The sequence below is a fragment of the uncultured Eudoraea sp. genome, assembly GCF_947260015.1.
Classification (GTDB): Bacteria; Bacteroidota; Bacteroidia; order Flavobacteriales; family Flavobacteriaceae; genus Eudoraea.
The window spans coordinates 1-56,687 of the sequence record NZ_CAMYOM010000010.1 but is presented as its reverse complement, the minus strand read 5'-3'; the positions used below and the strand labels follow the sequence as shown (position 1 = coordinate 56,687).

The following is a 56,687-nucleotide window of genomic DNA, read 5'->3' as shown; positions in this document are numbered from 1 at the left end:
TGGTAGAGGAGATTTTTAAATTATTAAATGCTTCGGGAAAAATATTAGACTTTTGTGTTACCTATTACTCCATTCGTGTATGGGGTTTCCCTTTAACACTTTTCGTATTTGCCGTTATGGGAATTTTCAGAGGATTACAAAACACCTTTTGGCCTATGCTCATAGCTATTACAGGAGCCCTGTTAAACATCGTGTTAGATTTTATTTTGGTTTATGGAATATCAGATATAATTCCTGCATATAACCTGGAAGGTGCGGCATGGGCAAGCCTTATTTCCCAGGGTGTAATGGCCATAATGGCATTTGTCCTCCTGCGTGTAAAAACCAATATTAGTCTTATCCCAAGATTTCCAATACATAAGGAGTTAGGGCGCCTGGCAGTAATGAGTTTTAATCTTTTTATCCGCGCTATTGCACTTAATATTACTCTTATTCTTGCCGTACGAGAGGCTGCAGCTCTGGGCGATAGATTTATCGGAGCACACACAATAGCCATAAATCTTTGGCTTTTTGCTGCCTTTTTTATCGATGGTTATGGTGCGGCAGGTAATATTATGGGGGGTAAATTACTTGGAGCTAAAGATTACAATACGCTATGGTCATTAGCCAAAAAAATCGCTCTATATGGTGGAATGGTTAGTTTATTTTTAATGATTAACGGTTTTATCTTTTACAGACCGCTGGGACGTCTTTTTTCAAATGACCTTATTGTACTAGAGACCTTCTACTCTATTTTCTTTATCCTTATCCTGGGATTGCCCATGAATTCTATTGCCTTTGTTTTTGATGGTTTGTTTAAGGGATTGGGTGAAATGAAATTTCTCAGGAACGTTCTGTTAACAGCCACTTTTTTAGGTTTTATTCCTTTGTTATTATTAAGTAAAACCTACGGTTTTGGCCTGCAAGGAATTTGGATTGCACTTACCATGTGGATGATAATTAGAGGTAGTGCCCTTGTATGGAAGTTCCGCAGAAAATTTCGTCCACTATTACAAAAGGTTTAATTTTACAAAAAACATTTCAAATGGGCACGAACAGACCCGCCGGTAGTCTTTATACCAAAATTGAGAATAGAACTGCTACAATAGAATTTGGCCATCCCGCAAGTAATTCTTTTGTCAGTGAACTTTTAGACCGATTAACTGATGTACTTAAAAAGATCTCCTCCAATGAGGAAGTTTCTATTGTAGTTTTAAAGTCAGAAGGAGAACGGGCTTTTTGCGCTGGTGCCTCCTTTGATGAATTACGCGCCATATCTAGCCCAGAAGAAGGGTTAGCTTTTTTTAGCGGTTTTGCTAATGTTATCAATGCTATGCGAGAATGTGCGCAACCAATCATTGGAAGAGTACAGGGTAAAGCAGTAGGCGGCGGAGTTGGTCTTATCGCGGCATGTGATTATGTCTTTGCTGTTGAAGCCGCTTCTGTAAAGCTTTCTGAACTTTCCATCGGGATAGCTCCTCTGGTGATTGCTCCTGCGGTTCAACGTAAGATTGGAATGGCTGGTTTTACCGAATTGGCTTTGTCACCTGTAGAGTGGAAAAATGCATATTGGGCCAAAGAAAAAGGACTGTATTCCAAGGTTTTTAATTCCATTAAAGAAATGGACAAGGAGCTGGATTTTTTTATGACAACTCTGGCATCATATAATCCGGAAGCATTAAGAGCTATTAAAAAGATTCTTTGGGAAGATACTACATCCTGGAGCGAATTGTTGACCAATCGAGCTGAGATTTCCGGTAAATTAGCCCTTTCACCAGCCAGTAAGGAGAGCTTAAAGAGTCTTAATAAATAACTGTATGAAATTTTTTGAATTCATAAATGGCGATCTTCTCTTTCCAATTCTGGCTCTTTTGGTAGTAGCTATATATCTTTTTACTAGAATTAGAAACAGGAGAAAATTTAAAAAATAGGCTTGTCACCTTTTATATTACGTCACAAAATAGTCTATGTTCCACTATAAAGATTTTATACATTTGTAGCAGATTTAAATCGAATGCATAAAATAAGGATTACCAAACAATTCACTTTTGAAACCGGCCATGCTCTTTATGGCTACGATGGTAAATGTAGAAATGTACATGGTCATAGTTACAAACTTTCAGTTACTGTAATAGGAACGCCCATTACAGATACATCCAATGTTAAACTCGGGATGGTCATTGATTTTGGTGACCTAAAAAAAATAGTGAAAGAAGAAATAGTAGGCCCTTTTGATCATGCTACGGTATTTAATAAAAATACTCCACATATGGAATTGGCAAAAGAATTAAAAGACCGGGGACATAAAGTAATCCTCGCAGATTACCAGCCCACCAGTGAAAATATGGTAATTGATTTCGCAAGCAAAATTAAAGCACGCTTATCTAAAGAAATACAGTTGCATTCAATAAAACTTCGCGAAACAGACACTGCCTTTGCCGAATGGCATGCCGGTGATAACTAGGTTGCTTTATGTATCTTTACACTAAATGAAAAGCGTCTCTATCCCAAAAGGTAAAAAGGTATATTTTGCCAGTGATAACCATTTAGGTGCCCCAACAAGGGAACAAAGTCTTCCCCGGGAAAAGAAATTTGTAGCGTGGTTGGATGAAGTGAAGACGGATGCCGCGGCTATTTTTCTGCTTGGAGACTTATTCGATTTTTGGTTTGAGTATAAAACCGTTGTTCCTAAAGGATTTACACGAACCCTGGGTAAACTAGCTGAAATTACAGACTCAGGAATTCCAATATTCTATTTTGTAGGCAATCACGATCTCTGGATGAACGGGTATTTCGAAAATGAACTCAACATTCCTGTTTATCATAAACCTCAACAATTCAAAATAAATAGCACCACTTTTTTTATTGGTCACGGAGATGGATTAGGGCCCGGTGATAAAGGCTATAAGCGAATGAAGAAACTTTTCACAAATGGGTTGGCCCAATGGTGTTTCCGTTGGTTACATCCCGATCTGGGAGTTAAGTTAGCACAATATTTCTCTATAAATAACAAATTAATATCAGGGGAGGATGATATTCACTTTTTGGGTGAGGATAAGGAATGGCTCGTTCAATATTCGATGAGAAAACTAAAAGAAACGCACCAAGATTACTTCGTGTTCGGGCACAGGCATTTACCTCTAGAAATTACATTAGGTGAGACATCTACTTACGTAAACCTCGGCGACTGGATATCTTATTATACTTATGGGGTGTTTGATGGCACCAAACTCTCTTTGGAAACTTTTGGACAGTAGATGCCTTTATCTTAAATCCTTGACTTTCAACTGTAAGCTAACCATTCCATTCCAATGATTTTCTTCCAAAGAGAAAACGGCACTAAATGGATTTCCATTCTGCACAACCGGAAGTTTACTTCCCAAATTAAAACCTATTGCTCCAACCGGACCAGAACCATTTTGAGTTACAGCAAGTTTAATATGCTTATTATCCTCTCCAACCCCCTTAGCATAGCCGGTATCACGGAGGTTTTCTGTCATAAAAACAGGAGTCATATTACCCGGTCCAAAAGGTGCAAATTGTTGTATTATACGCAAGAGTTTCGGACTTATCTGATCTAAATTGAGTTTTGCATTAATGGTGATCTCCGGTGTCAATAGATTGGGGTCTATTGTTTCAGCTACTATTTTTTCAAATTGCGATTTAAATTTTTCATAATGTTCTTCAACCAATGTTAGCCCTGCAGCATATTTATGTCCTCCAAACTGCTCAATAGTATCGGCACAATGTTCTAAGGCATTATAAACGTCAAAACCCTTGACAGATCTGGCCGATGCGGCTAGTTTATCGCCACTTTTTGTGAACACTAATGTAGGCCTATAGTAGGTTTCAGTAAGTCTGGAGGCAACTATCCCAATTACCCCTTTATGCCAGGTGTCTTTATAAACAACGGAAGTAAATCTATCTTCTTCCTTATTCTTAAGGATCATGGCAAGTGCTTCCTCCGTAATCTCCCGGTCCAATCCCTTCCTGTTGGTGTTAAATTCTTCGATCTCTGAAGCATATTCAACTGCCAGCGCCATATTTTGCTCTATTAATAGATTTACTGCATATTGACCATGTCTCATACGCCCTGCCGCATTTATTCTTGGCGCAATAATAAAAACGACATCTGTTATGGTTAGTTTTTTCTTCTGTATGTTTTTAATTATTGCCTTAAAACCAGTTCTTGGAGCTGAATTAATTACTTCTAACCCAAAATAAGCCAGAACCCTGTTTTCGCCTGTTATGGGTACGATATCCGCCCCAATGGCAGTTGCCACCAGATCCAGGTATGGAATGAGTTTATCAAAGCTATCCTCTCTGGTAATGTTTAGTGCCTGTATAAGTTTAAAACCAATACCACATCCGCATAATTCATCATATGGATAGGTGCAATCGTTTCTTTTTGGGTCCAAAACAGCTACAGCATCCGGTATTTTCTTTCCGGGCCTGTGGTGGTCACATATGATAAAATCAATTCCTTTTTCCCTGGCATAGGATATCTTCTCTATAGCCTTTACACCGCAATCCAATGCTATAATAAGAGCAAAATCATTGTCCTCTGCAAAGTCAATTCCCGCATAAGATATACCATAGCCTTCCGCGTATCTGTCAGGAATATAGGTTGCCACATTCGGATATAGTGTAAGTAAATATGATGACAATAGAGCTACCGCTGTAGTTCCGTCTACATCATAATCTCCATAAACAAGGATATTTTCATTTGCCAGTATTGCATTTTCAATACGTTTAACGGCCAGTTCCATATCCTTCATAAGAAATGGGTCATGGAGGTCGGAGAGTTGGGGTCTGAAAAACTTTTTAGCCTCTTCATAAGAAGTTACACCACGCTGCAGCAATAATTGAGCTACCAGTCGATCTACTTTCAGTATTTCTGCTAAAGCTTTTATTTGCCCATCATCTTGTTTTGGTTTTAATGTCCAGCGCATGGTACCACTTTATCTGTCTTTTGTAATATAAGACCATTTCCTGCATCTTAAATGCGGAAATAACTCTTTTATTTTTCTATTGATCAATCTGTACTACCCTGAAGAATGGGTGTCAATCTTTATGAAATATAGTTTTTATTTCAAGCTTTGCGAACTTCCTGAACATTTCCATTACCCCACAATACTTTTCAACTGAAAGATCTACGGCTCTTTGCAATTTTTTTTCTTCCAGGTTGCCTCCCCAAAAATGGTATTCTACGGTCACGGAATCATAGTACTTGGGATGTTCATCCGTAAGGTTAGCAATAGTTTCTATACTGAATTCCTCCACATCAAGTTTCATTTTTTTGATAAGCATAGCAACATCAAGACCCGAACACCCGGCCAAAGCTGACAGCATAAGAGCTTTAGGTTTAAAACCATTGCCATCTCCCCCATCATCAGGACCGGCATCTATAGTTAAATTTAATCCGGATGGATTATTGCTCTCAAAAGCCATGTTCCCCAACCATTTGGTGGTAATTTGATTTGTTGTGCTCATATTTTTTCGTTTCTTGTGGAGTACAAAAATACGACCGCTATGCCACTTGTACAACCTCTTGATCCTAATCATGATACTCAAACCAAAGAATTAGCAGAATTCTTCAATGAGACACTTGGGTTTTGTCCAAATTCTGTACTCACCATGCAACATAGACCTGCAATATCCAAGGCTTTTATAAACCTAAACAAGGCGGTTATGGCCAATGAAGGAAAAGTAACTTCTGCCCTTAAACGAATGATTGCCTGGGTCAGCAGTAATACGACCGGTTGTCGCTATTGCCAGGCACATGCAATAAGGGCTGCAGAACGCTACGGTGCCGAACAAGAGCAATTGGATAATATTTGGGAGTACAGAACCCATGCTGCCTTTTCGGAAGCTGAACGCGCCGCTCTCGATTTTTCCCTGGCCGCTTCACAGGTTCCCAATGGAGTAGATCAAAACATAAAGACCCAATTGTATAAGTATTGGAATGAAGGAGAGATTGTTGAAATGTTAGGAGTAATTTCTCTATTTGGTTACCTAAACCGTTGGAACGATTCTATGGGAACAACAATTGAGGATGGGGCTGTAGAAAGCGGTGAACTCTATTTGGGTAAATATGGATGGGAAAAGGGGAAACATATTTAGTTGAATACAACTAAACTCAGTACTTTCAGTGTTAATCATAATAATGATCCATAACACCTTAGAATAATGCAGTTCCATTGATTTATTTTTTTATTTGTACCTTATTTAACCATTTTTTTTCTCGGAGAAAAATAATTCCTTTTTTAAAACTTTAAAATCGAAAACAATTGAGGTCTGGTATTACGATTATATTACTCTTTTGTAGTTTAACTTGTCTGTCTCAAAGAGAGGCAAGTAAATGGTTGTTTGGAGAAAGGGTTGGATTACAGTTTTTCAACCTTTCTGACCCACCAATTGTCTTGAGGGGAGAACTGAATACTTTGGAAGGCTGCGCATCTATATCCGATAGTGATGGAAATCTTTTGTTCTATTCAGATGGGTCTACAGTGTGGGATAGGTATGATGATATTATGCCGAATGGCACAAACTTACTGGGAGATGAGTCCAGTACACAATCTGCTATTATCATCCCAAAACCATTAGACCCTAATATTTATTATTTATTTACCGTTGGCTCTACTATTACTCCAAACGGTTATAATTATTATACCATTGACTTATCCTTAAATGGAGGATTGGGAGATGTTGTTGGAAGCAATGTTAATCTTACGGATGGTCATGTGGGTAGCCAATGGTCCGAAAAAATGACCGCAGTTCAAGGAGGTGAATGCAATACAACCTGGGTTATTTCTTTGGTTCGTGATTTGTATTATTCATATAAGGTAGATGAGAATGGCGTTGATCCGGTTCCGGTCATTTCTCAAGTGGATTTTTTAGCAGATTATGGTTCCAGAGGGTATTTAAAGGTTTCTCCTGATGGTACAAAAATTGTTGCTGCCCACCAGGGAAATACTTCTGAGACGATTGGTTGTTTTCTTTATAGTTTTGACCATATTACCGGGCAGGTATTGAATGACGGACTATCTCTTTTTCCTAATCCGGTTGAGAGTCCATATGGTGTAGAGTTTTCATCTCAAACCAATAAACTTTATGTGTCTACCATTCAAACTGAAACTAATACATATAGATTATATCAATTTAATTTAAAAAGTGATGCTATAGCCAGCTCAAAAGTTTTAATTCATAGGGAATCTGCTTTTAGAGGTGGGTTACAGCTGGGGCCGGATTTGAAAATTTATGTCACTATACCAGAGGAATATACTGTTGGAACTAATTATTTGGATGTTATTCATAATCCAGAACTTGATGGGCCAGCTTGCAATTTTGAAGAAGATTATATCTACTTTGGAGGAGATAGTTTTTCAATGCAAGGCCTGCCACCTTTTGTACAGTCATTCTTTTATACGCAAAGAATAAATATTGTCAATCCTTATGAACCTTTGACTCTAAATAGTACTGACCTGGCTCTCTGTGCTGATTCAAGCTATATTCTTGAAGGCCCTGATATTCCAGGAGCGGATTATTCATGGACATTTAATTCTGCCGGTTTTCCTAAGCCATTACCTCTTCCAACACCTCCACATAAACTATCAATTAATACAACTGGCACCAATGCCTCAGGTACTTACGAACTGATTGTTACATCAAATGATGTTGATTGTGATATTCAATATTTAGGTGAAGCAAAGGTGTCATTTACTACTCCTCCAATTATTAATTCTTCAGTAGCCCTATCTATATGCGACTTTTTCGATACTAATTCAGCGGATGGACTTTCAACATTTAGTTTAAATAATAGTATTGCTGATATTTCAAATAACCCAGAGCAGGCGGTTGTTTATTTTTATTTGAATGACACTGAGGCCGAAAACGATATATACAATCAAAATTCTTTGCCGCAATTTTATATGAATACTGTTCCAAATCAAGTAATTACCACAAAAGTATTTGAGAATGGTTCCGATTGTTACAGTTTAGGACAATTGCAATTAATTGCAACTCCAAGTACTGTATTGGCTGCAGATGATATATCTAATTGTGATTTTGGAAATGGAATGTCATCTTTTGATTTGGATGAAAAAATGAATGACATAAGGGCCCATAATTTTTTGCCGAGCACAACTGATATTTTGTTTTTCGATTCTATTGCAAATGCGGTAGATAATTCGAACTCAATTACAGGTATGTACGAATCATCAGGTAAAGCTATGTACTTTTATGCCGTAAATAATGGATCATGCCTTGGATCTGGCGTATTTAATCTAAATGTTAGTCCGTTACCTCCTATAAGTTCAGAAGATATCGACCTTACGGTTTGCGAATTTAGTTTTCCCTTAACTCTAAATTCGGGTATTCCATATGATTTGGAGATGAACTTTTGGTATGAATGGTCAGATGGACAGACGACCAATGAAATTTTAATTAGCGATGAACAGACCATAAGCCTAAAGGTAATAGATATACTTACCGGCTGTCATATTTCAAAAACGTACAATATCAACAAAACAACACCGCCTGTTATAACCGATGTCGACGTAAACATAGACAACGGAACGGTTACTGTTTTTTCCCCTGAAAATCCTAATTTGACTTATAATTTAGATAATTCTAGTGGGGCTTTTCAGGCTGAGAATGTTTTTCTAAACGTGCCTCCAGGTGTTCACACTGTTTATGTCAGTAATGAATGTGGTGTGTCACAAAAGGAAATCTTTGTGCTGGGGTTTCCTAAGTTTTTCACTCCAAACGAAGATGGCTCTAATGACACATGGACGGTGAAGGGATTAGATACAAGTAGATACTCAATTTCTAATATTCATATATTTGATAGGTATGGTAGGCTGCTAAAAACCATAATACCTGAATCGGAATGGAATGGAAATTTCAACGGTAAAAAACTTCCTCCCTCTGATTATTGGTTTTCGGTAAGCGTAACTAATCAAAATGAAAATACCGTTACTTCTTACAGGGGGCATTTCAGTTTAGTTCAATAGATAGGTTTTAATTTCTTTCTCTATGCCACCACCCTGCTATAGCTACCAAACATTAATTACAACCCAATTTACGGCTTCCTGGAAGTGAGTAACATATTCACATGGTGTGTAATGAGATAATCCATCAACAATAACAAATTCAACTTCTGAACCTGCACTAATTGCTTTATTTACAAATATTTCGGTTTGTGAAACTGGGAAGAGCTCATCCGAATTGCTGTGTATAACATATATAGGGATTGAAAATGTAGAAATACTTCCGTCTGCTCTTTCCGGATCATAAGAACTGGCCATGGCAATCGATGCTGTGAAGAATTGAGAGAATATATCAGCATAAAGCCAACTTGCATTTCCGCCATTGCTATATCCCGTTACCAGAACTTTCTCTGTATCCACAAACCAATGCGTTCTGGCTAAATCCGTCAAAGCAACGACCTGGTTTTGATTAATTGCATCATACCATTGTTCCGTACCGGCATTGGGGCTAATAATAAATGCATCTAACGCAGCTAACCCTGGCTCAACATAACAGCTTGTATTTTGGTGTGCAGTTGCACTACCGCCTGAAGCACCATGCAATGCAATAACCAATGGTCTTCGGTTATTCTCTGATGCTTCAGCAGGTGCTATTACTCTAAAGTTCCAAAATCTTCCCCTTTCCAACGATTCTAATGAAAAATCATTTACTCCGGGTTGAATATCCAAACTTAAAAAATCTGCAGTAACGTCCTCTACTGTTCTAGGTTCTATTTGTACAACGGTGGCATCAATTGAATTATCACCACTACAGGCAACAAATACAATACTTACTACTATCAGTAGAGTTTTTTTTAAGTGTACCATGGGGTTTGTCCTTTATCAAATATAATAAATTAATAACTAGCCAAAATCTACTAAATATCTTACTATCCAATTCCCTGCATAAAAATTAGAATTTTTATTGAAACAATGATTGTATATTCATCTAAATCAATAGACTAAAATATTATTTACCTCTTTTTGAAGTTTAACAAGTACGGTCTTTTCAAACCAAGGATTTTTTGTCAACCAAAACCGATTACGTGGAGACGGGTGTGGCAAAGGCAAATATTTAGGAAGATAGGTTTCGTAAGCTGCCACCGTTTCGGTCAGCGTTTTCTTGGCCGCATTCCTGAGGTAATACTTTTGGGCGTACATACCTATTAACAGCACTAATTCCAAATTGGGCAATTTGTCTAACATGGGTGCGTGCCATAATGGAGCGCATTCGGACCTCGGGGGTAAATCGCCCGACTTTCCCTTGCCGGGATAACAAAATCCCATAGGGATCAAAGCAATTTTAGATTCATCATAAAACACCGCATCAGTAACTCCGAGCCAATTTCTTAATTGTCTGCCGCTAGGGTCATCCCAAGGCACTCCGGTTTTATGGACTTTAGTTCCTGGTGCCTGACCTATGATTACGATCTTGGAATTTGGATTTGCCGCCACGATTGGTCTTGGCCCTAAAGGCAAATGTGCCTTGCAAACCTCACAACCACGTATTTCTGATAGTAGTTTTTGCATTATTTTTTTCCGGCAACAACAATTACAAATTCTCCTTTTGGTGGTTTGTTTTCAAAGTGTTCTAATACCTCTGAAATAGTACCTCTAATGGTTTCTTCATACATTTTAGTAAGTTCCCTGGAAACCGAAATTGATCGTTTGGGGCCAAAATAGGTTACAAATTGTGATAAAGTCTTAAGAAGCTTATGTGGAGACTCATAGAAAACCATTGTTCGAGTTTCTTCTGACAAATCATTTAATCTGGTTTGCCTGCCTTTTTTTATTGGCAGGAAGCCTTCAAAAACAAAGCGGTCGTTGGGAAGGCCACTATTAACAAGTGCGGGAACAAAAGCGGTAGCCCCCGGTAGACATTCAATTTCTATTCCCTGTTCAATACTGGCTCTGCTAAGTAAAAACCCCGGATCGGAAATAGCCGGAGTTCCGGCATCAGAAATTAGCGCAATCTGTTCTCCACTTTTAAGCCTTTGTACAATACCATCTACCGTTTTATGTTCATTATGCATATGATGGCTCTGCATTGGGGTGTCTATATTGTAGTGCTGTAAAAGTTTGTTGCTTGTTCGAGTATCTTCCGCCAATATCAGGCTTACTTCCTTAAGAACTTTTATAGCTCTAAAGGTAATATCCTCCAAATTTCCAATAGGTGTTGGAACAATAAATAACTTGCCTGTCAGCACTGTTTTAAGATCTTACCCTCTTTTTAAGGCAATATGAGCAATATACATTTCTTATAATCGCAGTAAATCCGATATGAGAAATTATGAGAATCTACGCTCAATAAGAGCAAGAAACCTGATTTCATATTCCTCTTTTCCTGCCCATTGATTGTAATCTGGCTTAACCATATTTTCAATAAAGGCCATGGAGCGTTCATAGGAATCAATGGTGTTCAGTTGTGAAATTACCCTGTTGAAGTCTTCTGTGCTATCATTAAAAAGTTGTTTAACAAAAGCGAGTCTGTCGTTTAAACCCACAGTTATTTCTTTATTTGTGAGTTTGTCATTCAACGATTTTGGCTTGGAAACTTCTTTTACCGCTTGAGAAATATCTGCAGAGGTTTTGTTATTATCGGCCTTCGCGGTCTCAGGTTTTGCAACAAATTCTGCAAATAGCCTGTCATTATCCTCATTATTAGGCATTTCAGATACCATACCTTTTATGGTATCCATTCCCGGAGTAATAATATCTTCTTCGTGCGGGTTGTTTTCGGGAACCATTTTATTTTCATTCATTACGGCATTGGCCATTTTCTCAAACCTGGATGCAATAACATTTTTGGACACGTCAATTTCAATATCGTTGAGTTTTTCATCAATAAACTTAAGAACGGTCAATTTCTCGTACAGATTTCTCGCAGCTTCATATAATTCGGGTATCTCCATCTCTGTAAGACCCCTTGATGTAATTATATCTGTGGACATCTTAATTAATTCCTCTTTCAGTTTTCGCTTCATTTCTTTTTGTTTAGACTAAACAGTAAAGGTCTATCTTTTTTAATACTTTTATAATTCGTTTCATTATTTAGGGATTAAACCCCTTACTTTGGTTTAAAATTACAAAATGTTTCTCGAAAACACTGTTAATCACAAGGAACAATTCGGTTGGATAGAGGTTATCTCTGGCTCAATGTTTTCCGGAAAAACGGAAGAATTGATTCGCAGGCTTAAACGAGCCCAGTTTGCAAAGCAAAAAGTAGAAATATTTAAGCCAATTGTAGACACCAGATATCATGAAGAGAAGGTAATCTCTCATGATGAAAACGAAATTCGTTCCACGCCCGTCCCGGCGGCGGCAAATATCCGGCTTCTGGCAGACGACTGTGATGTAGTTGGAATAGATGAAGCTCAGTTTTTTGATGATGAAATTGTAACTGTTTGCAATGATCTCGCAAATATGGGGATACGAGTTGTTGTTGCCGGACTCGATATGGATTTTAAAGGTAATCCTTTCGGGCCAATGCCGGCTTTAATGGCTACTGCGGAATACGTGACTAAAGTTCATGCTATTTGCACGCGTACCGGCAATCTTGCCAATTATAGTTTTAGAAAATCTAATAATGATAAATTGGTGCTGCTGGGAGAAACAGAAGAATACGAACCTTTAAGCCGGGCTGCATTTTACAAAGCTATGCTTAAAGAAAAAATTAATAAAATGAAGGTAGAAGCTGAGGAGATAAAACAAAATAAAAAAGATGCCAATGCCCAGAACTAAAGAGACTACCCTGGAATTGGATCTTGCGGCTTTAGAACATAATTACAATTATATAAGAACCAAAATACATCCTTCAACTATGTTTTTAGCTGTGGTAAAGGCTTTTGCCTATGGTACTGATTCCGTGATCATCGCAAAAAAACTGGAAAAACTAAGAGTAGATTATATGGCGGTGGCTTATGCCCATGAAGGAAAGGTTTTAAGGGAGGCAGGGATTAAAACACCTATACTTGTATTGCATGCGCAGCCTTCCAATTATACAATGGTTATTAAATATTGCCTGGAACCCAGTTTATATTCCCCCAGAACACTCCGTGAGTTCATCAAGACTGCAAAGACACAAAAGCAAAAGGATTATCCTGTCCACTTAAAGTTCAACACAGGCCTTAACAGACTTGGATTTTGGGAAAATGACATTAACTATATCGCCGATCAGCTTGTGGATAGAGAAGAATTGAAAATAAAATCAATATTTTCTCATTTGGCCGCCTCCGAAGACAAGTCCGAAGAAGAATTTAGCAAAAATCAAATTAAATCTTTTGAAAAGATTGCCGAGGAATTTACTTCCCTACTGAAAATTAGTCCATTTATGCATATTCTCAATACCTCCGGGATATTCAATTACCCGGAAGCACAATTCCAAATGGTGCGAAGTGGTATTGGCCTGTACGGATATGGAAATGAAGCCAGGTATGATGCTAAGTTGCTACCTGTGGCTACATTAAAAACAATTATCTCGCAGATACACAATATAGAACCTAATGAAAGTGTAGGTTACAATAGGGCTTTTACTGCTGAGGTATACAAAAAAACTGCTACTTTGCCTCTTGGGCATGCCGATGGAATTGGAAGACAATATGGTAATGGTAAAGCTTCGGTTTTAGTCAATGGTAAGGAGGCGCCTATTATTGGAAATGTTTGTATGGATATGATCATGATAGATATAACGGGTATTGAATGCAAGGAAGGTGATGAAGTTATTGTATTTGGAAAAGGACATTCTGCAGAGGCTTTTGCGGCCGGAGCAAAAACAATTTCCTATGAAATTTTAAGCGCTATTTCTCAAAGAGTTAAAAGGGTAATTACAGGAGCTTAATGAACTAATTAACAAATTGTTAAGAAGAGTTATTTTGAGTATCTTTCGGCCGCATTTATTATCTAACCATTTAAAAAACTAATAATCATGTTAAAAGAATTCAAGAATTTTATTATGACCGGCAATGTAATTGATTTTGCAGTTGCTGTAATTATGGCAGGAGCCATAGGCCTAGTTATTAATAGCTTTGTAGGCGACATTATTATGCCAATTGTGGGTGAATTTGCAGGAGGTGTAGATTTTGCTAATTTAAGATATGTCCTCACAGAGACTTCAGGAGTTGAAGGAGAAGCTGGCTATGTAGCAGAAAATGCAATTCGATGGGGAGCTTGGGTAAATACTATTGTTAATTTACTTATTGTAGGATTTGTGATGTTTCTGCTTGTTAAGGCTTACAACAAAACAAAAACACCACCTGCACCACCTGCTCCCTCAGGTCCAAGTCAGGAAGAACTGTTAACACAAATAAGAGATTTATTGAAAAAGTAGTAAGAAATAAAACTCCTTTTACGGGAGTAACCGCTACATTACTATACTAACTTAAAGGCCACCAATTAGTTTTCGCAAAGCAGATTGGTGGTCATTTTTTTATAATTGTTCGAATTATAACAAATTGTTATAAATTTATAAATCCAATAAAAAGTCTTGTTCATCAACATTGGTTGCAATACCTTTGGGTTCTAAATAATAAAAACATGAAGGTAGCTGTAGTTGGCGCAACCGGAATGGTTGGCGAAGTAATGCTAAAAGTGCTTAAAGAACGGAGTTTTCCAATAACTGAACTATTATTGGTCGCCTCTGAGCGATCTGTTGGTAAAAAGATATCCTATAACGGGAAATCCATTAGCGTAATAGGACTTGCTGATGCAGTAACAGCACGTCCGGATCTGGCTATTTTTTCTGCCGGAGGAGATACATCACTAACATGGGCACCAAAATTTGCAGCAGCTGGCACCACGGTGATTGATAATTCGTCGGCCTGGCGCATGGATCCTGAAAAAAAATTGATCGTACCGGAAATCAATGCAAATAAATTAACCAAAGCAGATAAAATAATTGCCAATCCCAATTGTTCTACTATTCAACTTGTTATGATCCTGGCACCCTTGCATGCCAGATACCAAATGAAGCGGGTCGTAGTTTCAACCTATCAATCCGTTTCCGGAACAGGAATAAAAGCTGTAAAACAGTTGGAGAATGAAATGGCCGGAATACAAGGTGAAATGGCATATCCATATCCTATCAACAGAAATGCCCTGCCGCATTGTGACTCATTTATGGAAAATGGGTATACCAAAGAAGAAATGAAATTGGCCAGGGAACCTCAGAAGATACTTGACGACCGCACATTTTCAATTTCAGCTACGGCCGTGCGCATTCCTACTGCAGGAGGTCATTCTGAGTCCGTTAATGTTGAATTTGAATCCGACTTTGAACTAAATGAAGTAAGAAGAATTCTGAACAATACTCCAGGAGTCGTTGTACAAGACAATCCGGTTACCAACACTTATCCAATGCCGATTTATGCTCATGACAAAGATGATGTTTTTGTAGGACGCATACGAAGAGATGAAACGCAGCGAAACACGCTAAACATGTGGATAGTTGCCGATAATCTCAGAAAAGGTGCTGCTACCAATGCCATACAAATAGCTGAATACCTGGTGGACAATAAACTTCTCTGATGGCCCTATCATAAAATTTGTTAAACCATTAATACAATAGAAATAAAAGGTTTTTTTTTATGGTATTTTTAGCCTTAAAAATTATGCATCATGAGAAATTTTGGAATACTATTACTTCTAATTTTGATTAACGCTTCTTGCCAAAATTCAGGAAAAAAAGACAGCATTACCGTGAATTATCCATTGACCAAAAAAGTAGATACTGTTGACAACTATTTTGGGACTATAGTTAACGATCCTTATCGCTGGTTAGAAGATGACCGTAGCGAAGAAACCGAAACATGGGTTAAACAAGAAAACGCTGTCACTTTTGGCTATTTGGATAAAATACCGTTCAGGAAAGATCTGAAGAACAGATTAGAGCAACTATGGAACTATGAGAAACTTAGTTCCCCTTTTAAAGAGGGTGAATATACCTACTTTTATAAAAACGATGGTTTGCAAAACCAATATGCAGTATATCGTCAAAAGGAGAATCAGGAAGCCGAAGTTTTTTTAGACCCAAATAGTTTTTCAGAAGATGGAACTACTTCATTAATGGGGTTGAGTTTTACAAAAGATGGTTCTATGGCCGCCTACTCCATTTCGGAGGGAGGTAGTGACTGGAGGAAGGTAATTGTTATAGAGACAGAAGAGAAGACTATTGTTGAAGACACCCTCATTGATGTAAAATTTAGCGGCCTTTCCTGGTATGGGAATGAAGGTTTATATTATTCTAGTTATGATAAACCTAAAGGCAGTGAACTCTCTGATAAGACAGACCAACATAAACTATATTATCATAAACTAGGTACTCCGCAAAGTGATGATGCTTTAATTTTTGGGGGTGTTCCTGAAGAAAAATACAGATATATAGGTGCAAGTGTGACTGAGGATAATAATTATCTCCTTATTTCAGCTGCAAATTCTACCTCGGGCAATAAGCTTTATTTAAAAGATTTGAAAAAGCCAGACAGTAAGCTGGTAACTATATTAGATCATGAAGATTCAGATACTAATATCCTTGAAAATGTAGGTTCTAAGCTTTACCTGGTTACCAATTTAAATGCTCCTAATAAGAAGATCATAACTGTTGATGCTTCAGACCCAGGTCAGGAAAACTGGGAAGATTTTATTCCTGAAACAGAGAATGTCCTTAGTCCAAATACAGGCGGGGGTTACTTTTTTGCAGAGTATATGATAGATGCGATATCCAAAGTTTTTCAATATGACTATGAGGGTAAACTTATACGTGAAATAGAGCTTCCCGGCATAGGTAGTGCAAGCGGTTTTGGTGGTAAAAAAGAAGAAAAAGAATTTTACTTTTCATTTACGAATTATTATACTCCGGGTTCCTCTTATAAATACAACGTGGAAAAAGGTAATTATGTCATTCATTGGAAACCGGAAATTAATTTTAATGAGGATGATTATGAATCTAAGCAGGTGTTTTACAACTCCAAAGATGGAACAGAAATCCCAATGATTATAACCTATAAAAAGGGACTAAAACTTAATTCCAAAAACCCTACTATTCTATATGGTTATGGCGGGTTCAATATTAGTCTTACCCCTTCATTCAGTATTGTCAATGCAGTTTGGATGGAACAAGGAGGTGTTTATGCGGTACCTAATTTGAGGGGTGGTGGAGAATATGGAAAAAAATGGCATAATTCTGGTATAAAAACCAAAAAGCAAAATGTATTTGACGATTTTATAGCTGCGGCAGAGTACCTTATAGAGAATAAATATACCTCATCGGAAAAGCTGGCAATAAGAGGAGGTTCTAATGGTGGTCTTTTAGTAGGTGCTATTATGACTCAAAGACCCGAACTCATGAAAGTAGCTCTGCCCGCTGTAGGTGTTCTGGACATGCTGCGTTATCATATTTTCACATCAGGAGCAGGATGGCACTATGATTATGGTACTTCTGAAGATAGTGAAGAAATGTTTCAATACCTGAAAGCTTATTCCCCAATTCACAATGTAAAAGAAGGAGTCCAATATCCTGCCACCTTGATTACAACAGGAGACCATGATGATCGCGTTGTACCCGCCCATAGCTTTAAATTTGCAGCCGAACTTCAGGAGAAGCAATCTGGTTCTAACCCTACTCTTATTCGGATTGAAACTAATGCCGGGCATGGAGCAGGGACCCCTGCGAGTAAAATAATTGAACAATATGCCGATATTTTTGCATTTACTTTTTATAATATGAACTATAAGGAGTTACCGAATAAGGCAGTGATAAAGGAATTTAAGGAGTAACTATCAATAATTCAGAGCAAAATCCGTTTCTGTAGAAACGGATTTTTTATTAGAAGTCGTTTAAGATAAAAATCATGTTAAAAATAACCGGTCTATCTTTTGCCTATGACAAGGATTCTGTACTGGATGATATTAGTTTCTCTGTTGATAGAGGTGAACATCTGGGAATAATGGGTGAAAGCGGATGTGGGAAAAGCACCTTATTAAAACTAATTTACGGATCTCTTCAACCGGCTAAGGGAGAACTTTATTGGGGGAAAAAACAAATTAAGGGACCACAATATAATCTTGCCCCCGGAGAGTCGTACATGAAGTATATGTCGCAGGGGTTCGACCTTATGGGGGTTACTACCGTGGCTGAAAATATTTCTGAATTTCTTTCCGTATTTTATCCCAAAGAACTAAAAGAACGTACTGAAGAGCTGCTTGATATTATCGAAATGAAAAGGTTTGCAAAAACCAAAGTAAAGCATCTGAGTATAGGCCAGCAACAGCGCGTTGCTCTGACCAGGGCTTTGGCCCAGAAACCTGAAGTGTTGCTATTGGATGAACCATTCAGTCATATAGATAATTTTCGAAAAAACAGCTTAAGAAGAAATTTATTTAATTATCTAAAGCAAGAGAAGATAACCTGCTTAACGGCTACTCATGACCGCAATGATATACTGCCCTTTGCAGATCGAGTACTCGTACTAAAGGATACACAAATATTAGCTCAGAAACCTATTCTTGAACTATATAAGAATCCCGGAAACCTTTACATTGCTTCTCTTTTTGGAGAAGCCAACTTGGTCCCTATCAATATTGTCAAATCATATGCAGATACCAAACGAAAAATTATTGTTTACGCTCATGAATTCAAGGTATCCCAAAATTCCGGTCTTCCTGTGGTCGTAAAAAAAACATATCCGATGGGAAGTCATTATCTGGTTGAAGGATTTACAGAAGAGCAAATAATCTATTTCCATTCAGAACGAAATATGAAGATTGAAACAGAAGTTTATCTCAATATTTCCCTTGAAACAATTAACCAAAGGCTAAAACTCTAATCGACCTTTGCACAATGAACAAAGACTTGATTTTACAGGAATTAAAGTTCAGAGCTGTCCGAAGTAGTGGTGCAGGTGGTCAGCATGTTAATAAAGTATCCACAAAAGTGGAACTAATTTTAAACCTGGCTCGTTCCAAAGCGTTTAATGAATCTGAAAAAGAACGCTTATATAAAAAACTAAGTAAACGACTTACATCAGAAAACAAACTCCTGGTTCATTGTGACGAATCCCGAAGCCAACATAGGAATAGGGAAATTGCAGAAGACCGTTTGTTAAAACTACTTGAAGAAGCGCTTAAAGTTCCGAAAAAACGTAAAAAAACTTATCCTTCCAAAGCTTCGGTAGAAAAACGATTAAAAAGTAAAAGAGTGGTAGCAAAGAAGAAAACGAGCCGGAAAAAACCGGAAGATGATTAAATTAATTATTGGACAACAGTATTTATTAAAGTGCCAATTCCATCAATTTAAATTTTAATTTGATCAATCCCTATCTCACCGGTGAATAGCTGTTTACCATCCCTCCATATTTCAAGCCTTACAAGTGTTGTTTTAGGAAGAGGTCCCTCAACAATTAAAATACAGGGACCAATAGCGGCGGAGTCCTTTATTAAAAACGTTAAAGAACCTTTTTAATGCAAATCGTTTTTTGATTAAAATCAAAACAATGACCTTTGGATTTCCCCAATAACTTTTTTCCAATAGGGCTAAGTGAAGAAATACAATATATTTGGGCAGGGCCCTTTTTGAAAGCTCCCGCCGAAATTGAAATATAATATACCCCCTCTGTAGTAATCACAAGACTGCCCTGACCAATATTTGCGTGGCTTGGCAGAATAGTAATACCAGCTAAAGCCTGTCTCATCTTTTCCGCTTCATATAGCTGATGCCCCAGCTTCTCCCTTTCAAGCTGAATCATAGCCCTCCCCGTTTCATGTTTATCTCCCGCGCTGCTCTTAGTCTCAGATTTTAGAGAATCGTTAATACTTTTTATATTATTTTGGATGCGTCCAATCCTATCCTCCGCGAATGATTCACAAAATCTGCGCAATTCATCCTTGATGGCTGCCGAAATTTCCATATCAGGTTAAATCAGCTAAATTTTTTCCTACCAAACTACCTATAGCAATCCCCATACCTCCCAGCCTTACTCCGCATATTAAGTTATCGGAAAGTTGCTTTACAATTGGTCTCTTTGTCGTACCTATCCCCATAATTCCGCTCCATCTGCGTTCAATTTCAAAATCTGTGTGAGGTAAAATGATTTCTTGTAACATGCTGTCCAGGCGATTCTGAATTAGTTCTGTTTGTCCAAATTCTGCTGTTTCTTCTGTTTTAAAATCCAGATTTCGCCCACCTCCTAAAAGGATACGATTCTCAATATTTCTGAAGTAGTAAAAACCTTCGTCCAGGTGAAAAGTCCCTTTAATCTGAAGATTTTTTATGGGTTTTGTAATCAATACTTGTGCCCTTGCCGGCTTAACCTCTTCACCTAAAAGCTCGTTAGCAAATCCATTTGTTGCGATAATAAGTTTTCTTGTCTCAAATTCAAATTGATTGGTGTAAACCTTTACGGTTCCCTTGCCGTCATCAAAGGAAGTAACTCCAATGGAGTTTAAAATATTTACACCGGAATGACGGACCAATGACAGCAAAGAATTCATCATTGTTCCGGAATTTATTTGAGCTTCAAACCGACTGGAGATATATTGATTAACAATGTTATTAAATTTAAAAGTGTTTCGATGGAAAAAATACGCATCTTCACCATATACCGGCTTAAGTAGCTTATTGATGTTACTTAGAGCTTCAGAGCAATCATTAAATAATTTAGTGTTTTCCTTTAAAAAAAGTTCATGCCCTCCATGCCGCTGAAAATCCATTTTGGAATCCCCCAGAGTAGCGCGTAATAATTGAATCCCTTCCCATCTGCTTCTCACCAGTTCTAACACTTCTTCCTGTGAGTGGGTTTTAAGGTCGCTAACAACTTCCGAGATACTACCAAAACATGCAAATCCGGCATTTTTTGTGCTTGCACCTTGGGGTAAAGCCCCTTTTTCAAGAATAAGGATTTTTGCTTTTGGGTGTTTTTTGCTCAAATAATATGCGCAATTTAGACCAACAATACCACTTCCAACAATAGTAAAATCAATGTTGGATAACCACGTTTTATATTCCCAATAACTAAGATTCATTGTGCTATAAAAAACTCCGACGATGGCCGGAGTTCATATTCTATTCTTCTGGTTTAGGATCCATTTTAAAATCTTCCATGAATTTAGTGGTATAATTCCCCGCCAGATAATCCGGATGATCCATTAATTGTCTGTGAAACGGAATAGTCGTAGCTATTCCTTCAATTACAAATTCGTCCAAAGCTCGTTTCATTTTATTTATTGCCTCTTCCCTGGTCTGGGCTGAAGTAATTAGCTTGGCAATCATGGAATCATAATTCGGAACAATTGTATATCCGCTGTATACATGCGTATCTAATCGAACCCCATGACCTCCAGGGGTGTGCAATGTAGTTATTTTGCCAGGTGAAGGCCTGAAATCATTATAGGGGTCTTCTGCGTTAATCCTGCATTCAATAGCATGAAGTTTTGGGACATAATTTTTACCTGAAATAGGCACTCCGCCAGCTACCAAAATCTGCTCCCTGATCAAGTCATAATCCACGACCTGTTCCGTAATAGGATGTTCTACCTGAATACGTGTATTCATTTCCATAAAATAAAATTCACGGTGCTTATCTACCAAAAATTCCACGGTGCCGGCACCTTCATATTTTATAAACTCCGCTGCCTTTACTGCAGCGTTTCCCATAGCCTCTCTAAGGTCATCTGTCATAAAAGGGGAAGGGGTTTCTTCCGTGAGTTTCTGGTGTCTGCGCTGGATTGAGCAATCCCGTTCTGAAAGGTGACATGCATTCCCATATTGGTCCCCTATAACTTGAATTTCAATATGCCTGGGTTCTTCAATAAGCTTTTCCATGTACATCCCGCCATTTCCAAAGGCGGCCGTAGCCTCCTGCACGGCACTTTCAAAAGCCGCTTCAATATTCTCTTCCTTCCAAACGGCCCTCATGCCTTTTCCACCACCACCGGCAGTAGCTTTTAGCATTACGGGATATCCCATTTTCTTTGCTTCCTTTTTGGCATGCCTAACATCTTTCAGCAAACCTTCTGAGCCTGGAATTACCGGTACCCCAGCCAATTTCATGGTTTCTTTGGCCGTAGCCTTATCGCCCATTTTATCAATCTGATCTCCGGATGCACCAATAAATTTAATTTCATGCTCTGCACAAATTCTAGAAAATTTAGAATTTTCTGATAAAAATCCATAACCAGGATGAATTGCATCTGCATTTGTGATTTCTGCTGCAGCAATTATATTGGGTATTTTCAGATAGGACTCGCTACTGGGTGCAGGGCCAATACAAACTGCCTCATCCGCAAACCGAACATGTAAGCTCTCTTCATCCGCTTTGGAGTAAACAGCCACGGTTTTTATGCCCATTTCCTTGCAGGTCCGTATAATGCGTAAGGCTATTTCACCTCGATTTGCGATAAGTATTTTTTTAAACATAGCTTTTACTATAGAATTCTCAAGAACCCGGATTCAAATACTTAAAATGTTTTTGATTACAAGTTCTTATAAATAAAATTATGAGGGATCTACCAGGAACAATGGCTGGTCAAATTCTACCGGAGATGAATCCTCAACTAATACTTTTATGATTTTACCTGAAACTTCAGATTCAATATCATTGAATAATTTCATTGCTTCAATTACACATAATACATCACCCTGTCCTATATTATCCCCTACCTCAATAAATGGTGGTTTGTCAGGAGATGGTTTTCTATAAAAAGTGCCTATAATAGGAGATTTAATGGTAATATATCTGGAATCTTCCTCTGGGCTTGATGCATCTGTATTCTCTCCAGAAGCACCCGTACCTTCGGTTGATGCAGGAGTTAAAGATGGTCCCGCGGGAGCTGCACTTACCGGTATTTGTTGTAAATAGGTAGTAGTTTCAGGAGCAGAACTTAATGCCCCAGTTCTAATAGTGATCTTAATATCATCAGTTTCAAGCTTTACTTCGCTAGCTCCTGATTTTGCTACAAATTTAATTAGACTTTGAATTTCTTTTATATCCATGGAATTCTATTTTGATTCGTTATTGCCATTATATGCCCATTTTAAATATATGGATCCCCAGGTGAATCCACCGCCAAAAGCCGCAAATACCAGGTTATCACCTTTTTTGAGTTTCTTTTCGTAATCAAAAAGAAGTAGTGGTAATGTAGCCGAAGTAGTATTACCATATTTATCTATATTCATCATTACCTTGGAAGATTCCAAATCCATTCTTTTTGCTGTAGCGTCTACAATTCTTTTGTTCGCCTGATGTGGGATTAACCAATCCACATCATCATGGGTAAGATTATTACGTTCCATTATTTTGGCAGCCACATCGGCCATATTTGAAACAGCAAATTTAAAAACCGATTTCCCGTCCTGATAAACATAATGCTTTTTGTTTTTGACGGTTTCTTCAGAAGCAGGCATTAAAGATCCCCCAGCTTCAATCTTTAAAAACTCTCTTCCCCTACCATCAGATCTCAAATATTCGTCCTGCAATCCTAATCCCTCATAATTGGGTTCAAAGAGAACCGCTCCGGCCCCATCACCAAAAATAATACAGGTAGTTCTTTCAGTATAATCAAGAATAGAAGACATTTTATCTGCTCCGATCAGGAGAACCTTCTTATACCTGCCAGATTCTATATAACTTGCTGCTGTAGACATCCCAAATAAAAAGTTTGAACAGGCGGCCTGTATATCAAAGGAAAAGGCATTTACAGCTCCAATTTGTGAGGCAACATATGCCGATGTTGAAGCAACCGGTAAATCTGGTGTTGCAGTTCCAACAATAACCAGGTCAATTTCAGAAGGGTCTAAATTAGACTTACTAATTAAATTTTCAGCTGCTTTAATAGCCAAGAAAGAAGTCCCTTTATCCTTATCTTTTAGTATTCTTCTTTCTTTAATTCCTGTTCTGGTTGTAATCCATTCGTCTGTGGTATCAACCATAGTTTCCAACATTTTATTGGTTAACCTGAAGTCCGGAACGTAACCCCCTACAGCTGTTATTGCTGCTGTTATTCTACCCATAGTAAGTGTGGTTTTTATCAAGAAACCTTAAAAAATGGTCGAAAATTCGTGAAAAATAGTCATTTTTTAGGACTTTTTGCCTAAAATGGTGACTTTTAAAGATTTTAGTCTGCCCCATAAAAAAACTCCCAACTATTATAAGTGGGAGTTTAAAATTATAGCAAGGTATACTACACTGTTTCTTCTTCTGTCTTATCAATAAGTACTTGTCCGCGGTAATACAATTTACCTTCATGCCAATGGGCTCTGTGATAAAGATGTATTTCTCCTGTTGTTGGATCCTTTGCAAGAGTTGGCGCTATGGCTTTATAGTGAGTTCTTCTCTTATCTCTTCTTGTTCTGGATATTTTCCTTTTAGGATGTGCCATTTTGTAATCTATTTATCCGTTAGTAATTTTTTTAATGCCTCCCATCTGGGATCTATTTTATTTTTGTCTTTCTTATTCTCTTTTGGTTGCAATTCTTCAAGCCTTTTAAGTGCTTCCGAATTTAATGTGCCGTCTAATACCCCCGGGTGTATGCGTTTGGAAGGCACTGACAATACTATCATTTCGTAAACGTATTGCCCAATATTAACCTGATGTTCTCTGTGTGGAATAATGAGTATTTCATCATCATCGTCATTGTAGACGTCTCCAAACTTTACTAAAAGTTTCAAAGAAGCTTCTATCTTTTGATCAAAAGGTTCACTAGTAAGATCGCAATAGAGATTTACTGTACCCTTAGTCTTCATTTCAAGCTCAAGAACTGTTGACATCCTGTCTAATACAATGTGAAGCTTAATCTCCGCATCATTAAATTCATGGTAATCAAAAGATTCAAAGAACGTATTGTCTATTTGATAATCAAACTTGTGTTTCCCTTGTTTTAATCCTGCAAAAGGAATACTGTATTCCTTATTCTTCATCGCGTTATACACTAGTTTAAGGCGTGCAAAGATACTTTTTTTTTCTAAAACCCCAATTAAAAAGGAAATATATTTCCCAGGAATTATGTTATAAACTAATGGAGTTATATTAATATCATGCTCGTTTCATTTTTTGTTTTTGCAATGGATTTTTCATAAGTTTTTGAAACTCTTTCCTTTTCCTGAAAATATTTATTGCCATAAAAACTGCTTCCTTAAATGAACCCGGATCAGCTACACCTTTACCCGCTATTTCGTATGCCGTGCCATGATCGGGAGATGTGCGTACTTTTGACAGACCTGCAGTAAAATTGACCCCCTTACCAAAAGAGAGGGTTTTAAAGGGGATTAAACCTTGATCGTGATAAGCCGCCAGAATTGCATCAAAGTTCTTATATCCTTCAGATCCAAAAAAACTGTCTGCTGCATAAGGGCCGTATACCAAGTGTCCCTCATCCGATAATTCACGAATAACCGGTTTTAATATTTCGTCATCCTCTTTGCCAATGACCCCGTTGTCTCCACTATGGGGATTAATCCCCAAAAGGGCAATTTTTGGTTTTCGTATGCCAAAATCCATTGTTAAGGTGTCTTCCATGATCCGGATTTTATTACGTATAACTTTAGGTGTAATGGCCTCAGGTACATCTTTTACAGCCAGATGATCTGTTAGTAATCCTATCCTTAAGGTCTCAGTGACCATAAACATTAAGCTTTCTCCTTCCAGTTCACTCGCCAGAAAGTCTGTGTGACCCGGGAAGTTAAAATCCTTGGTTTGAATATTGTTTTTATTAATTGGCGCCGTTACAAGTAGATCTATTTCATTCTTTTTTAAGGCATTTACCGCTGCCCGAAGTGACTTTAAAGCATAGGCCCCACTTTCTTCGGTAGCTTTTCCATAGAGTATATTTGGAATCTCGTTCCAGACATTTATTACATTAAACTTGCCTGCTATGGCCCTTGAAGCTTCTTTAATTCCATTGTAGTTAATATTGATTCCGAGATCATTCTTCTGTTTAGAAATGGTTTTGTTTGATGCAAAAATTATTGGGGTGCAAAAATCCGTCATTCTTGGATCCTCAAATGTTTTTAAGACAACTTCGCATCCGATACCATTCAAATCGCCAATAGATATGCCAACCTTTATTTTTGCCTTTTCCTCCATGTTATCAAACTCTTTATTTCTACTTTTACAGAGCAAAACTACTTATTTTAAATGATACATGTTTACAGGAATAATTGAAACTTTAGGCAAAATTTACAGATTGCGAAAAGAAGGAAGTAATCTTCACATAACGGTTAGTTCGCTAATTACAGACAAATTAAAAATAGACCAAAGTATATCACACAATGGGGTATGCCTGACGGTTGTTGAAAAACAAGCCCCTTATTATACAGTTACTGCTATTGATGAAACCCTGCAAAAGACAAACCTCTCAGAACTAAAAGAGGGGCAGGTAGTTAACCTGGAAAGAGCCATGGTTATGGGCTCGAGACTAGACGGACACCTGGTCCAAGGACATGTAGACCAAACTGCTATTTGTAGAAAAATTACCAGAAATGATGGTAGTTGGATGTTTACTTTTCAATACGATCCCAAGCTTAATAATATAACCATAGAAAAGGGATCTATTACAGTAGACGGGGTTAGTTTAACGGTCGTTAATTCTGAAAAGAATGCCTTTAGTGTAGCAATAATTCCCTACACCTATGAACATACGCGGTTTAAAGAATACGAAATTGGATCTTTGGTTAATCTGGAGTTCGATGTAATTGGCAAGTACGTCGCCAGGTATCTGGAATTACAGTCATGAACTCCATTTTTAAAGCTCTTACTGTAATTTTCTTGTAGGTAGTCTTCATAGCCTTTTTGTTATTATAAGAAAAAGCTATTGAGGTTCTTACTATAAAAAGAAAAAATGGGAATAAAAGATCAATTTGTGTATATCCATGCCAATCGGAATGCAAAAAAGGCGCATAAACATTGGACCATGTGCCTGGTGTGTTTACCAAAATCATTAGAACTATAGTAAGACCCCGAAAAATATCAACAGATATAATTCTTCCCTTCATCGTACTACAATATATTTTCTTTCATCCGATTCCAGACGCGAGCCAATAAGGTTCCCGAAACAATTGCTATTACCGTTAATATCGTGGCCAGTTTAGTTTCCCCATAAATCCAATATCCAGTAGCAAACATACAGGTATAAATAAGCACACAACCCAAAAGCATCGCAGAAATTCCTTGCGGAACACTCCACTTCTCGTTAGGATCGGAAATTACAACCCCATCGGTGTTTGCATCTTTAATAACCCTACTCCAGCCAGGGCCTCCGGGTTGAATTTTTTTATAGAAATTCCTAAGAACAGTTTTTGATTCGGGCTGAGTCATAAAAGTGGCAGCCAGCCAAATGATTGTGGTCGCCAAAACAACAAAAATATACTCAGACCAGTCCGGAAAAACGCCGGTTTCTGCGGCAAATAAAAATGGCCCCACGGCGGTAAGCTTAAGAATAATAGATATTATTCCGGAAGCAAACATTGCGGTAATCTCACTCCAGGCATTAATTCGCCACCAAAACCACCTTAGAATAAATATTAAACCAGTGCCCGCACCAAAAACTAATAATATTTCAAATAATTGAAGTGCATTTTGCAGAAGCAAAGCGAGAAGAGCACTAAGTACCATAAGGCCAACAGTAGACAAACGCCCAATCGCAACTAACCTTTTTTCTGAAGCATTGGGATTGATCTGCTGTTTGTAAAAATCAAAAACTATATAAGATGATCCCCAGTTTAACTGAGTAGAAATAGTACTCATGTAGGCAGCAATCAAAGAAGCCAAAACTAAACCAAGCAACCCGCTGGGTAGTTTTGTAAGCATAGCCGAATAAGCTAAATCATGTCCTAATTTATCATCTGCCACGTTTGGGAATGCTTCATGAATACTGGCTATATCCGGATAAACTACCAATGAAGCCAAAGCTACAAGAATCCAAGGCCAGGGCCTTAAGGCGTAATGCATAATATTAAAGAAAAATGTTGCGCCAATAGCATGGTTTTCATTCTTTGCAGCCAGCATTCTTTGCGCTATATAACCTCCACCACCGGGTTCAGCCCCCGGGTACCATGAACTCCACCATTGTACTGCAAGAGGTATAATAAAAAGTGTGATCAAAGCCTGTTTGTTGCTGAAATCTGGCAGAATAGAGAGTTTGTCCGCCACATTTTCATTAGCCATAAGTGCTTGTATTCCTCCAACTTCGGGTAAATTCACCAGATAATATGCTGCACCAATTGCGCCTCCCATTGCAACAAAAAACAATAAGAAATCTGTATAAACAACACCTTTAAATCCACCTAATGCACTAAAAGTTACAGTAATTAATCCGGCACTTATTACAGTTTGCCAGGGTTCTAACCCAAGCATTATTCCGCCAATTTTAATTGCTGCCAGGGTAACCGCAGACATTGTGATTACATTAAAAATAACCCCGAGGTAAACAGCGCGAAACTTTCTTAAAAATTTTGCCGGAGCTCCGCCATAACGTAATTCATAAAATTCAAGATCCGTATTTACATTAGATTTTCTCCATAGTTTGGCATAAACAAATACTGTTAACAGCCCGGTAATAAGAAATGCCCACCAAACCCAATTTCCGGAAACGCCGTTCGTCCTTACAATATCGGTAACCAGATTTGGAGTATCTGTAGAAAATGTGGTTGCCACCATAGAAAGTCCCAATAACCACCAGGGCATAGTCCTTCCGGATAAGAAAAATTCTGACGTACTCTTTCCTGATTTTTTGGAAACAAGAATCCCGATAAGCAGAACAACTGAGAAAAATACAATTATAAACGAGTAGTCTAAAGTGCTTAATTCCATGGTTTGGTTTTGGTTGTGCGTAAAGATATTATTTTTTAGGATACATTTGTTTTTTGTTCTTTATTCCTATTAATCTCTTTTAACTCCTATATTGGAAATTACCACCACCTCCTGGATATTGGCATTTTCAGCTTCGGTAATTCTGGGGATTTCTAAAGCAGGACTTAAAGGTATCGCCATAGTTATTGTTACCCTTATGGCACTCGCTTTTGGAGCCAGGGAATCTACAGGACTAATTGTGCCTTTGCTTCTGGTTGGTGATGTTTTTGCTGTAATTTATTACAACAGACACGCACAATGGAAATATATTTTGCGATTTCTACCCTGGATGATTTTAGGATTGTTAACAGGGGTCCTGATTGGAAAAAACCTTCCCGAAGAGACATTTAAATTTGGAATGTCAGGCATTATTCTGCTTAGTGTAATTCTTATGTATTGGTGGGATCTGCGAAAATCTAAATCGGTTCCGGCACATTGGGGGTTTGGCGGATTTATGGGAGTGATGGCAGGCATTACAACCATGATAGGAAATTTGGCCGGAGCTTTTTCAAATATTTATTTTTTGGCCATGCGACTCCCCAAAAACGTATTTATAGGCACAGCAGCGTGGCTGTTTCTGATTATAAATGTCATAAAGCTACCTTTTCACATTTTTGTCTGGAAAACTATTAGTTGGGAAACATTGGTAATAGATTTAAAGCTAGTCCCCGGAATCATATTAGGGCTATTTATTGGTGTACGCTTAGTTAAAATTATTCGTGAAAATTTTTACAGGAAATTGATCCTGGTTTTAACAGCTATAGGAGCCATCCTCATTCTGTTTCGGTAATAGACAATTTAGCGAGAACAGGAAAATGATCTGATGGATATCTTAAGTCCTTGGAATCACTCAAAATAGCATATTTAAGAAGCTGAAATCCTTTTTTGGAAATGAATATATAATCAATCCTTCGCGTTATGGGTTCTAAAAAATTAAACCCGTTAAACGTTCCTTCAGGGCCAAAAGCCTTATCCCCGGCAAGCAGATGGCCATCCTGCATAGCACTGGAGAGTACTAAAATGCTGGGGTGATCCGGTTCCAGGTTAAAATCACCTGTTAGTATTACGGGATAATCCTGCTTATTTAATTCTTGTATTCTTTCAATGATTAAGAATACACTTTCTTTTCTAGCTTCTTCTCCTTTGTGGTCAAAATGCGTATTGAATACCCAAAAGTTATGAGCTCCGCTTTTGGTTTTAAATAGTCCATAGGTGCATACACGTTTTATGGCTGCATCCCATCCTTTTGAGGGTATTTCAGGCGTTTCGGAAAGCCAGAAGGTGTTTTCTTCCAGTAATTCCAACTTATCCTGATTATAAAAAATTGCGGAAAACTCGCCATTTTTAACTCCGTCTTCTCTACCTTTTCCAATATAGGTATATCCGGGCATTCGATCCTTTATTTCTACGAGCTGATGCAGCAACCCTTCCTGAATTCCAAAAACCTCGGGTTCATGAAAGTTGAGTTGACCAATTAAAAAGTCCTTTCTATTATCCCAACGATTCAGGCTATCAGAAGATACATCCAAACGGATATTATAGGTAATTACGGTAATGCTCTGGGCTTCCAAATTTAGTGCCATAAGCAACAATAATATCAGGAATAGAATGGTTTTTCGTGTCATAATACAATACATATGTTTTACCCCTGGTTAAAAATCGTTTATCTGGAATAAGTGTTTCAACTTTTAACGATTTCCCTAATCACCGGAAGGTTAATTTTATTAAGCGATACTAAAAACCTGTTTAATGTAGCCTCAGGTTAGTTGATTGAAAGTCTATTTAGAATGGAATTTTACAAAGAGTAATTAAAAGATAAGGTACAAAACCTTTTTTAATTATGCTTGCTATAGGAAAGCAGTTAAAAAGGATGTAGGAATGACATTTTTTAATTACCTTGTATATAATATTCTATTAACAGAGAATCATCATATCAATTTTAGAAAAGAAATAATGAATTTTAATTTAGCAGAAAAATTAGCCATAGTAAAAGCCATTGATGAGGTTATTCTGGTAGACGGAAAAGTTGATAAACGTGAAATTGACTTCCTTACTCAATTAATGGATATTCTAAAATTTGACCGTGTTCTCATAGAAGAAGCCAGGAAAATTACCGCTAAAGAATGTATACAAGTCCTTAAGGCCATGCCAAACAATAAAAAACACGCACTAGGAGTGATGTTGAGTGAGATGGCCAACGCCGACGGAGAGTTTAATGAGGATGAATACCGACTTATTTTTAATCTTTTACTGGAAGCCGGTATTGATATTGAATCTGCACTTTAATAGGCAGATCGCTTGACCTTGATAACAGAACGAATTATAATATATAAAAATCCGACTTTTCGTAAAAAGTCGGATTTTCTATTAGGAAATACACTCAAGCACTTAATATGCTCAAAATATGGGATGTTTTCCTAAAATTCTTTAATAAGATCAGCGGTATCATACCATTCTGCCTGATGTACAATTTTGCCTTCTTCGTTAAAAAAGTAAACAGCATAATATTTTAATCTGGAGTCATTTCCCGTTTCAGCATTGATAGACTTCCAAAGTCCATAAACCCGGACATCTCCATTGGGTTTTTGATCCTCTCCCAGGCCAGCAAAATACTGTGCATCGGTTAGTTCTTTGTTGTTATACGCTTTCATAAAACCTTTCATAGCCTCTTCCCATGTGGCTCTTGGTAAGGAGTCGCTACCAACACTGGGTGGTGACCAAATAAAATTATCGGTAACATACTTACCAAAATTAAGGGAGTCATTGTTAGAAAATGCCTCCAGGAAAGCCTTGGTGGTTTCAACATTCTTATGGAATTTTTCCATATTCGGATCAGGCATTGGCGCCTCTGGCTCCTGTACTTTTTCCTGGCAACTGGCCATAAGTACGATAGTCGTAAATAAAAGAATAGCTTTTTTCATGTGTTTCATTAATTGGTTAATCGTTATAAATAACTCCTCCATTGAGGGATTGCACTACAAGAATATAACTTTTAAAGGTGCCATTATTCATAAGGTGGACGAATACCGATTTTTATTGTCCGAACGCAGTACTTTTTTTACCATAGTAAAATATTCTGCTATAATATTTCATTATTCCTGATTTTGTTAGATCGGTCAATAAATTGAAACAAGCTAATAAATCTTCGGTTCCACAGAATTCTTTAATAAATTCAGAACGATTATCTTTCAGCTGATTATCTCAAAATACAAAAGAAAAATGAAATTATTTCAGGCAATTAGGCGGCAACTGATTCAAGAAAGCAATGTGAAAAAATATCTGTTATATGCAATTGGTGAAATTTTATTGGTAATGATTGGTATTACCCTGGCTTTTCAGGTTGATAACTGGAATGATAACCGGGAGAAAAAAATTGAAGAGATAAGAACTTATGAGAATATCAGGGAACAAATACTTGGGGATAAGGAACATATTCAAGGTCAGATAGATTATAACAATCGCTTCCTGGTTCAATTTGAATATGCACGTAAGATAGTTATGGAAAATGACCGCATACAAATGGATACCCTTGCCTCCATAATTGCAAAACTTACCAGTTATTCCGATTATGATCGCGAAGGAAATATTTACGAGACTATGGTAAACAGCGGTAAAATACAATTATTGCGTAACCAAGATATCGTTAATCACATTCGTCTTTTGGAACAACGCTATAATTATGTTAACCGGATGGAGAATATTCATTATGATGTAATAATGGGTCACGTAGCTCCTGGAATAACTCCTTCAATCAATTTTAGTACTACTGAAATTGTTATGCCAGAACGCATTTTTAACAATGAGTTTCAAAACCTCATCTTTTTACTAGTGAAGATCATGCATGAAAAAGACAATACCTACAAAACTGCTTCAGATGAAATTGATAAAATCACGGCATTAATTGATGAGGAACTCAATAAGGGTTAAGGATACTACATTTTCGAAAAAATAGGGAACCTCTCACAATTGAGGGATTCAAACTTGTATTTAATTAACCCTGCTGCGGTTAACTATATTCCTCTCAAATTTTTTGTCATCTTCCAGAATTTCAAAAAATTCCCTAATAAATTCTTTTACTTTACGAAATTGATTAGGATCACGGAAATAGTTTTGTAAACTATCTATAGTGGAGAATATTTGCATTTCATGACCTAAATAGGTTTGCCTTACCTCTTGAAATACGGCTTTATCACGATTATAACCTTTGTAAGCACGTTGTGTAACATGGTCTATTTGAGTTGGTATATTCTGGATATTTGACACCGCTGAGTAATGGGTATTCACCAGCCCCGACATATCAAAATCATAGGGAACCGCAATAATTTTATCATCAACAAAGAGCAGTCGCTGATTGTGTTGAACCCTTGCAGAATAATCTGTGTTTCCGATTAAATATTCAAAAAATGCATTTTCCACCGCAAATGTAGCATCGTGTTGTAATGGGTGGATCTCCCTTTTTATCTGTTTCCCGTTCACTCGTTTTGCTACATTATCAATATCTTCAATTAGAAAACCTTTGATCTGGTGTTTCTTAGTTCGCTGTCCCTTCTCTTCATGAAATTCAAGCTCCAATAATCTGGTTTTAAAATGGTAGGGGGAAATATCTTCATATAATTTGTAGGCTAAATACTCTTTTATAACATAGTCATTGCCATTTCTTCCCTCTAAACAGGGAAGCACAACCTTAAGTTTTTTGTTTCCCTGAAAGAGCGTTCCTTTTGTTGCTGATTTTTTTAGTTTGATTCGCAATGGAACGTAATAACAGTTGTCCCTTCTAAAATTACCCCTGGCTCTGAGTTGAATATTCATTGAATCCCATTCTGTATTCGCATCCTTGTACCATAGCATTGACTTTACATAAGTGCTGTCGTTGGTGTTTTTCCTTAAGTTTTTGCCGGAGAACTTTAGTTTTAATTGCAGTTGTTCCTGATTTTTAAAAAGCTTCGTAGTTTCTTTAATTGTACTTGCACTGCTGTCCTGTTGCGAAAATACTACGTAGCCCAAAAGCATATGAAGAAATAGAAAAAGAAGTACTGCAGGACTTTTCATAATGTAGATTACGGTCCTAATAAATATAATCATTTAATTTTCATCCTTGTATGGCTCTGAAGTTCCTATACCAAATGCTTTCACTTCCAAATGAAAAACAAAAATCTTTCCTCAAACTTTTATCGGCAACCTGCGCGAACAAAATTTATTATTGCTAACTTTCCTGCCTAAAACAACCTAAAAATCAACATTATGAGAATTCTATTTTTTTATCTGTGTTTTGCTCTTATTTTAGTGGGATGCAAAACCGAAGTTGACAATTCTGCCAACGAAGCTTTTGAAGCAAATTCAAAAACCGTATTGGCTAATTTAGAGGGGTTTCAAAATGAAAATTTGGATTATTCTATGTACGCCAAAGAATTTTCCTTGCTGGAAACTGCCTTTGGAGCTGAAAAAGATTCCATTACCCTGGATGAAATGATAGCAAACGACAAGCAAATGTGGGAAACATTTGATTTTAAAATGTTAACTTATCCCCCCGTTTTATTGCCTGGAGTTAACGCGGATACAAAAATGCCAGATGGTTCCGTTCGCCATTACAGTGTCTGGGAAGTGACAATGCCTGAGACAGATTCAACCGAAGCCAAAACCGGCGCTTTTAAATTGTATGAGTCTTTCGATTTTGATGCAGATGGTAAAATCTTAACGCAACAGGTTTACGGAGATTTTACAGGATTGATGATGTACCTAACCAGCAATAATTAATTTTTTCCTGTTTAGGAAGCTAAACAAGTCTTCATTTTCTTTTGAGGGCTTGTTTTTTTATTCCTAAAACGTTCCAACTAAATGAAAAAGTTTCCGAACGCCCTTGTTATCATGATAGGGTTTATTTTATTTTCCGCTGTATTAACCTATATTGTTCCTCAGGGTGAATACGAAAGAATCATTAATCCAGATACTAACCAGACAAAGGTTGTTCCAGGTTCTTTCGAGCAAATAGAAGCTCCGTCGGTTTCTGTTTTTGATATCTTATTATCCATTCCTGAGGGGTTTATTGCCAGGGCAGATTTAATAGCACTGATTTTATTAATCGGAGCAAGTTTTTTTGTTATTGAAAAAACGGGTGCTCTAAAAGATGGTATTGAATATCTAACCATGCTTTTAAATGGCAGGGAAGAAGTGGCTTTAATTGTAGTATCGCTGGCTTTTCTAACAGGCGGTGCATTAAGTGGACTTCAGGAAGAAATAATTGCCATGACACCCGTGCTTTTATATCTGTCATCCCGTATGGGCTACAATTCTTTTGTGGCGGTAGCAATAAGCTACGGCTCGGCTATATTAGGTGCAGCATTCAGTCCTATCAACCCTTTTGCGGTAGTTATCGCCCAAAAAGAGACGAATCTGGAATTTTTATCAGGCAGTGGTTTTCGTTTGGTGGTGATGGCGATTGCATTTTGTATTTGGATGTTTATGGTGATCAGATATGCCAATAAAAATAAGGTAGTAAAAGAGGATCAGCACATATTTGAAAAAAAGAATCTAAACCTCAGAAGCACGCTTATCCTGGGATTGGTGGCACTGGCATTTGTTATATTAATTGTAGGTATCCTGAATTACAATTGGGGTTTTAATGAAATGTCTGCCGAGTTTTTTGTGATAGGCATATTGGTAGGTTTAATTGGAAAACTGGGGTTAAACGGCACAAGCGAAGCCTATATTGAAGGTTTTCAAGCCATGATCTTTGCCTCTATGATTTTGGGGTTATCCAGCAGTATTTCCATTATCCTTGAGCGGGGAATGATCATAGATACGCTAATCTACGGACTGTTCACCCCTATGCAGTATTTACCTACCAGTCTGTCTGCTATTTCCATGATGGTCTCGCAGTCATTACTTCATTTAGTTGTTCCCAGTTATTCGGGCCAGGCCGTTTTAACGATGCCTATACTGGCACCTTTGTCAGACTTAATAGGGCTTTCCAGACAGGTTTGTGTGTTGGCCTATCAGTATGGCGCGGTGATGACAGATCTGATTATACCCACTAACGGAGGGCTTATGGCCGTTCTTGCAATTGCGGGAATCCCCTTTGATAAATGGTTCAAATTTGCTATCAAACTAGTATTGGTTATCTTGACCATTGGCGCTATTGCCATTGTAGTTGCTATATCTATAAACCTGTAGATCAAAACTACTATTTTAACAAGCTAAAAAAATCAAGATAAAACAAAGAATTGAACGGAATTTAAAATGTCCCATAGAAAAGAACTTACAGAAATTGCCAAACTGTTTTTTAAGTTAGGGAGCATTGCTTTTGGTGGTCCTGCGGCCCACATTGCAATGATGGAAGATGAAGTTGTTACCAAAAGAAAGTGGATGACACAAGAACACTTTCTGGATCTTGTCGGGGCAACAAATTTAATTCCGGGACCTAATTCAACAGAAATGACCATGCATTGCGGACACGAGCGTGCCGGTTGGAAAGGTTTATTTGTTGCAGGTATCTGTTTTATTTTCCCCGCGGTTGTCATCACTTCAATTTTTGCCTGGCTCTATCAGCAATATGGACAATTACCAAAAGTTGAACCATTTATTTATGGTATTAAACCTGCCGTTATAGCAATTATTTTAATGGCTGCTTTCCGGCTTGGGAAAAAAGCGATTAAAAATTCAGAACTCGCAATTTTAGGAGTAGTTACTGTTACTTTCTGTCTTTTAGGCGGCAATGAAATTATAGCCCTTTTTGGTTGTGGAGTACTTGGTTTGGCTATTTACTATATCAGGAAAAACATAGCCAATATATACAGTATCGTTCCATTCCTGCTTTTTCAGGCAACAGAACCACTAAAAACAGGAACTCTAAAAATCTTTCTGGTTTTTTTAAAAGTGGGCGCTATTTTATATGGTAGTGGCTATGTTTTATTTGCTTTTCTCGATACAGAATTGGTTGCAAGCGGTTGGCTTAGCAGGCAAGCCTTGATTGATGCTGTTGCAGTTGGACAAATTACACCGGGACCTGTGTTATCTACAGCCACCTTTATTGGTTGGCAAATGAATGGTGTTACAGGAGCAATTGCTGCTACCATAGGAATTTTTCTTCCTTCATTTCTTTTCGTTCTGATTTTAAATCCATTAATCCCCAAAATGCGAAAGTCAAAAATAATCGGAGCATTTTTAGATGCCGTAAATGTTGCGGCCGTAGCATTGATCGTTGCAGTATGTATTACAATGGGAAGAGACACCCTGACTGATTGGCGAACTATTTTAATCGCCCTTGTTAGTTTACTAGTAGTTTTCGTCTTCAAGAAACTGAACAGCGCGTTTATTGTTCTAGGTGGAGCACTATTTGGATATTTATTAAGCTTTCTATAATTATACGGCTACCGGCATTTGTTGTTCCCACAATTGATAATAATGACCTCTTGCGTGGTATAGGAAACTATGGGAGCCCTCCTCCAGTACTTTCCCATGATGCAGCACCACGATTTTATCCGCATTAATTACCGTACTCAGTCTATGAGCAATAAGTACAATGGTTTTGTTAGCTTCTCTAAGGCTTGCAATAGCCCTTTGGACATAATTTTCTGAAGTGCTATCCAGGGAGGAAGTTGCCTCATCCAACACTAAAACTTCAGGTTCTTTGTATAGTGCCCTGGCAATAGCTAGCCGTTGTTTTTGTCCGCCGGAGAGAGTAGCCCCATTCTCACCCAGATAGGTATTAAATCCGTTGGGTAGGTTTTCTATAAAATCCAGAATACCAATCCTCTTACAGATAAGAGTAATCCTTTCCATTTCCGGGGCAAATTCACCCACGGCAATATTATCTATCACATTCCCTGCAAACAAATCAATCTTTTGAGGCACTACAGAAACCACATCCCTGAGACTTGTATTATCGGCATATTTCAGATCAATTTCCCCTATGGAAATAGTTCCTTTTTGAATGAGATATAGGTTTTGCAATAATGATATTAATGTAGATTTCCCAGAACCACTTTCTCCTATAATGGCTGTAATCTTACCCTGAGGGATCGTCAGGTTTAAGTTTTTAAAGACCTCTACCCTTGTGCCGTATCTGAAGGCAACCTTCTTAAAATGAATGTCGCCGAGAATTTCCTTTCTGAGCAGGATTTTGTTTTCCGTTTGTTCCCTTTCCAAATCCATGATCTCAAATAACCTGTCTGCCGCTATCAGCGCATTTTGTATTTCCCTGTTAGCACTAATCAGGCTTGCCACCGGCCCGGTAAAATAACCCACAATGGCATAAAAAGACATTAGCTCTCCCGGGGTAATTTCTCGTTGTACCACAAAGTAAGTACCGCTCCATAAAAGGATGATGGTAAACAATTTGGAAATGGAACCACTACTAGTGGATGAGAAAACCGAATTTAATGCTGAATTGTATCCGGTTTTTAAAAGACTTATAAATTTGGTTTCGGTCTTTATATTGGCAAAACTTTCCAGTCCAAATCGCTTTATGGTTCCAACGGCATTCAGAGATTCTACAAGCTGACTTTCCAGTTCCGCTGATTTTTCCATGATCTTCCTTTCCGTTTTCCTGTTTAGCCTGTTAACTATAAAATAGACCCCTGCATAGACCGGAACTACCGTTAGCATAATAAATGCCAGTTTCCAATAAAAGGAAAACATGAGGGCAAACGAAAAGAAAATGATAAGCACGTTTACGGTTAGGTTTAGTGATACCCCATTAATAAAGGCCCTTATTTTTACGGCATCATTTATACGGGAAATGATCTCCCCTACCCGCATGGTATCAAAAAACTGCTGTGGTAGTTTTAAAAGGTGCTTGTAGTAGCCCAGGATAAGGCGTACATCTATCTGCTGACCACTTTTTATCAAAAAAACATCCTTAAATATGCCAATTAACAGCTGAAGTAAAAGTAGTGCCACCATAATGACACTTAATAAATTCAATAGCCTGGTATTCCCTCCTACAAAAACAAAATCGGTTAATTTTTGAATATATATAGCCGTGGAAAATCCTAAAAGCGTATACACCACAGCTCCTGCCAATGCCTGTAGCAGCACCCATTTATGTGGCTTTAAAAGAAACCAGAAACGCTTGTAGACTGAGACTTTTTCATTGCCCCCCACAAAATTCTCTTCTGGCTCAAGAATCACTAAAACACCTGTCCATTCTTTTCTGAATTCTTCATGACTTTTTTTAAGGAGTTTCCCATAAGCGGGGTCCATGATGGTAATGTGCGTTTTGGTCAGATCATAAATTACCACATAATGATGCAATACCTCTTTCACTATAATATGTGCAATAGCAGGCTTAGGTATTTTAAAAAGGCTGTCAAAATCTCCACGCACGCCTTTGGCTTCAAAGCCCAGTTTTTGAGCTGCTTCCAAAAGACCAAGTACATTAGTGCCTTTTTTATCGGTGCCTGCATATTGCCTGATCCGGGCAATGGGTAGTTGCAGGTGGTAATATGCTGCAACAGAAGCCAGGCAGGCTGCGCCGCAATCTGTGATGTCGTGTTGCTTATTGGTTATTCTGGCCATACTTGGAAATTGTAATGGAACAATTTAGTGTGACTGGCTGCAGAAGGGTTGCAAATTGCATTTTAATTAAAACAAAAAAACGCCTCATTAAATGAGGCGTTTTCTAAATAATACTCTTCTAAACCTTTAATATAAAAAACAATGCCTAAAATGATAATAGGCTGCATTTTTTAGAGCATCCATTAATTTTACACCTAAATCGTGTCCATTGTTATAATCTTTTTTTGTGCCTCCATTAATTTTTTGAAGATCCTTTGTGTTTAATTCTATAGTTTTCATTTTTTCTATTTGTTATAATTAAGTAAGCATTAATAAATTAAACCTTCAGTGCGCACTGAGATGATTCATTTCTGCTAATATGATTGCATTCCCGGCATAAACTTTGCACTTAACTATCGATTTATTAAAGGACAGATAAAGTGGGCAAGATATTATTAATGCCATGAAATAGGCAAGAATAAATAAAGCCGTATTTAATTCTAATATAACCGCCTATTGTGCCACCCAATAACTGAGGAAAAGTAAGTAATGGGAAAAACAGGAATTTATTAAAAGTTAATTCAGTAAACTCTAAATGAAGTAATGCAAAAACAATTATAGTCGTATAATAAATCCATCTAAAATTTGTATTCCAAAATTTTAAAAAATAGGTGAAATATTTATTAGCAAAAAAATAGGTGATCAACGCAAATAGAGCTGATATAAGAATTCTTTCCAGTACATAATTATCAATATCTAAATGGCCAATCCCAAAACCCAATTTAGAAGCAAGGACATATGTCAAAAGGAAAACGGATATTGTAATATATAATGGTTTAAAAACAAGTGACAATCTAAATATTGCTTCCTCCAGGAAAGGTCCGAATAGTAAGGCATATAGCATAAAATTTAGAGGTGATAGTTTATTTCTTATAGCTACTACCGGAGGCTCACCTAATTCTACCCACGTCGTTACTACAATAATCCATAGTAACAGAAAAAATAACTTGATCAAATAAAATATGAAGACAGATTTAAGGTTCTTTTTGACATCATTAGATCTGCTCAATTTGTTATCAGGATTCTTTACGAAATTGACTATTGCTTTAATCTTTTGAACAATTACTTCTTTACCGAAGTTTTTACTTTGATTCTTCATAGAGTAAGGAGAATTTAATAAAAAATTAAATTATTTGAACTTTGATTTCACACCTTGGCTTTCATATTGAGATCTATACTTGAATTGACCCATTGGCAATGATCCTAAAAAACTTTTATAATGAGCAAGAAGACTGGCACGTCAAAAAAGTCACCCCAAATATGAAGAGTGACTTTTTACCGCCTGTAAACGTATTAACCATTAAAAAGACCAAAAGCCCATGAAACTATATCGCCAAAGGTTTGAAAACCGTGACGAAGATGGTCTCCAACCGCATGGCCAAAATTGTAGTCGCTTTTGACTCCGCCATTGATTCCTATTGTTTCATCAAATCTTAAATATTCTAATTCCATTTTTATTTCATTTTAAAAGTTATAATAATCAAATCAAATTCTCTAATGTCGCGCAACTCCATTAATCCCATCCCAAAATCCATGGACAAAATCAAAACCTCTCCCGGCCATATCACCTGCCATAAAAGCTGCTATTTCATACCAGGCAGCCTTATAACCGCCCACTATTTTTTTCAATTCATTTTTATCTAAATTTCTCATTTTCTTTATGGTTTTATTAAATTAAAAATAATCCGTTCCATTTTTAAATCCTTTCCACCAGGCACTGGCAGACCTACCCGCTACAATGGCAGCGTTTATTATAAACCCAGGAGGTGCGCCAATTAGCATTCCCCCTTCTGTGTTTTTTAATTCGTATAAAGTCAATTCTTCCATCTTTTTTAATTTTTAATTACACATTTAGTTATAAACCCTCCATTGCGCACCTGGATGATTTGTTCTCAGCTAAATTCACGATATTCCCCGCATAACACTTGCATGAACATTTAAAATTCTGGAGGAGTGACAGAATTATTAGACGGATTTAACCAATCGTCCATTTTATCATACAGTAATTCAAACAGGCTTCGCCTGCTCAACTTAAAATGGGCATTTAAGGTCATCCCTTTTTTAAGGTTTCCCTTAAATCCGTTTTTTAGCAGAAGGTATTTCTGGTCAAGGCTACAACGCACCTTAAAGACAGATTGCTCTTCCAGAAATTCTATGTCTTTCCCTATCTCAATAACTCGCCCCGACGCCAGGCCCCATTGGTTGTAGTTGTAAGCGTCAATCTGGAAGTTGGTGCGGTCCTGTTCTTTGATCAGACCTATGTCTGACGGACTCACATAGCACTCTACCAACAAAGAGGTGTTGGGAGATATTTGAGCCAGTACGGAACCCGCATTAACAAAATTACCGGCATCCTGCTGCTGTACATTTAACAAGGTGCCATTGGCCGGGGCTGTGATTATGTATTGGCTTTTTTGTTCCACCAGTTGGTCATCAGTAGCCTGCAACTCTTTTAGGGTATTGTTGTACCGGGTTAAATCTGCCTGCCAGGAATTTTGCTGTTGTTTCCTATGCTGCAGCAGTTCTGATAAGGCCAGGTCATAGTCTAATTTGTAATTATCATATTCTACCCGGGCTATAACCCCTTTGTTATATAGCAATTTATAGCGCTCAAAGTCTGCCTTTAGCTTTTGCATGCGAAGCTGCAGTTCTGTGCGTTTTTGAGCGTACTGCAGATATTCCTTTTGGTATTTGGCCGAAGTCAATTCTGAGAGCCTTACTTTTTTTTGATGTAAAAGCAGGCTAAGATCCTGGGTAAAGGCAAATGTCTCGCGGCTTTGAAAGGCAGAAAGACTAAGCTTCTGGTCTATCCCCTGATTCTCGAGTATTAGGAGGGTGTCTCCTTTTGTTACCTTTTTATTGTTGGCAAGGAGGCTAAAAAACACCTGACCAGAGGTTATAAGGCTTATATTAAGGCGCTCCTTATTGGGTTTAATAATGCCCCTCGCGGTAGCAACCACATCTACTTTTAAAAAGGGAAGGGTCATAAAAGACCCTAACAGCAGTACAAGGAGGAGCAGATATATGACCTTACTTTTTGTGCTGTGCTTAAACCGGTGTACTTCGGCGGTATTTTCCAGGATCTCTTTGGGAAAAACCTGTTTCATAATTCCATAGTGCTAAAAATTGATTCCTATTGCCGGAATACCGTTGGTTTAACAATATATGGGTGCAAACTGCAAAGGAGTTGCAAAACTCTAATAAGTTCTATGCCGGGTTACTGATTAAGTTTTTTATTTAATTGAATTGATGGAATAACATTAACTTTAGGCGACCGAATTACCGGGAGGGATAAAAAAAGTAAAATAGATTAAATCTGTTAAAATGGAAATAAAAGACAATCATATTAATTACGTTGAATTTAAAGCGAAAGACCTTGAAAAAATAAAGGAATTTTATACCACTTCTTTTGATTGGACTTTTACGGATTATGGACCAACTTATACAGCTTTTTCGGAAAGTGGACTTGAGGGAGGATTTGAAAAAACTGAAAATGAAATTGTAAATGGTGTATTAATTGTTTTATATCATAAAAACCTTGACCTGATAAAAAATAAAATTACAGAGGCTGGCGGTAAAATCATAAAAGATATTTTTTCTTTTCCGGGTGGTAGCAGGTTTCATTTTGTTGATCCCTCTGAAAATGAACTGGCAGTTTGGTCGGATAAATGATATCATCAAATAAAAAACTGGCTACAACAATGACTCCTATGAAAAGCCCTGGTCCAGTTCTTTTTTCTGTACTTAATCTTTTGGCGGTAAATCTTCCAGGTCAAATATTTCCATGTACGCCCAGGTTTCCTCCGGATCCATAAAGGTGGCAGTGACAGTTATTCCAAATCGATCCTTGTGAAAAAATTGTAGTTCGGTTTTATCTGACTGTTTATGATAGGTCTGTTGGGCACTAATGCCATTAACATTGACTCGTTTCACTTGCTTATATTCATCTTCCGATTCAAAGTTCATACTATTCAGCATTACCATGGAAGAAAACATATCGGCTCCGGATCCTGCTCCATCCATAACTTCAAGTACGAGTGTTTTATTCTTGGTATTGACTACATCTCTCATATCGTCCGTATTTAGGTATTCGGGCTCATCAGTGGCATTGTACCTGCCGGTTATAGCAACCATACCGGTGCCGCCATCGCCAACTGAAAATCTGACCCTTTTTAGTTCTCCCAATGCCTCGGGCAGCCATGCCTTAAGTTGTTCATTGGTCATGGGTTTCAATGCCTTAAGACGCGCCATATCTTTCTGCATATTCTGGACATTCTCCATCATTGCCGCTGCGTTTAGAGGATCTATTTGATCTGGGGTCTGTGCAAGTACATGCAATCCAATTAACAAACTGATCGCAACTATCCAAAGTTTTAAATTTTTCATATGTTCCTGTTTTAAATTATTCTATACTCATACGTTCCATCCATCCTCTTCAAATTTTTCAATATTCTTCGGGTTCCAATCGTCTGGATTCCTGGTGACTGATTCTTAAATATAAACAATAATATTTTGAATATCAACTAATTAGTAAAGGCAAAAGCGGTAATCAATTTTTAACTGCAATCAAAATAAAACATCACTAACCGACCTTTATGTAGGTCAATTACTTCCGGACATAATCAACAACATTACAATATTTGGTTGTTTTGTCGATTTTACTATCAAAGAAAGTGGACTGATTCATATTTCTAATATATCAGAAATTATCGTAAAATATGTGAAGGAATATGTAAGTCCAGACCAACAGACAATTGTAAAAGTCCTGGACATTGATGTTCCCAGAAAAAGCTTTCAATTGACATTGCATAATTAGGTTTTTTTCTGGTTTTGTATTAGGAAATACCGCCGGTGTTGGTTTAAACGCAGGACTAGCAAAATTTAGCAGTATTGGTCGTGGTAACAAAAAGAGTGAAAGTGAAATCCGGCATTTGACAATGTCATTTCCATGGTTAATTATAGAATTCACGAACACCTTTCTTTCGAAAGACAACAATCATTGATCTCTGGAATTTTTGTAACTTAACAAAACTGGTCTTCGTACTGTTATTTTTTTTCAAGTTTATTTATAAATGGCTCCATGGGCCAATTGGTTGAGATAATTCTATGAAATAATATGAAAAGAAGAATTTTTTTAAAGGCATTAACTGCGGCAGGGTTAGTGGCAGGTACTTACGAGCTTTCATCATGCACAAGCAAAAGAAAGAAATTAAAGATTCTAATTCTGGGAGGAACTAGTTTTTTAGGGCCACATCAAATTGCTTATGCCCTTGGCAGAGGACATTCAATTACAACTTTTACAAGAGGGAAAACCAAACCATCTATTTATAAAAATCTTTTCAAGGATGTTGAGCAACTTATTGGTGATAGAAACGATAATTTGACCGCATTGTACAATCGTAAATGGGATGTTGTAATTGATAATTCTGGCCACAATGCTGAATGGACTAAAAATTCTGCAGCACTATTAAAGGAAAATTGTGAACTATATCTATATACTTCTTCAACTGGCGTTTACTATCCTTATTTAAACAGTGATTACAAAGAAGATTCGAAAGTCATACTTTCTGAACCAGAGGGAATTGATGAGGAACAAAAAATGGAATATGGATATGGAACAATGAAAGCGAATTCTGAAATTGAAGCTATTAACCAATTCGGAATAAATAGAACAATTGTCGTAAGACCAACTTATATGATTGGACCTGCCGACAAATCGAATAGATTCATATACTGGCCAATTAGATTGAGCAAAGGTGGAGAAACAATGGTGCCTGGAAAAGCAAATGATATGGTTCAATATATAGACGTAAGAGATGCAGCTGAATGGATGATTCGATTAATAGAAGATAAAAAAGGAGGAACATATAACGCTGTTGGTCCTAAAGAATCACAAAACATATATTCATTTGTCGAGGAAGCAAAAAATGCATTTGACATAAAGACATCACTTGTCAAGATTGATGATTATGATTTTTTGAAAGAGAATAAAGTAAATCACATTGTCCCATGGATCATGCCAATAGAAAATAATAAAGGGTCAGCAAAAATCAATAATCATAAAGCAAAAGAAAATGGTCTTTCATTTAGACCTTTAGTTGAAACCATAAAAGATACTTATGATTGGTGGAATTCTGATGCAGTGAGTCAAAAACAAAGAGATAAGGTTGAATTAAATCCAAAATCAATTTTGGCCAGAGAAAAATCAATTATTGAAAAATGGAAATCACTGTAACTAACAAAGTAAAAAACGATCGTAGCCTATTTAGGCTAATTAATAAGAAAATAAAATATCTAACTTTTATCGCTTTGATTTTATTAAATTTTGGTTGTAAAAACAATCTTCAAAATTCAGAATCAAATTAATCATGAAAGAATCATTTGAGTTAAGACATAACTTTAAGGCAAAACCATCTGAAATTTATGATGCATGGCTGGATAGTATTCAGCATTCTGAGATGACCGGAGGTCCGGCAAAATGCAGCAATATAATTGGGGGTAAGTTTACTGCCTGGGACGGTTATATTGAAGGGAAAAATATTGAGCTAAAGCCGAATAAAGAAATTATACAAAGCTGGCGAACATCAGAGTTTGGTGACAACGATAAAGATTCTAAGTTAATAATCCAATTGAAAGAATCAGAAAACGGGACGGAGCTTATTTTAAATCACAGTAACATCCCCGAAGGGCAGACGCAATATAAAAAAGGTTGGCTTGAGCACTACTTTATACCCATGGAAAATTATTTTAAAACTTAAAGAAAGCCCACAGGAAAAATAGAATCTAATACAGTTAGCATAAAAAGGAAACAATATGAAATTAGGAGCATTTTCTATCAGTCTTAGTGTTAAGGACATTAATGTGTCAAAAGAATTTTATGAAAATTTAGGCTTTAAAGTTTTCGCAGGCGAAATCGCAAAAAATTATCTGATAATGAAAAACGAAAATTCACTTATTGGACTATTTCAAGGGATGTTTGAAAACAATATTTTGACTTTTAACCCTGGATGGGACACGGAAGCCAATAAACTTAAAAAATTTGATGACGTAAGAGAAATTCAGAGGGAATTAAAAGAAAAAGGAACCAAGCTGGAAAGTGAAGCAGATGAAAGTACAAGCGGACCCGCAAGTTTTGTTATACTTGACCCGGATGGAAATTCTATTCTTATCGATCAACACGTATAGAAAATTAATTGCATAATGAATAACAAAGTATTGCAAACAGCTAAGTTCCTCGTATACTTCAAAAGTGAAATTCAATAATTTATAATTAACCTAAACCTAAAATCCATGAGAAAGTTAGTCTTAATTCTTTCCGTATTTCTAATCCTCCAAAGCTGTACAAATAAACAGGAAACACAAAAGACAAGTGTTCAAACAAGTAGTTATTTAGATTATTCTGATCGTGATGATAAATTAAGTGGAGGGGTAAAAATGATTCCGGTTCAAACCTCAGCAGGAGAATTTAAAGTTTGGACAAAAAGGATTGGAAACAACCCTGACATGAAGGTATTGTTACTACACGGCGGGCCAGGTTTTACCCATGAATATCTGGAAGTTTTTGATTCTTACTTCCCCAACGCTGAAATAGAATATTACTACTATGATCAGCTCGAATCTTTTTACAGTGACACGCCTAGTGATAGTACCTTATGGAGTGTTGACCGGTATGTGGACGAGGTGGAACAGGTTAGAAAGGCACTTGGTTTAAATTCAGATAATTTTTACCTCTATGGAAGTTCTTGGGGAGGCATCTTATGCATGGAATACGCGCTAAAATACCAGGAAAATCTAAAAGGCCTTATTATATCGAACATGATGGCATCTATCCAGGATTATGTTACCTATGCCAATGATGTTCTTGGCCCCCAATTACCCCCGGATGTATTAGAAGAAATAAGGGTGCTGGAATCAAAAGGTGATTATAGCAACCCACGATATTCTGAGTTAATTTATAACAACTATTATCCGGAACATGTATTGCGAATGCCATTGGAAGAATGGCCTAACCCTGTAAACAGGGCATTTGCCCACGTAAATATGGATTTCTATGTAACTATGCAAGGCCCAAGTGAATTTGGCGTGGTGGGTGATGCAAAATTGAAGAATTGGAATGTAAAATCAGAACTTTCAAAAATTACAGTTCCGACCTTAGCTATTGGGGGGGCTTATGACACCATGGATCCAAAACACATGGAATGGATAGCTTCAGAAGTTCAGAACGGCCGCTATTTGCATTGTCCAAATGGTAGCCATTTAGCTATGTATGATGATGCGGAAATTTATTTTAAAGGCCTGATAGAATTTATTGAGAATGTTGATATGGCTAAAGCGAAGCAGTAGCTAAATATGATAAAAGCACTAAAAATGAAATAAACTAATCTGGTACTGGGCCATATGGAATGGTGGTTGTATTAGATGCTTTAGCGGTGAATTGAGGTGGGGGTGGATTGCATTGTATAAGTATGCATCAACTCAGGTTGACAGGAAATTAATAGTTGAATTCGATGAGGTTGTCCTACAAAACTAGCATTCATGGAAATCATCAGAATAACGAAATGCAAAGTATTGAAATTAGATTGGCCAATACTACAGATGCTGAATATATCACCTTATTAGGCAGAGTAACTTTTCCACAGACATTTGGATATTACTTTAGAGATAAAAACGATCTGTTGGCGTATTATAACCGGACTTTTTCTGTAGCAAAAATTAGAAGTGGATTTGAAAACCCCAATAATCTTTTTTGGCTTGCCCTGGTAGATGATCTGCCCGTAGGTTATGCAAAATTAAATTCCCCAACAAGATTCAGTTCTTCCGAAAACATTTGTCAAATGCAAAAAATATATGTTTTACAGGATTTTCTGTCTATGAAAATTGGTTTGGAATTACAAAACAGCTTACTAAATACGGCAAGGGAAAAGGGGTTTGATAAAATTTGGCTTTCTGTTCCTAAAAGTAATGAGCGGGCAATAAATTTTTACGGAAGGAGTGGTTTTGAAAAGATTGGAGACCACGATTTTCAAATTGGAAAAGAACACTTTAAATTTGTTGCAATGCTAAAAGGTTTGAAATAATAATACAATGGATGATATTGGCAGGAACTTTCCGGAGGATTTACCCTTGCAATACACTATTTTATTTGGATAAGTCATGGATCATACCAACAAACTTTTTGTCATAAAACTGACACATACGTTGATCTGGATGTTCTTTGTAGCTGTGATTTTCTATGTGGTATACTCCGGAATAACCGGTGCTATTAACACCTATACCTGGCTTGGGATAGTGCTTGTAATAGGTGAAGGAATAGTTCTTTTGCTATTCAGAATGTTTTGTCCTTTGACCGTTTTAGCAAGGAAATATTCGGATTCTCAAAAAGACAACTTCGATATTTTTCTTCCTAATTGGTTAGCGAAGAATAACAAATTAATTTTTACGACTATCTTTCTAATCGGACTGGTATTGGTAATAATACGAACATTATTTTGAAACTTTGCAATCTGAAGAGAAACAGACTAATGCGGTGTGTATCAGCGGCTTTTTACTTATAAATATGCATGATTTAACGGAAAAAAAGTATCTTGGCATTTCAGACGTTTTTTAATTAAATCAAACTATTGAAAGAAGAGTATTCCAAATGGTATTCCCCTGCTTTAAGCAGGGAAATTGAAATGCTGGTTTTTGGCCACGCAGGCTATCCTGTTATCCTTTTTCCTACCACTTCGGGACGTTATTACGAGTGTAAGGATTTTGGGCTGATAGAATCTGCACGATGGTTTTTGGAACAGGGACTCGTTCAAATTTATTGTCCGGACAGTATCAACGAACTCAGTTGGTATAATAAGGGTATTCATCCGGCGGAGCGTGTTAAAAACCATATTTGGTATGATAAGTTTGTCCTGGAAGAGCTTGTGAACGCCATCTGCCATCAGAAAGGCATTCCTAAAGTTGCAGTGGCAGGGCCTAGTTTCGGAGGGTATCAGGCAGCGAACTTCGCTTTTAAACATCCTGAGAAAGTTAGCCATATGTTCAGTATGAGCGGTTCCTTCGATATCAAATCATTTATGGACGGATATTATGACGACAATGTGTTTTTCAATAATCCGGTAGATTACCTTCCCGGATCTAACCATCCGGACCTCTGGAATATGAAGATCGTACTTGGTGTTGGCGAGTGGGATATCTGCCTGGATGCAAACAAGCAGTTAGCACGTATCCTTGGTGAAAAGAACATCCCGTTTTGGTGGGATGAGCGTAAGTGGGCAGAGCACGACTGGCCTATCTGGAAACAGATGTTCCCGGAATACCTTTCAAAATTATAAGTATCTAAAATCAGCATTATGAAAAAAATAGGAATCTTATTCGGTCAGGAAAACTCCTTTCCACAGGCGTTTATCCAAAGGGTAAATGAAAAAGGGATTAAGGGTATCACAGCCGAGGCGGTGAGTATAGATATGGTAGAGCAGGCCGCACCGACGGATTATGCCGTCATTATAGATAGGATTTCCCAGGATGTTCCCTTTTACAGAACTTATCTCAAGAATGCAGCTATTACAGGCACTGCGGTAATAAATAACCCTTTTTGGTGGAGTGCCGATGAGAAGTTTTTTAACAATGCCCTGGCTGTAAATGTAGGGGTTCCGGTTCCGAAAACGGTTGTGTTACCGTCTTCGTTTCGCCCGGATGATACGGATGAAGATTCCTTTCGTAATCTAAAATTTCCCTTGAACTGGGATAAAATGTTTGAAACTATCGGCTTTCCCGCCTATATGAAACCACATTCCGGCGGTGGCTGGAAGAGTGTTTACCGTGTGAATGACCCTGAAGACCTCTGGGCAAAACATGCCGAAACAGGTCAGTTAGTCATGATGCTTCAGGAAGAAATCCAATTCAAAGAATATTTCCGTTGTTATGTATTGGGTACAGACAATGTGCATATCATGCAGTATGAACCACGGAATCCGCATCATTTGCGTTATGTTATTAACGGACCTGAGGTAGATCCGGCAATTCTGGATACCGTCAAAAAATATTGTATCCGGCTTTGCAAAGCCCTGGGGTACGATTTCAATACAGTAGAATTTGCTGTCCGGGATGGCATTCCATACGCTATCGATTTTTGTAACCCGGCGCCCGATGCGGATATCCATTCAGTTGGCCAGGACAATTTCGACTGGATTGTGGAGAACGCCGCAAATATGGCCATTGAAAGGGCGCAAGCCTATAAAAAAGGGAAGATGAATCTTACCTGGGGTACTTTTGTACAAGACCAGATCACCGGAAAGAAAACCCCTCTTTAGTAGGAGGCCGTTGTGAATTTTTAAAAGATGAATAAGAAATACCCAAGCGGAAATGGAATTTACATTAGGGATTGAAGAAGAATATCAGGTAATTGATCCGGAAAGCAGGGAATTAATTTCCCACGATCAGCAGATTGTTTTGGAGGCTGAAAAACAACTAAGCGAGCAGGTAAAGGCAGAAATGCATCAGGCAGTGGTTGAAGTGGGGACCAATATTTGCAGAGATATTAAGGAAGCCCATGCTGAGCTGACACATCTGAGACGATCCATATCCGAGATCGCCAACGGACTGGGCTTTAAAATTGGTGCTGCAGGCACCCATCCTTTTTCCGAGTGGGAAAAACAGCACATTACACCCAATCCAAGATATGATGAGATTATAATGGAATTGCAGGATACAGCAAGGTCTAACCTCATCTTTGGTCTCCATGTACATGTCGGTATCGCAGATAAGGCATTGGCACTCCATCTTACTAATTCTATGCGTTATTTTTTACCGCACTTATATGCCCTTTCCACCAATTCCCCTTTTTGGGAAGGCAGGAATACGGGCTTCAAATCATATAGGTCTAAGGTTTTCGACAAATTTCCAAGAACGGGAATTCCAGGGGCCTTTAATAGTTTAAGTGAGTATGAGAGCTATGTGAATTTATTGGTAAAAACGAAATGTATTGACAACCCCAAGAAGATCTGGTGGGATATCAGAATACACCCTTTTTTCCCTACCCTGGAGGTTAGAATCTGTGACGTGCCTTTGACCATAGAGGAGACTATAACCATTACGGCTGTAATACAGGCACTGGTGGCCAAATTGCATAAACTAAAGTCGCAAAACCTTAATTTTATACTGTATCACAGAGCGCTTATCAATGAAAACAAAATTCATAGACGACGTAGTAGATGACCTTGGATCGCGGAAAGAAGTTGAAAATGTAAGGGAAATGATGAAACGGGGGACCGGTGCAGATAGGCAATTAGCCGTTTATGAAGAGACCAAAGATCTCATAAAGGTAGTAGACTATATAACAGAACAAACTTTACTGGGAACTTAAACAAATGCGTAAAATGGAGAAATCCAAGGGGAAAATAGCAGTTTTGGACATGAATGCAAATGTCCCCAATCAGGGACTGGGCCTTATTGTCGAGATTGTAAAATCTTTTAAGAACCTTAGTACCTTCAAAGTTTTTGATGTTCGTGGTAAGAATGAGCTGCCGGACACTTCTTTTGATATTTATATTTCAAGTGGCGGCCCCGGAAGTCCATTGGAAGAAGGTCCTTGGCGGGAGCCTTATCTGAAATTGGTTCAAAACATTTGGGACTTTAACAAGGCCTCAGCGCATCAGAAGAAGTACTTTTTCTTTATCTGTTATTCTTTTCAGCTGGTTTGTGATTATTTTGAGCTAGGGACTATTAAAATTAGGAAAAGGACGTCCTTCGGAATCCTTCCCGTTCACAAGACCAAGGCAGGAGTAAAAGATCCTTTACTGGAAGGGCTTGACGATCCTTTTTATGCTGTTGATTCCCGCGACTGGCAATTGATCCAACCCAGGTTGAAAGTCTTCAAAGAACATGGAGCGACCATCCTTAGCCTCGAAAAAATACGTACCCATGTGGAACTTGAACGTGCCATCATGGCTGTTCGCTTTTCAGAAGAATTTGTGGGCACACAATTCCATCCGGAGGCAGAACCTGTGGGGATGAAAATCCATTTTTCTCAGGAAAAGAACAAACAAATTGTGATTAAAAATTTTGGTGAACAGAAATACGATGATATGATGGAACACATGGATGATCCCGATAAGATCATGAAAACCCATGCAGTGATTCTTCCAAAATTCATTGCAAACGCATTGGAACAGGTTTCCCGGCAACTAATCTATTAGATCTCCATGATAAAAGAATATCGAAAAGCGTACATTGAAGAATTCACTCAAGAAAAGTACCAGGCTTTAATGGATGACCTGAAACAGCGTTTCGGAACGGTGCCTGGTTTCAAGGTTGCGGAAACCCCGATCTTTATTCCACATAAGTTGCGTCAGCGTCTATTCGACGCTACAGCAGACATTATGAAGGTAATAAACCGGCCGGATTTTAAGGAATTGACTCAGGGTGCCTTTTATAATGATGAAATTATTGTTCCCAACGAGGATGATCACCCAAAATTTATTCAAATGGATTTCGGCATCTGCCTGGATGAGCAGGGTGAACTCACCCCTAAACTGATAGAACTACAGGGATTTCCCTCTCTTTTTTATTACCAGGAAGCATTGGCAAGGACTTACAGGCGACATTTTGATATTCCCGAAGGATTTTCTATCCACCCCAACAGCATTACCCATGCGGAATTCCTGGAACTCCTGCGTTCAGAAATTGTTGGAGATACAGATCCAAAACAAGTGGTAATACTGGAAGTAGAGCCCGAAAAGCAAGCCACCGCTATAGACTTTAAGGCTACGGAAATCAGGCTTGGGGTGAAGACCCTGTGTCTCACAAAACTAAAAAAGCGTGGTAAAACCCTTTTCTACCTCGATGAAGATGGTATAGAAGTGAAAATAGAAAAGATTTACAACCGGGTAATTTTTGATGAACTCTACCAGCGCCCGGAGCTTAAAAGAGAATTTCATTTTGTGGATGAGGTGGATGTAGAGTGGATTGGCCATCCGAACTGGTTCTTCCGGATAAGTAAGTATTTAATGCCCTTTTTAAAAGGCGATTATGTTCCAAAATCGTACCTGCTCGATAAGTTGGAATCACTGCCCTCAGACCTTCAAAATTATGTCCTGAAACCCCTGTATTCCTTTGCCGGAACAGGTGTTCAAATTAATGTGACCAAAGAAATCATTGATGCCCTGCCCAATAAGGCAAATTATATGCTTCAGGAGAAAGTCGCCTATCACCCCGTTGTAGACACCTTGGATGTTCCTGCTAAATGTGAGATACGAATTATGTTGATTCGAAGCAGCAAAACCAATTCAATGCAGATTATTAGTAATTTGGTGCGTTTAAGTAAGGGTGAAATGGTTGGAGTAAGACACAATAAGGACAAGATTTGGGTAGGCAGCAGTGCCGGCTTCTTTGAGATTTAAACCTTCAATCATGAAGTTTATCCGGAGCGGGGGAACTGGCATGAAAATCGTGAGTTATCCGCTGTGTATAAGCGTCCAGTAACTCCAGTACACGTTCACTGGTATCAGCTACTACGATAAGGCCAATGTGCCAGGGTTTATTCATTCGCCATACAATTTCAGGATCATTAAATCCGGAGGTGTCTGGATGTTCAAAGCGACTTAATGATACCACAATCCCCGCAGTTTTATTGAACATCTTTGGCAATTTATAGACCGTTTTCTTAAGGGTTGCCGTTTCTATCCTGGCCCATTCTTTCCACAAATTTACACCGGAAGCAAATTCTACCATTTCAGCCAGATTGGCCCCGCCAACCCTGGAGGAGGTTTCAAGAAAGAAAAGTGCCCCTGTTTCTTTAGACTCGATGAACTCTGTGTGGGAGGCTCCATACTTCAGTCCAAAAGCTTTCATCACCTGGGCGTTCATCTTTGTCAGGCCTTTTTCCGGTTCAGATCCTATTTCACAATTCACGGATCGGAAAACTCCACCACCATGGGCAACATCAAAAGGCGTATCCAGATATTTACTCACTCTGGAAAAAATGACCTCACCATCCATTTGGAGTCCATCTACATGGTATACATTCCCCGGCGCAAATTTTTCTACCAGGTAATTGTCTCTTTCATCACCAAGTGCATGGACTTTTTCCCATAGATCGTTATTATTGTGTAATTTCTTTATCCCGGCTGCCGAGGCCTCAGAACGAGGTTTTAACAACCATGGTGGATTCACAGAACTTACAAAGTTATTTATATCCGAATCATTAAAAAGCCCTGTGAATTGGGGCACGTTAATCCCTTCATCCCTTGCCTTAAATCGCATGGCCAGTTTATCGCGGAAATGACGTGCAGTTGTACTGCCCATACCGGGCATCCGGAAGTGTTCCCGCAATGCTGCTACCCGCTCTACATCAAAGTCGTCCAGAGCCACAAAACGATCGAACCTGATAGACCGAAACTTATATGCAATCCCTTTTCGTACATCTGAATCATTCCATTGCTCCACATAAAATACATCGTCTATAAACTCCCAGGGCCAATCTTCCTTGTCCAGCTTTTTTAAGGTTAACAAGTAAACATTGTTTCCTTCAGTTTTACAACTTTTCAGGAAATCTGTCCCTTTAAAAAAGGTGGAGATGCAGAGAAAATTTAGTGTTGGTCCGGGCATTATTTCTAAATTAAAGTTTTAATATACTCCAAAATGAGTTGAACACCAAAGCCCGTGCTGCTTTTCATTTTGGCATAGTGTGAGTCCCCAAAAGCCACCCCGGCTATATCGAGGTGCATCCAGTGTTTATGATCATCTGTAAACGCCTGCAGAAACTTGGCGGCCGTAATGGCTCCGGCAATAGGCTTCCCGCTGAAATTTCGAAGGTCTGCTATATCTGACTGCAGATCAGTTTCAAACTCTTCATAAAGGGGTAATTGCCATACACGTTCGTTTATACGGTTTCCAATATCCGACATGCTAGTCGCCATTTCAGTGTCGTTAGTAAACATCCCTGCAGCAGAATAAGCCAAGGTACGTACGACGCTTCCGGTAAGGGTAGCCAGATCTATGACCTGGTGCGGTTGAAATTGCTTAATTATGTAACTCAGGCCATCTGCCAGCACCAGGCGCCCTTCCGCATCAGTGTCAATAATCTCTATACTCTTTTTTGAATATGAGTTTATGACATCTCCTGGTCTGTAGCTTTTTGAATCAACGGCATTCTCTGCTGAAGCTACTACCCCCACTATATTGATATTCAGACCCATCCTGGCTACAAGTTCTACGACACCAAGGACCACTGCGGCACCTCCCATATCACTTTTCATATAGTGCAGGTTTTGGGATGGTTTTATAGATAATCCGCCGGTATCAAAAGTAATCCCTTTCCCAACCAGGCCGATATCGATCCCCGCACCAGGTTTAGCAATATATTCGGTGACTATCACCACCGGAGGGTTTTCACTTCCACGGCCCACTGCAAGAACGGCATCGAAACCTTGTTCTTTCAGTTCACTTTTCCCAAGCAGCGTACATTTATACTGGTTCTGCCCTGCGGATTCTTTAGCCCAACTACCAAGATATTCGGGTGTTTTATGATTCGCCGGGGCATCTATAAGAGACTTGATTCGGTTAATAGTAGTTCCGATAAGGGCCGCTTCATTAATAACTCTGGTAATGTCCCCGTTGCCCGTAACCTGAATTTCCGTTTCTGTGGCGGCTTTTTGTTCCGTTTTGAAACTTCCGATCTGGTAAGTTCCCATTTCAAGGCCTATAACAGCTTTTTGCAGTTCTTCTTCATTCAAAGCTGCAGCTTGTAACTGCATGTCAGCCTTCCAGTACTTTTTAGTATCAAAACATAACTTCTGGAAAGCCTTATCGATCTTTACCGCATCCTTTTCCTCACCAATCCCCAGGGCGTAAATCCTGTTTCCACCCTTCCCGTAAAAAGTCTGAAAGGTGGCGTGTTCGCCTTCAAAGTCGGGGGTAACATTAGCTGTAAACTTCTTCAGCAGATCTAGTTGATTTTTTCGGCACGGCAGAATAAGATCTTTTTCGGGATCAAGCTGCTCAATAGGTATGTATTTCATATGTTACGATTCAAAAAAAAGCCATTTCACGGCCAGTGGAAATTCTTCTCTCCAGTATACCTCCGCATGATTACCATCTTCATTTACTGAAAAATGAAAATCAAAGGCATGCCCATCTACCATTTTCTTTCGGATGATGGCCTCCAGTTTTTGTACATTGGGTAAATGTTCTTTACTTTCTTTTCCTCCTGCGTATAGATAAATCTTAGTTTTTTCGAGAGGCTCAAATGATCTGGTATGATCAAAGATCATTTTGGATATCCAGAGGCTGGGTGAAAAGATC

At 38.0% G+C, this 56,687-nt stretch carries 63 protein-coding genes and 1 pseudogene (1 of these 64 running past the window's edge); 34 read left to right on the top strand and 30 right to left on the bottom strand.

What is annotated here, in order from left to right; all coding sequences use genetic code 11:
- The 4 genes from Q0X66_RS06800 to Q0X66_RS06785 form a co-directional block, all read left to right on the top strand.
- Window positions 1-1,004, top strand: partial view of an MATE family efflux transporter gene (locus tag Q0X66_RS06800; protein WP_297704573.1) — the 3' portion only. The gene continues 331 nt to the left of window position 1, outside the view; 1,004 of the gene's 1,335 nt are visible here — the last part of the coding sequence; its start codon lies off the left edge, out of view; its stop codon occupies window positions 1,002-1,004.
- Between the two features lie 20 nt (window positions 1,005-1,024).
- Window positions 1,025-1,792 (top strand): enoyl-CoA hydratase/isomerase family protein, encoded by a 768-nt coding sequence (locus Q0X66_RS06795; RefSeq protein ID WP_297704570.1) that lies wholly within the window; start codon window positions 1,025-1,027, stop codon window positions 1,790-1,792.
- Between the two features lie 201 nt (window positions 1,793-1,993).
- Complete coding sequence (locus Q0X66_RS06790; protein WP_297704568.1) at window positions 1,994-2,443, top strand: 6-carboxytetrahydropterin synthase; 450 nt, start codon at window positions 1,994-1,996, stop codon at window positions 2,441-2,443.
- Window positions 2,444-2,468: 25 nt separating this feature from the next.
- The gene (locus tag Q0X66_RS06785; protein WP_297704566.1) at window positions 2,469-3,236 is read left to right on the top strand and encodes a UDP-2,3-diacylglucosamine diphosphatase; all 768 of its coding nucleotides are present in this window, start codon (window positions 2,469-2,471) and stop codon (window positions 3,234-3,236) included.
- A 6-nt stretch (window positions 3,237-3,242) separates the two neighbouring features.
- Here the strand turns inward: Q0X66_RS06785 and recJ are convergent, their stop codons facing one another.
- Complete coding sequence (gene recJ, locus Q0X66_RS06780) at window positions 3,243-4,931, bottom strand: single-stranded-DNA-specific exonuclease RecJ (protein WP_297704564.1); 1,689 nt, start codon at window positions 4,929-4,931, stop codon at window positions 3,243-3,245.
- Between the two features lie 112 nt (window positions 4,932-5,043).
- Window positions 5,044-5,472, bottom strand: coding sequence for an OsmC family protein (locus Q0X66_RS06775; protein WP_297704562.1), 429 nt, complete (start codon window positions 5,470-5,472; stop codon window positions 5,044-5,046).
- A gap of 39 nt (window positions 5,473-5,511) precedes the next feature.
- Between Q0X66_RS06775 and Q0X66_RS06770 the strand changes: the two genes are divergently transcribed.
- Window positions 5,512-6,102, top strand: a complete 591-nt coding sequence (locus tag Q0X66_RS06770; protein ID WP_297704560.1) for a carboxymuconolactone decarboxylase family protein — start codon at window positions 5,512-5,514, stop codon at window positions 6,100-6,102.
- A 167-nt stretch (window positions 6,103-6,269) separates the two neighbouring features.
- On the top strand, window positions 6,270-8,993 hold the full coding sequence (locus tag Q0X66_RS06765) for a T9SS type B sorting domain-containing protein (protein ID WP_297704558.1): 2,724 nt from the start codon (window positions 6,270-6,272) through the stop codon (window positions 8,991-8,993).
- Between the two features lie 42 nt (window positions 8,994-9,035).
- Here the strand turns inward: Q0X66_RS06765 and Q0X66_RS06760 are convergent, their stop codons facing one another.
- From Q0X66_RS06760 to Q0X66_RS06745, 4 genes are all read right to left on the bottom strand, one after another.
- Window positions 9,036-9,836 carry a prolyl oligopeptidase family serine peptidase gene (locus tag Q0X66_RS06760; RefSeq protein ID WP_297704557.1) on the bottom strand — a complete coding sequence of 267 codons (801 nt, stop codon included), beginning with the start codon at window positions 9,834-9,836 and terminating at the stop codon, window positions 9,036-9,038.
- Window positions 9,837-9,962: 126 nt separating this feature from the next.
- Window positions 9,963-10,538, bottom strand: a complete 576-nt coding sequence (locus Q0X66_RS06755; RefSeq protein WP_297704555.1) for a uracil-DNA glycosylase family protein — start codon at window positions 10,536-10,538, stop codon at window positions 9,963-9,965.
- Complete coding sequence (rsmI, locus tag Q0X66_RS06750; RefSeq protein ID WP_297704553.1) at window positions 10,538-11,215, bottom strand: 16S rRNA (cytidine(1402)-2'-O)-methyltransferase; 678 nt, start codon at window positions 11,213-11,215, stop codon at window positions 10,538-10,540. The genes Q0X66_RS06755 and rsmI overlap by 1 nt, the downstream gene beginning before the upstream one ends.
- Window positions 11,216-11,296: 81 nt before the next feature.
- Entirely contained in the window at window positions 11,297-11,992 is a 696-nt protein-coding gene (locus tag Q0X66_RS06745; RefSeq protein ID WP_297704551.1) for a hypothetical protein, read from the bottom strand.
- Window positions 11,993-12,098: 106 nt separating this feature from the next.
- Here Q0X66_RS06745 and Q0X66_RS06740 point away from each other — a divergent pair, with 106 nt between their 5' ends.
- From Q0X66_RS06740 to arfB, 7 genes are all read left to right on the top strand, one after another.
- On the top strand, window positions 12,099-12,749 hold the full coding sequence (locus tag Q0X66_RS06740) for a thymidine kinase (protein ID WP_297704549.1): 651 nt from the start codon (window positions 12,099-12,101) through the stop codon (window positions 12,747-12,749).
- Entirely contained in the window at window positions 12,736-13,845 is a 1,110-nt protein-coding gene (alr, locus tag Q0X66_RS06735) for an alanine racemase (RefSeq protein WP_297704547.1), read from the top strand. The genes Q0X66_RS06740 and alr overlap by 14 nt, the downstream gene beginning before the upstream one ends.
- 87 nt (window positions 13,846-13,932) lie before the next feature.
- The gene (gene mscL, locus Q0X66_RS06730) at window positions 13,933-14,334 is read left to right on the top strand and encodes a large conductance mechanosensitive channel protein MscL (protein ID WP_297704545.1); all 402 of its coding nucleotides are present in this window, start codon (window positions 13,933-13,935) and stop codon (window positions 14,332-14,334) included.
- Between the two features lie 206 nt (window positions 14,335-14,540).
- The gene (locus tag Q0X66_RS06725) at window positions 14,541-15,530 is read left to right on the top strand and encodes an aspartate-semialdehyde dehydrogenase (RefSeq protein WP_297704543.1); all 990 of its coding nucleotides are present in this window, start codon (window positions 14,541-14,543) and stop codon (window positions 15,528-15,530) included.
- 90 nt (window positions 15,531-15,620) lie between these two features.
- On the top strand, window positions 15,621-17,777 hold the full coding sequence (locus Q0X66_RS06720) for a prolyl oligopeptidase family serine peptidase (protein ID WP_297704542.1): 2,157 nt from the start codon (window positions 15,621-15,623) through the stop codon (window positions 17,775-17,777).
- Window positions 17,778-17,851: 74 nt separating this feature from the next.
- Complete coding sequence (locus Q0X66_RS06715) at window positions 17,852-18,826, top strand: sulfate/molybdate ABC transporter ATP-binding protein (RefSeq protein ID WP_297704540.1); 975 nt, start codon at window positions 17,852-17,854, stop codon at window positions 18,824-18,826.
- A 14-nt stretch (window positions 18,827-18,840) separates the two neighbouring features.
- Window positions 18,841-19,245, top strand: coding sequence for an alternative ribosome rescue aminoacyl-tRNA hydrolase ArfB (arfB, locus tag Q0X66_RS06710; RefSeq protein WP_297704538.1), 405 nt, complete (start codon window positions 18,841-18,843; stop codon window positions 19,243-19,245).
- 199 nt (window positions 19,246-19,444) lie between these two features.
- On the opposite strand, the gene Q0X66_RS06705 is transcribed toward arfB, so the two are convergent.
- The 8 genes from Q0X66_RS06705 to pdxA form a co-directional block, all read right to left on the bottom strand.
- Window positions 19,445-19,906 (bottom strand): 3-oxoacyl-ACP synthase, encoded by a 462-nt coding sequence (locus tag Q0X66_RS06705; RefSeq protein ID WP_297704536.1) that lies wholly within the window; start codon window positions 19,904-19,906, stop codon window positions 19,445-19,447.
- Between the two features lies 1 nt (window position 19,907).
- Window positions 19,908-21,020 carry an FAD-dependent oxidoreductase gene (locus tag Q0X66_RS06700; RefSeq protein ID WP_297704534.1) on the bottom strand — a complete coding sequence of 371 codons (1,113 nt, stop codon included), beginning with the start codon at window positions 21,018-21,020 and terminating at the stop codon, window positions 19,908-19,910.
- 40 nt (window positions 21,021-21,060) lie between these two features.
- Window positions 21,061-22,413, bottom strand: coding sequence for an acetyl-CoA carboxylase biotin carboxylase subunit (gene accC, locus Q0X66_RS06695; RefSeq protein WP_297704532.1), 1,353 nt, complete (start codon window positions 22,411-22,413; stop codon window positions 21,061-21,063).
- 78 nt (window positions 22,414-22,491) lie between these two features.
- A complete protein-coding gene (accB, locus tag Q0X66_RS06690) occupies window positions 22,492-22,989 on the bottom strand; it encodes an acetyl-CoA carboxylase biotin carboxyl carrier protein (protein WP_297704529.1) in 498 nt (165 codons plus the stop codon).
- 6 nt (window positions 22,990-22,995) lie between these two features.
- A complete protein-coding gene (locus Q0X66_RS06685; protein ID WP_297704527.1) occupies window positions 22,996-24,006 on the bottom strand; it encodes a beta-ketoacyl-ACP synthase III in 1,011 nt (336 codons plus the stop codon).
- 170 nt (window positions 24,007-24,176) lie between these two features.
- The gene (gene rpmF, locus Q0X66_RS06680; protein ID WP_297704525.1) at window positions 24,177-24,374 is read right to left on the bottom strand and encodes a 50S ribosomal protein L32; all 198 of its coding nucleotides are present in this window, start codon (window positions 24,372-24,374) and stop codon (window positions 24,177-24,179) included.
- A gap of 8 nt (window positions 24,375-24,382) precedes the next feature.
- On the bottom strand, window positions 24,383-24,913 hold the full coding sequence (locus Q0X66_RS06675) for a DUF177 domain-containing protein (RefSeq protein ID WP_297704523.1): 531 nt from the start codon (window positions 24,911-24,913) through the stop codon (window positions 24,383-24,385).
- A 115-nt stretch (window positions 24,914-25,028) separates the two neighbouring features.
- Window positions 25,029-26,078 carry a 4-hydroxythreonine-4-phosphate dehydrogenase PdxA gene (gene pdxA, locus Q0X66_RS06670; RefSeq protein ID WP_297704603.1) on the bottom strand — a complete coding sequence of 350 codons (1,050 nt, stop codon included), beginning with the start codon at window positions 26,076-26,078 and terminating at the stop codon, window positions 25,029-25,031.
- A gap of 58 nt (window positions 26,079-26,136) precedes the next feature.
- Between pdxA and Q0X66_RS06665 the strand changes: the two genes are divergently transcribed.
- Window positions 26,137-26,727, top strand: coding sequence for a riboflavin synthase (locus tag Q0X66_RS06665; protein WP_297704521.1), 591 nt, complete (start codon window positions 26,137-26,139; stop codon window positions 26,725-26,727).
- Here Q0X66_RS06665 and Q0X66_RS06660 read toward each other — a convergent pair.
- Both Q0X66_RS06660 and Q0X66_RS06655 read right to left on the bottom strand, forming a co-directional pair.
- Window positions 26,666-26,932: a hypothetical protein gene (locus Q0X66_RS06660; protein WP_366938679.1), complete on the bottom strand. Its 267-nt coding sequence runs from the start codon at window positions 26,930-26,932 to the stop codon at window positions 26,666-26,668. The genes Q0X66_RS06665 and Q0X66_RS06660 overlap by 62 nt on opposite strands.
- Before the next feature lie 58 nt (window positions 26,933-26,990).
- The gene (locus tag Q0X66_RS06655; protein WP_297704519.1) at window positions 26,991-28,802 is read right to left on the bottom strand and encodes a sodium:solute symporter family protein; all 1,812 of its coding nucleotides are present in this window, start codon (window positions 28,800-28,802) and stop codon (window positions 26,991-26,993) included.
- Between the two features lie 91 nt (window positions 28,803-28,893).
- On the opposite strand from Q0X66_RS06655, the gene Q0X66_RS06650 reads away from it, so the two are divergent.
- Window positions 28,894-29,631: a sulfite exporter TauE/SafE family protein gene (locus Q0X66_RS06650; protein ID WP_297704517.1), complete on the top strand. Its 738-nt coding sequence runs from the start codon at window positions 28,894-28,896 to the stop codon at window positions 29,629-29,631.
- Here Q0X66_RS06650 and Q0X66_RS06645 read toward each other — a convergent pair.
- Entirely contained in the window at window positions 29,615-30,466 is an 852-nt protein-coding gene (locus tag Q0X66_RS06645) for an endonuclease/exonuclease/phosphatase family protein (RefSeq protein ID WP_297704515.1), read from the bottom strand. The two genes, Q0X66_RS06650 and Q0X66_RS06645, sit on opposite strands and share 17 nt — an antisense overlap.
- Before the next feature lie 253 nt (window positions 30,467-30,719).
- Here Q0X66_RS06645 and Q0X66_RS06640 point away from each other — a divergent pair, with 253 nt between their 5' ends.
- Window positions 30,720-31,127: a TerB family tellurite resistance protein gene (locus Q0X66_RS06640; protein WP_297704513.1), complete on the top strand. Its 408-nt coding sequence runs from the start codon at window positions 30,720-30,722 to the stop codon at window positions 31,125-31,127.
- 131 nt (window positions 31,128-31,258) lie between these two features.
- Here the strand turns inward: Q0X66_RS06640 and Q0X66_RS06635 are convergent, their stop codons facing one another.
- Window positions 31,259-31,762 (bottom strand): hypothetical protein, encoded by a 504-nt coding sequence (locus tag Q0X66_RS06635; RefSeq protein WP_297704511.1) that lies wholly within the window; start codon window positions 31,760-31,762, stop codon window positions 31,259-31,261.
- Between the two features lie 298 nt (window positions 31,763-32,060).
- Between Q0X66_RS06635 and Q0X66_RS06630 the strand changes: the two genes are divergently transcribed.
- Window positions 32,061-32,768 (top strand): DUF6090 family protein, encoded by a 708-nt coding sequence (locus Q0X66_RS06630; protein WP_297704509.1) that lies wholly within the window; start codon window positions 32,061-32,063, stop codon window positions 32,766-32,768.
- Window positions 32,769-32,828: 60 nt separating this feature from the next.
- Here Q0X66_RS06630 and Q0X66_RS06625 read toward each other — a convergent pair whose 3' ends face one another.
- On the bottom strand, window positions 32,829-33,890 hold the full coding sequence (locus Q0X66_RS06625) for a hypothetical protein (RefSeq protein WP_297704507.1): 1,062 nt from the start codon (window positions 33,888-33,890) through the stop codon (window positions 32,829-32,831).
- A gap of 192 nt (window positions 33,891-34,082) precedes the next feature.
- On the opposite strand from Q0X66_RS06625, the gene Q0X66_RS06620 reads away from it, so the two are divergent.
- From Q0X66_RS06620 to chrA, 3 genes are all read left to right on the top strand, one after another.
- On the top strand, window positions 34,083-34,595 hold the full coding sequence (locus Q0X66_RS06620; protein ID WP_297704505.1) for a hypothetical protein: 513 nt from the start codon (window positions 34,083-34,085) through the stop codon (window positions 34,593-34,595).
- A gap of 81 nt (window positions 34,596-34,676) precedes the next feature.
- Window positions 34,677-36,011 carry a Na+/H+ antiporter NhaC family protein gene (locus tag Q0X66_RS06615; protein WP_297704503.1) on the top strand — a complete coding sequence of 445 codons (1,335 nt, stop codon included), beginning with the start codon at window positions 34,677-34,679 and terminating at the stop codon, window positions 36,009-36,011.
- Between the two features lie 66 nt (window positions 36,012-36,077).
- The gene (gene chrA / locus Q0X66_RS06610) at window positions 36,078-37,199 is read left to right on the top strand and encodes a chromate efflux transporter (RefSeq protein ID WP_297704501.1); all 1,122 of its coding nucleotides are present in this window, start codon (window positions 36,078-36,080) and stop codon (window positions 37,197-37,199) included.
- Here chrA and Q0X66_RS06605 read toward each other — a convergent pair whose 3' ends face one another.
- The 7 genes from Q0X66_RS06605 to Q0X66_RS06575 all read right to left on the bottom strand — a co-directional run bounded on the left by Q0X66_RS06605 (window position 37,200) and on the right by Q0X66_RS06575 (window position 42,502).
- A complete protein-coding gene (locus Q0X66_RS06605; protein WP_297704499.1) occupies window positions 37,200-39,356 on the bottom strand; it encodes a peptidase domain-containing ABC transporter in 2,157 nt (718 codons plus the stop codon). It abuts the gene before it with no gap.
- A 126-nt stretch (window positions 39,357-39,482) separates the two neighbouring features.
- Window positions 39,483-39,635, bottom strand: coding sequence for a bacteriocin (locus Q0X66_RS06600; RefSeq protein ID WP_297704497.1), 153 nt, complete (start codon window positions 39,633-39,635; stop codon window positions 39,483-39,485).
- A 124-nt stretch (window positions 39,636-39,759) separates the two neighbouring features.
- A complete protein-coding gene (locus Q0X66_RS06595; RefSeq protein WP_297704495.1) occupies window positions 39,760-40,494 on the bottom strand; it encodes a CPBP family glutamic-type intramembrane protease in 735 nt (244 codons plus the stop codon).
- A 194-nt stretch (window positions 40,495-40,688) separates the two neighbouring features.
- Window positions 40,689-40,847: a hypothetical protein gene (locus Q0X66_RS06590; RefSeq protein WP_297704493.1), complete on the bottom strand. Its 159-nt coding sequence runs from the start codon at window positions 40,845-40,847 to the stop codon at window positions 40,689-40,691.
- Window positions 40,848-40,889: 42 nt separating this feature from the next.
- Window positions 40,890-41,048, bottom strand: a complete 159-nt coding sequence (locus Q0X66_RS06585; protein ID WP_297704491.1) for a hypothetical protein — start codon at window positions 41,046-41,048, stop codon at window positions 40,890-40,892.
- Between the two features lie 21 nt (window positions 41,049-41,069).
- Window positions 41,070-41,222, bottom strand: a complete 153-nt coding sequence (locus Q0X66_RS06580; RefSeq protein WP_297704489.1) for a hypothetical protein — start codon at window positions 41,220-41,222, stop codon at window positions 41,070-41,072.
- A 110-nt stretch (window positions 41,223-41,332) separates the two neighbouring features.
- A complete protein-coding gene (locus tag Q0X66_RS06575; RefSeq protein ID WP_297704487.1) occupies window positions 41,333-42,502 on the bottom strand; it encodes an HlyD family efflux transporter periplasmic adaptor subunit in 1,170 nt (389 codons plus the stop codon).
- Between the two features lie 217 nt (window positions 42,503-42,719).
- Between Q0X66_RS06575 and Q0X66_RS06570 the strand changes: the two genes are divergently transcribed.
- Window positions 42,720-43,067, top strand: coding sequence for a VOC family protein (locus Q0X66_RS06570; protein WP_297704485.1), 348 nt, complete (start codon window positions 42,720-42,722; stop codon window positions 43,065-43,067).
- A 72-nt stretch (window positions 43,068-43,139) separates the two neighbouring features.
- Here Q0X66_RS06570 and Q0X66_RS06565 read toward each other — a convergent pair whose 3' ends face one another.
- Entirely contained in the window at window positions 43,140-43,781 is a 642-nt protein-coding gene (locus Q0X66_RS06565) for a hypothetical protein (RefSeq protein ID WP_297704483.1), read from the bottom strand.
- A gap of 166 nt (window positions 43,782-43,947) precedes the next feature.
- Between Q0X66_RS06565 and Q0X66_RS06560 the strand changes: the two genes are divergently transcribed.
- The 13 genes from Q0X66_RS06560 (at window position 43,948) to Q0X66_RS06505 (ending at window position 53,785) form a co-directional block, all read left to right on the top strand.
- Window positions 43,948-44,211 carry a S1 RNA-binding domain-containing protein gene (locus Q0X66_RS06560; protein ID WP_366938678.1) on the top strand — a complete coding sequence of 88 codons (264 nt, stop codon included), beginning with the start codon at window positions 43,948-43,950 and terminating at the stop codon, window positions 44,209-44,211.
- 300 nt (window positions 44,212-44,511) lie between these two features.
- Entirely contained in the window at window positions 44,512-45,630 is a 1,119-nt protein-coding gene (locus tag Q0X66_RS06555) for an NAD-dependent epimerase/dehydratase family protein (RefSeq protein WP_297704481.1), read from the top strand.
- 133 nt (window positions 45,631-45,763) lie between these two features.
- The gene (locus Q0X66_RS06550) at window positions 45,764-46,153 is read left to right on the top strand and encodes an SRPBCC domain-containing protein (RefSeq protein WP_297704479.1); all 390 of its coding nucleotides are present in this window, start codon (window positions 45,764-45,766) and stop codon (window positions 46,151-46,153) included.
- A gap of 55 nt (window positions 46,154-46,208) precedes the next feature.
- Complete coding sequence (locus Q0X66_RS06545; protein ID WP_297704477.1) at window positions 46,209-46,580, top strand: VOC family protein; 372 nt, start codon at window positions 46,209-46,211, stop codon at window positions 46,578-46,580.
- 105 nt (window positions 46,581-46,685) lie between these two features.
- Complete coding sequence (locus tag Q0X66_RS06540) at window positions 46,686-47,738, top strand: proline iminopeptidase-family hydrolase (protein WP_297704475.1); 1,053 nt, start codon at window positions 46,686-46,688, stop codon at window positions 47,736-47,738.
- A gap of 215 nt (window positions 47,739-47,953) precedes the next feature.
- The gene (locus Q0X66_RS06535; protein WP_297704473.1) at window positions 47,954-48,472 is read left to right on the top strand and encodes a GNAT family N-acetyltransferase; all 519 of its coding nucleotides are present in this window, start codon (window positions 47,954-47,956) and stop codon (window positions 48,470-48,472) included.
- Window positions 48,473-48,548: 76 nt separating this feature from the next.
- Window positions 48,549-48,887, top strand: a complete 339-nt coding sequence (locus Q0X66_RS06530) for a hypothetical protein (RefSeq protein WP_297704471.1) — start codon at window positions 48,549-48,551, stop codon at window positions 48,885-48,887.
- A 128-nt stretch (window positions 48,888-49,015) separates the two neighbouring features.
- On the top strand, window positions 49,016-49,720 hold the full coding sequence (locus Q0X66_RS06525) for an alpha/beta fold hydrolase (RefSeq protein WP_297704469.1): 705 nt from the start codon (window positions 49,016-49,018) through the stop codon (window positions 49,718-49,720).
- A gap of 18 nt (window positions 49,721-49,738) precedes the next feature.
- Window positions 49,739-50,698, top strand: a complete 960-nt coding sequence (locus Q0X66_RS06520) for a hypothetical protein (RefSeq protein ID WP_297704467.1) — start codon at window positions 49,739-49,741, stop codon at window positions 50,696-50,698.
- Window positions 50,699-50,750: 52 nt separating this feature from the next.
- On the top strand, window positions 50,751-51,602 hold the full coding sequence (locus Q0X66_RS06515) for a carboxylate-amine ligase (protein WP_366938677.1): 852 nt from the start codon (window positions 50,751-50,753) through the stop codon (window positions 51,600-51,602).
- The gene (locus Q0X66_RS15915) at window positions 51,568-51,750 is read left to right on the top strand and encodes a hypothetical protein (RefSeq protein ID WP_366938676.1); all 183 of its coding nucleotides are present in this window, start codon (window positions 51,568-51,570) and stop codon (window positions 51,748-51,750) included. Before Q0X66_RS06515 ends, Q0X66_RS15915 begins: the two co-directional genes overlap by 35 nt.
- 13 nt (window positions 51,751-51,763) lie before the next feature.
- On the top strand, window positions 51,764-52,582 hold the full coding sequence (locus tag Q0X66_RS06510) for a GMP synthase (protein ID WP_297704465.1): 819 nt from the start codon (window positions 51,764-51,766) through the stop codon (window positions 52,580-52,582).
- A gap of 6 nt (window positions 52,583-52,588) precedes the next feature.
- The gene (locus Q0X66_RS06505; RefSeq protein ID WP_297704463.1) at window positions 52,589-53,785 is read left to right on the top strand and encodes a hypothetical protein; all 1,197 of its coding nucleotides are present in this window, start codon (window positions 52,589-52,591) and stop codon (window positions 53,783-53,785) included.
- A gap of 4 nt (window positions 53,786-53,789) precedes the next feature.
- Here Q0X66_RS06505 and Q0X66_RS06500 read toward each other — a convergent pair whose 3' ends face one another.
- The 3 genes and pseudogenes from Q0X66_RS06500 to Q0X66_RS06490 form a co-directional block, all read right to left on the bottom strand.
- On the bottom strand, window positions 53,790-54,992 hold the full coding sequence (locus Q0X66_RS06500; RefSeq protein WP_297704461.1) for an ATPase: 1,203 nt from the start codon (window positions 54,990-54,992) through the stop codon (window positions 53,790-53,792).
- 5 nt (window positions 54,993-54,997) lie between these two features.
- Window positions 54,998-56,404: a M17 family metallopeptidase gene (locus Q0X66_RS06495; RefSeq protein ID WP_297704459.1), complete on the bottom strand. Its 1,407-nt coding sequence runs from the start codon at window positions 56,402-56,404 to the stop codon at window positions 54,998-55,000.
- Between the two features lie 3 nt (window positions 56,405-56,407).
- Window positions 56,408-56,687 (bottom strand): annotated as a pseudogene (locus Q0X66_RS06490) (carbohydrate esterase); the annotation flags it as partial.

Coding starts and splice junctions, on each gene's coding strand:
- Q0X66_RS06755 (WP_297704555.1), bottom strand. CDS start 10,538: ATGCAAAAACTACTATCAGAAATACGTGGTTGTGAGGTTTGCAAGGCA.
- pdxA (WP_297704603.1), bottom strand. CDS start 26,078: ATGGAGGAAAAGGCAAAAATAAAGGTTGGCATATCTATTGGCGATTTG.
- rpmF (WP_297704525.1), bottom strand. CDS start 24,374: ATGGCACATCCTAAAAGGAAAATATCCAGAACAAGAAGAGATAAGAGA.
- Q0X66_RS06595 (WP_297704495.1), bottom strand. CDS start 40,494: ATGAAGAATCAAAGTAAAAACTTCGGTAAAGAAGTAATTGTTCAAAAG.
- accC (WP_297704532.1), bottom strand. CDS start 22,413: ATGTTTAAAAAAATACTTATCGCAAATCGAGGTGAAATAGCCTTACGC.
- Q0X66_RS06660 (WP_366938679.1), bottom strand. CDS start 26,932: ATGATTTTGGTAAACACACCAGGCACATGGTCCAATGTTTATGCGCCT.
- Q0X66_RS06775 (WP_297704562.1), bottom strand. CDS start 5,472: ATGAGCACAACAAATCAAATTACCACCAAATGGTTGGGGAACATGGCT.
- Q0X66_RS06495 (WP_297704459.1), bottom strand. CDS start 56,404: ATGAAATACATACCTATTGAGCAGCTTGATCCCGAAAAAGATCTTATT.
- Q0X66_RS06770 (WP_297704560.1), top strand. CDS start 5,512: ATGCCACTTGTACAACCTCTTGATCCTAATCATGATACTCAAACCAAA.
- arfB (WP_297704538.1), top strand. CDS start 18,841: ATGAACAAAGACTTGATTTTACAGGAATTAAAGTTCAGAGCTGTCCGA.
- recJ (WP_297704564.1), bottom strand. CDS start 4,931: ATGCGCTGGACATTAAAACCAAAACAAGATGATGGGCAAATAAAAGCT.
- alr (WP_297704547.1), top strand. CDS start 12,736: ATGCCCAGAACTAAAGAGACTACCCTGGAATTGGATCTTGCGGCTTTA.
- Q0X66_RS15915 (WP_366938676.1), top strand. CDS start 51,568: ATGAAAACAAAATTCATAGACGACGTAGTAGATGACCTTGGATCGCGG.
- mscL (WP_297704545.1), top strand. CDS start 13,933: ATGTTAAAAGAATTCAAGAATTTTATTATGACCGGCAATGTAATTGAT.
- Q0X66_RS06505 (WP_297704463.1), top strand. CDS start 52,589: ATGATAAAAGAATATCGAAAAGCGTACATTGAAGAATTCACTCAAGAA.
- Q0X66_RS06535 (WP_297704473.1), top strand. CDS start 47,954: ATGCAAAGTATTGAAATTAGATTGGCCAATACTACAGATGCTGAATAT.
- Q0X66_RS06515 (WP_366938677.1), top strand. CDS start 50,751: ATGGAATTTACATTAGGGATTGAAGAAGAATATCAGGTAATTGATCCG.
- Q0X66_RS06500 (WP_297704461.1), bottom strand. CDS start 54,992: ATGCCCGGACCAACACTAAATTTTCTCTGCATCTCCACCTTTTTTAAA.
- Q0X66_RS06585 (WP_297704491.1), bottom strand. CDS start 41,048: ATGAGAAATTTAGATAAAAATGAATTGAAAAAAATAGTGGGCGGTTAT.
- Q0X66_RS06795 (WP_297704570.1), top strand. CDS start 1,025: ATGGGCACGAACAGACCCGCCGGTAGTCTTTATACCAAAATTGAGAAT.
- Q0X66_RS06545 (WP_297704477.1), top strand. CDS start 46,209: ATGAAATTAGGAGCATTTTCTATCAGTCTTAGTGTTAAGGACATTAAT.
- Q0X66_RS06615 (WP_297704503.1), top strand. CDS start 34,677: ATGAAAAAGTTTCCGAACGCCCTTGTTATCATGATAGGGTTTATTTTA.
- Q0X66_RS06790 (WP_297704568.1), top strand. CDS start 1,994: ATGCATAAAATAAGGATTACCAAACAATTCACTTTTGAAACCGGCCAT.
- Q0X66_RS06580 (WP_297704489.1), bottom strand. CDS start 41,222: ATGGAAGAATTGACTTTATACGAATTAAAAAACACAGAAGGGGGAATG.
- Q0X66_RS06565 (WP_297704483.1), bottom strand. CDS start 43,781: ATGAAAAATTTAAAACTTTGGATAGTTGCGATCAGTTTGTTAATTGGA.
- Q0X66_RS06590 (WP_297704493.1), bottom strand. CDS start 40,847: ATGGAATTAGAATATTTAAGATTTGATGAAACAATAGGAATCAATGGC.
- Q0X66_RS06720 (WP_297704542.1), top strand. CDS start 15,621: ATGAGAAATTTTGGAATACTATTACTTCTAATTTTGATTAACGCTTCT.
- Q0X66_RS06705 (WP_297704536.1), bottom strand. CDS start 19,906: ATGGAAATTTCGGCAGCCATCAAGGATGAATTGCGCAGATTTTGTGAA.
- Q0X66_RS06630 (WP_297704509.1), top strand. CDS start 32,061: ATGAAATTATTTCAGGCAATTAGGCGGCAACTGATTCAAGAAAGCAAT.
- Q0X66_RS06760 (WP_297704557.1), bottom strand. CDS start 9,836: ATGGTACACTTAAAAAAAACTCTACTGATAGTAGTAAGTATTGTATTT.
- Q0X66_RS06685 (WP_297704527.1), bottom strand. CDS start 24,006: ATGGGTAGAATAACAGCAGCAATAACAGCTGTAGGGGGTTACGTTCCG.
- chrA (WP_297704501.1), top strand. CDS start 36,078: ATGTCCCATAGAAAAGAACTTACAGAAATTGCCAAACTGTTTTTTAAG.
- Q0X66_RS06640 (WP_297704513.1), top strand. CDS start 30,720: ATGACATTTTTTAATTACCTTGTATATAATATTCTATTAACAGAGAAT.
- Q0X66_RS06785 (WP_297704566.1), top strand. CDS start 2,469: ATGAAAAGCGTCTCTATCCCAAAAGGTAAAAAGGTATATTTTGCCAGT.
- Q0X66_RS06725 (WP_297704543.1), top strand. CDS start 14,541: ATGAAGGTAGCTGTAGTTGGCGCAACCGGAATGGTTGGCGAAGTAATG.
- Q0X66_RS06740 (WP_297704549.1), top strand. CDS start 12,099: ATGTTTCTCGAAAACACTGTTAATCACAAGGAACAATTCGGTTGGATA.
- Q0X66_RS06550 (WP_297704479.1), top strand. CDS start 45,764: ATGAAAGAATCATTTGAGTTAAGACATAACTTTAAGGCAAAACCATCT.
- Q0X66_RS06700 (WP_297704534.1), bottom strand. CDS start 21,020: ATGAATCTTAGTTATTGGGAATATAAAACGTGGTTATCCAACATTGAT.
- Q0X66_RS06605 (WP_297704499.1), bottom strand. CDS start 39,356: ATGGCCAGAATAACCAATAAGCAACACGACATCACAGATTGCGGCGCA.
- Q0X66_RS06540 (WP_297704475.1), top strand. CDS start 46,686: ATGAGAAAGTTAGTCTTAATTCTTTCCGTATTTCTAATCCTCCAAAGC.
- Q0X66_RS06575 (WP_297704487.1), bottom strand. CDS start 42,502: ATGAAACAGGTTTTTCCCAAAGAGATCCTGGAAAATACCGCCGAAGTA.
- Q0X66_RS06665 (WP_297704521.1), top strand. CDS start 26,137: ATGTTTACAGGAATAATTGAAACTTTAGGCAAAATTTACAGATTGCGA.
- Q0X66_RS06620 (WP_297704505.1), top strand. CDS start 34,083: ATGAGAATTCTATTTTTTTATCTGTGTTTTGCTCTTATTTTAGTGGGA.
- Q0X66_RS06625 (WP_297704507.1), bottom strand. CDS start 33,890: ATGAAAAGTCCTGCAGTACTTCTTTTTCTATTTCTTCATATGCTTTTG.
- Q0X66_RS06600 (WP_297704497.1), bottom strand. CDS start 39,635: ATGAAAACTATAGAATTAAACACAAAGGATCTTCAAAAAATTAATGGA.
- accB (WP_297704529.1), bottom strand. CDS start 22,989: ATGGATATAAAAGAAATTCAAAGTCTAATTAAATTTGTAGCAAAATCA.
- Q0X66_RS06530 (WP_297704471.1), top strand. CDS start 48,549: ATGGATCATACCAACAAACTTTTTGTCATAAAACTGACACATACGTTG.
- Q0X66_RS06570 (WP_297704485.1), top strand. CDS start 42,720: ATGGAAATAAAAGACAATCATATTAATTACGTTGAATTTAAAGCGAAA.
- Q0X66_RS06715 (WP_297704540.1), top strand. CDS start 17,852: ATGTTAAAAATAACCGGTCTATCTTTTGCCTATGACAAGGATTCTGTA.
- Q0X66_RS06655 (WP_297704519.1), bottom strand. CDS start 28,802: ATGGAATTAAGCACTTTAGACTACTCGTTTATAATTGTATTTTTCTCA.
- Q0X66_RS06645 (WP_297704515.1), bottom strand. CDS start 30,466: ATGACACGAAAAACCATTCTATTCCTGATATTATTGTTGCTTATGGCA.
- Q0X66_RS06745 (WP_297704551.1), bottom strand. CDS start 11,992: ATGAAGCGAAAACTGAAAGAGGAATTAATTAAGATGTCCACAGATATA.
- Q0X66_RS06555 (WP_297704481.1), top strand. CDS start 44,512: ATGAAAAGAAGAATTTTTTTAAAGGCATTAACTGCGGCAGGGTTAGTG.
- Q0X66_RS06675 (WP_297704523.1), bottom strand. CDS start 24,913: ATGAAGAATAAGGAATACAGTATTCCTTTTGCAGGATTAAAACAAGGG.
- Q0X66_RS06635 (WP_297704511.1), bottom strand. CDS start 31,762: ATGAAAAAAGCTATTCTTTTATTTACGACTATCGTACTTATGGCCAGT.
- Q0X66_RS06510 (WP_297704465.1), top strand. CDS start 51,764: ATGGAGAAATCCAAGGGGAAAATAGCAGTTTTGGACATGAATGCAAAT.
- Q0X66_RS06520 (WP_297704467.1), top strand. CDS start 49,739: ATGAAAAAAATAGGAATCTTATTCGGTCAGGAAAACTCCTTTCCACAG.